General features: G+C 46.5%; 59 protein-coding genes, 1 pseudogene and 1 riboswitch (1 of these 61 cut by a window edge). Of the genes and pseudogenes, 7 read left to right on the plus strand and 53 right to left on the minus strand.

The window, feature by feature from the left end:
• Nucleotides 1-366: 366 nt before the first annotated feature.
• The 13 genes from scpB to OM416_RS05245 form a co-directional block, all read right to left on the minus strand.
• A complete protein-coding gene (gene scpB / locus OM416_RS05185) occupies nt 367-1,023 on the minus strand; it encodes an SMC-Scp complex subunit ScpB (protein WP_264927640.1) in 657 nt (218 codons plus the stop codon).
• Nucleotides 992-1,792 carry a segregation and condensation protein A gene (locus OM416_RS05190; protein ID WP_017687652.1) on the minus strand — a complete coding sequence of 267 codons (801 nt, stop codon included), beginning with the start codon at nt 1,790-1,792 and terminating at the stop codon, nt 992-994. The genes scpB and OM416_RS05190 overlap by 32 nt, the downstream gene beginning before the upstream one ends.
• Before the next feature lie 104 nt (nt 1,793-1,896).
• A complete protein-coding gene (ribE, locus tag OM416_RS05195; RefSeq protein WP_017687651.1) occupies nt 1,897-2,364 on the minus strand; it encodes a 6,7-dimethyl-8-ribityllumazine synthase in 468 nt (155 codons plus the stop codon).
• A gap of 102 nt (nt 2,365-2,466) precedes the next feature.
• On the minus strand, nt 2,467-3,699 hold the full coding sequence (locus tag OM416_RS05200) for a bifunctional 3,4-dihydroxy-2-butanone-4-phosphate synthase/GTP cyclohydrolase II (RefSeq protein WP_169482039.1): 1,233 nt from the start codon (nt 3,697-3,699) through the stop codon (nt 2,467-2,469).
• Nucleotides 3,700-3,731: 32 nt separating this feature from the next.
• Nucleotides 3,732-4,400, minus strand: coding sequence for a riboflavin synthase (gene ribE, locus OM416_RS05205; protein WP_264927645.1), 669 nt, complete (start codon nt 4,398-4,400; stop codon nt 3,732-3,734).
• A gap of 58 nt (nt 4,401-4,458) precedes the next feature.
• On the minus strand, nt 4,459-5,562 hold the full coding sequence (ribD, locus tag OM416_RS05210; protein WP_264927647.1) for a bifunctional diaminohydroxyphosphoribosylaminopyrimidine deaminase/5-amino-6-(5-phosphoribosylamino)uracil reductase RibD: 1,104 nt from the start codon (nt 5,560-5,562) through the stop codon (nt 4,459-4,461).
• A 322-nt stretch (nt 5,563-5,884) separates the two neighbouring features.
• Nucleotides 5,885-6,051, minus strand: a riboswitch (FMN riboswitch).
• Between the two features lie 164 nt (nt 6,052-6,215).
• A complete protein-coding gene (locus OM416_RS05215) occupies nt 6,216-7,523 on the minus strand; it encodes a hypothetical protein (protein ID WP_264928819.1) in 1,308 nt (435 codons plus the stop codon).
• A gap of 118 nt (nt 7,524-7,641) precedes the next feature.
• A complete protein-coding gene (locus tag OM416_RS05220) occupies nt 7,642-8,073 on the minus strand; it encodes a peptidylprolyl isomerase (protein WP_017687646.1) in 432 nt (143 codons plus the stop codon).
• 250 nt (nt 8,074-8,323) lie between these two features.
• Entirely contained in the window at nt 8,324-9,655 is a 1,332-nt protein-coding gene (gene lysA, locus OM416_RS05225; RefSeq protein WP_264927649.1) for a diaminopimelate decarboxylase, read from the minus strand.
• A gap of 103 nt (nt 9,656-9,758) precedes the next feature.
• On the minus strand, nt 9,759-11,426 hold the full coding sequence (locus OM416_RS05230; protein ID WP_264927651.1) for a spore germination protein: 1,668 nt from the start codon (nt 11,424-11,426) through the stop codon (nt 9,759-9,761).
• A gap of 24 nt (nt 11,427-11,450) precedes the next feature.
• Nucleotides 11,451-11,879 carry a stage V sporulation protein AB gene (locus OM416_RS05235; RefSeq protein ID WP_076331327.1) on the minus strand — a complete coding sequence of 143 codons (429 nt, stop codon included), beginning with the start codon at nt 11,877-11,879 and terminating at the stop codon, nt 11,451-11,453.
• Nucleotides 11,860-12,516, minus strand: coding sequence for a stage V sporulation protein AA (locus tag OM416_RS05240; protein WP_264927653.1), 657 nt, complete (start codon nt 12,514-12,516; stop codon nt 11,860-11,862). Before OM416_RS05240 ends, OM416_RS05235 begins: the two co-directional genes overlap by 20 nt.
• Before the next feature lie 721 nt (nt 12,517-13,237).
• On the minus strand, nt 13,238-14,146 hold the full coding sequence (locus OM416_RS05245) for a helix-turn-helix transcriptional regulator (RefSeq protein WP_264927655.1): 909 nt from the start codon (nt 14,144-14,146) through the stop codon (nt 13,238-13,240).
• A gap of 108 nt (nt 14,147-14,254) precedes the next feature.
• Here OM416_RS05245 and OM416_RS05250 point away from each other — a divergent pair.
• A pseudogene (locus tag OM416_RS05250) lies at nt 14,255-15,183 on the plus strand (DMT family transporter).
• 85 nt (nt 15,184-15,268) lie between these two features.
• On the opposite strand, the gene sigF reads toward OM416_RS05250, so the two are convergent.
• From sigF to OM416_RS05305, 11 genes are all read right to left on the minus strand, one after another.
• Nucleotides 15,269-16,024, minus strand: coding sequence for an RNA polymerase sporulation sigma factor SigF (gene sigF, locus OM416_RS05255; protein ID WP_264927657.1), 756 nt, complete (start codon nt 16,022-16,024; stop codon nt 15,269-15,271).
• A 14-nt stretch (nt 16,025-16,038) separates the two neighbouring features.
• Nucleotides 16,039-16,494 carry an anti-sigma F factor gene (gene spoIIAB / locus OM416_RS05260; protein WP_036672324.1) on the minus strand — a complete coding sequence of 152 codons (456 nt, stop codon included), beginning with the start codon at nt 16,492-16,494 and terminating at the stop codon, nt 16,039-16,041.
• Nucleotides 16,491-16,844 carry an anti-sigma F factor antagonist gene (spoIIAA, locus tag OM416_RS05265; RefSeq protein ID WP_017687636.1) on the minus strand — a complete coding sequence of 118 codons (354 nt, stop codon included), beginning with the start codon at nt 16,842-16,844 and terminating at the stop codon, nt 16,491-16,493. The genes spoIIAB and spoIIAA overlap by 4 nt, the downstream gene beginning before the upstream one ends.
• Before the next feature lie 145 nt (nt 16,845-16,989).
• Nucleotides 16,990-18,111, minus strand: a complete 1,122-nt coding sequence (locus tag OM416_RS05270) for a D-alanyl-D-alanine carboxypeptidase family protein (protein WP_264928821.1) — start codon at nt 18,109-18,111, stop codon at nt 16,990-16,992.
• 302 nt (nt 18,112-18,413) lie between these two features.
• Nucleotides 18,414-19,238 (minus strand): purine-nucleoside phosphorylase, encoded by an 825-nt coding sequence (locus OM416_RS05275; RefSeq protein ID WP_264927662.1) that lies wholly within the window; start codon nt 19,236-19,238, stop codon nt 18,414-18,416.
• A gap of 178 nt (nt 19,239-19,416) precedes the next feature.
• On the minus strand, nt 19,417-20,307 hold the full coding sequence (locus OM416_RS05280) for a tyrosine recombinase (RefSeq protein WP_169482031.1): 891 nt from the start codon (nt 20,305-20,307) through the stop codon (nt 19,417-19,419).
• A 75-nt stretch (nt 20,308-20,382) separates the two neighbouring features.
• Nucleotides 20,383-20,625 (minus strand): DUF4227 family protein, encoded by a 243-nt coding sequence (locus OM416_RS05285; protein WP_017687632.1) that lies wholly within the window; start codon nt 20,623-20,625, stop codon nt 20,383-20,385.
• Between the two features lie 158 nt (nt 20,626-20,783).
• Nucleotides 20,784-21,251: a Fur family transcriptional regulator gene (locus tag OM416_RS05290; RefSeq protein ID WP_036607866.1), complete on the minus strand. Its 468-nt coding sequence runs from the start codon at nt 21,249-21,251 to the stop codon at nt 20,784-20,786.
• Nucleotides 21,252-21,358: 107 nt separating this feature from the next.
• Entirely contained in the window at nt 21,359-21,988 is a 630-nt protein-coding gene (spoIIM, locus tag OM416_RS05295) for a stage II sporulation protein M (protein ID WP_017687629.1), read from the minus strand.
• A gap of 160 nt (nt 21,989-22,148) precedes the next feature.
• A complete protein-coding gene (locus OM416_RS05300) occupies nt 22,149-23,369 on the minus strand; it encodes an endonuclease Q family protein (protein ID WP_264927669.1) in 1,221 nt (406 codons plus the stop codon).
• Nucleotides 23,370-23,371: 2 nt separating this feature from the next.
• Complete coding sequence (locus tag OM416_RS05305) at nt 23,372-23,965, minus strand: NUDIX domain-containing protein (RefSeq protein WP_051447058.1); 594 nt, start codon at nt 23,963-23,965, stop codon at nt 23,372-23,374.
• Between the two features lie 122 nt (nt 23,966-24,087).
• On the opposite strand from OM416_RS05305, the gene OM416_RS05310 reads away from it, so the two are divergent.
• Nucleotides 24,088-24,222, plus strand: a complete 135-nt coding sequence (locus OM416_RS05310; RefSeq protein ID WP_264927672.1) for a Z-ring formation inhibitor MciZ — start codon at nt 24,088-24,090, stop codon at nt 24,220-24,222.
• Nucleotides 24,223-24,329: 107 nt separating this feature from the next.
• On the opposite strand, the gene OM416_RS05315 is transcribed toward OM416_RS05310, so the two are convergent.
• Entirely contained in the window at nt 24,330-25,463 is a 1,134-nt protein-coding gene (locus OM416_RS05315) for a M20/M25/M40 family metallo-hydrolase (protein ID WP_264927674.1), read from the minus strand.
• An 80-nt stretch (nt 25,464-25,543) separates the two neighbouring features.
• Between OM416_RS05315 and prli42 the strand changes: the two genes are divergently transcribed.
• Nucleotides 25,544-25,645, plus strand: coding sequence for a stressosome-associated protein Prli42 (gene prli42 / locus OM416_RS05320; protein ID WP_017687624.1), 102 nt, complete (start codon nt 25,544-25,546; stop codon nt 25,643-25,645).
• Nucleotides 25,646-25,671: 26 nt separating this feature from the next.
• On the opposite strand, the gene lipB is transcribed toward prli42, so the two are convergent.
• From lipB to lpdA, 5 genes are all read right to left on the minus strand, one after another.
• Nucleotides 25,672-26,379, minus strand: a complete 708-nt coding sequence (gene lipB, locus OM416_RS05325) for a lipoyl(octanoyl) transferase LipB (RefSeq protein ID WP_264927677.1) — start codon at nt 26,377-26,379, stop codon at nt 25,672-25,674.
• Nucleotides 26,380-26,613: 234 nt separating this feature from the next.
• On the minus strand, nt 26,614-28,056 hold the full coding sequence (locus OM416_RS05330; protein WP_264927679.1) for a dihydrolipoamide acetyltransferase family protein: 1,443 nt from the start codon (nt 28,054-28,056) through the stop codon (nt 26,614-26,616).
• Nucleotides 28,057-28,103: 47 nt separating this feature from the next.
• Nucleotides 28,104-29,090 (minus strand): alpha-ketoacid dehydrogenase subunit beta, encoded by a 987-nt coding sequence (locus OM416_RS05335; protein ID WP_017687621.1) that lies wholly within the window; start codon nt 29,088-29,090, stop codon nt 28,104-28,106.
• Between the two features lie 2 nt (nt 29,091-29,092).
• A complete protein-coding gene (locus OM416_RS05340; RefSeq protein ID WP_036607878.1) occupies nt 29,093-30,121 on the minus strand; it encodes a thiamine pyrophosphate-dependent dehydrogenase E1 component subunit alpha in 1,029 nt (342 codons plus the stop codon).
• A 139-nt stretch (nt 30,122-30,260) separates the two neighbouring features.
• Nucleotides 30,261-31,685: a dihydrolipoyl dehydrogenase gene (gene lpdA, locus OM416_RS05345; RefSeq protein ID WP_264927683.1), complete on the minus strand. Its 1,425-nt coding sequence runs from the start codon at nt 31,683-31,685 to the stop codon at nt 30,261-30,263.
• Nucleotides 31,686-31,917: 232 nt separating this feature from the next.
• On the opposite strand from lpdA, the gene OM416_RS05350 reads away from it, so the two are divergent.
• Together OM416_RS05350 and OM416_RS05355 are read left to right on the plus strand one after the other, a co-directional pair.
• Complete coding sequence (locus OM416_RS05350) at nt 31,918-32,235, plus strand: DUF2627 domain-containing protein (protein ID WP_264927685.1); 318 nt, start codon at nt 31,918-31,920, stop codon at nt 32,233-32,235.
• Between the two features lie 65 nt (nt 32,236-32,300).
• Nucleotides 32,301-32,648, plus strand: coding sequence for a potassium channel family protein (locus OM416_RS05355; RefSeq protein WP_062835249.1), 348 nt, complete (start codon nt 32,301-32,303; stop codon nt 32,646-32,648).
• Between the two features lie 8 nt (nt 32,649-32,656).
• On the opposite strand, the gene OM416_RS05360 is transcribed toward OM416_RS05355, so the two are convergent.
• A complete protein-coding gene (locus OM416_RS05360; protein WP_264927688.1) occupies nt 32,657-32,869 on the minus strand; it encodes a hypothetical protein in 213 nt (70 codons plus the stop codon).
• 175 nt (nt 32,870-33,044) lie between these two features.
• Between OM416_RS05360 and OM416_RS05365 the strand changes: the two genes are divergently transcribed.
• Nucleotides 33,045-33,644 carry a thymidine kinase gene (locus tag OM416_RS05365; RefSeq protein ID WP_062835251.1) on the plus strand — a complete coding sequence of 200 codons (600 nt, stop codon included), beginning with the start codon at nt 33,045-33,047 and terminating at the stop codon, nt 33,642-33,644.
• A 118-nt stretch (nt 33,645-33,762) separates the two neighbouring features.
• Here OM416_RS05365 and OM416_RS05370 read toward each other — a convergent pair whose 3' ends face one another.
• From OM416_RS05370 to OM416_RS05390, 5 genes are all read right to left on the minus strand, one after another.
• Nucleotides 33,763-34,239, minus strand: coding sequence for a hypothetical protein (locus OM416_RS05370; RefSeq protein ID WP_017687614.1), 477 nt, complete (start codon nt 34,237-34,239; stop codon nt 33,763-33,765).
• Between the two features lie 534 nt (nt 34,240-34,773).
• A complete protein-coding gene (locus OM416_RS05375) occupies nt 34,774-35,424 on the minus strand; it encodes a hypothetical protein (RefSeq protein WP_264927692.1) in 651 nt (216 codons plus the stop codon).
• 204 nt (nt 35,425-35,628) lie between these two features.
• The gene (locus OM416_RS05380; RefSeq protein WP_264927694.1) at nt 35,629-36,666 is read right to left on the minus strand and encodes an NAD(P)/FAD-dependent oxidoreductase; all 1,038 of its coding nucleotides are present in this window, start codon (nt 36,664-36,666) and stop codon (nt 35,629-35,631) included.
• A gap of 159 nt (nt 36,667-36,825) precedes the next feature.
• On the minus strand, nt 36,826-38,799 hold the full coding sequence (locus OM416_RS05385) for an AraC family transcriptional regulator (RefSeq protein WP_264927696.1): 1,974 nt from the start codon (nt 38,797-38,799) through the stop codon (nt 36,826-36,828).
• A gap of 195 nt (nt 38,800-38,994) precedes the next feature.
• Nucleotides 38,995-40,869 (minus strand): AraC family transcriptional regulator, encoded by a 1,875-nt coding sequence (locus OM416_RS05390; RefSeq protein ID WP_264927698.1) that lies wholly within the window; start codon nt 40,867-40,869, stop codon nt 38,995-38,997.
• A 292-nt stretch (nt 40,870-41,161) separates the two neighbouring features.
• On the opposite strand from OM416_RS05390, the gene OM416_RS05395 reads away from it, so the two are divergent.
• Nucleotides 41,162-41,965, plus strand: coding sequence for a hypothetical protein (locus tag OM416_RS05395; protein ID WP_264927700.1), 804 nt, complete (start codon nt 41,162-41,164; stop codon nt 41,963-41,965).
• A 266-nt stretch (nt 41,966-42,231) separates the two neighbouring features.
• Here OM416_RS05395 and OM416_RS05400 read toward each other — a convergent pair whose 3' ends face one another.
• The 17 genes from OM416_RS05400 to accC form a co-directional block, all read right to left on the minus strand.
• Nucleotides 42,232-43,188 (minus strand): GGDEF domain-containing protein, encoded by a 957-nt coding sequence (locus tag OM416_RS05400; protein ID WP_264927702.1) that lies wholly within the window; start codon nt 43,186-43,188, stop codon nt 42,232-42,234.
• A 340-nt stretch (nt 43,189-43,528) separates the two neighbouring features.
• Entirely contained in the window at nt 43,529-44,335 is an 807-nt protein-coding gene (spo0A, locus tag OM416_RS05405) for a sporulation transcription factor Spo0A (protein WP_062835258.1), read from the minus strand.
• Nucleotides 44,336-44,530: 195 nt separating this feature from the next.
• Entirely contained in the window at nt 44,531-45,859 is a 1,329-nt protein-coding gene (gene spoIVB, locus OM416_RS05410; protein WP_264927705.1) for a SpoIVB peptidase, read from the minus strand.
• Nucleotides 45,860-45,979: 120 nt separating this feature from the next.
• Nucleotides 45,980-47,698 (minus strand): DNA repair protein RecN, encoded by a 1,719-nt coding sequence (recN, locus tag OM416_RS05415; RefSeq protein ID WP_062835260.1) that lies wholly within the window; start codon nt 47,696-47,698, stop codon nt 45,980-45,982.
• Between the two features lie 55 nt (nt 47,699-47,753).
• The gene (gene ahrC / locus OM416_RS05420) at nt 47,754-48,203 is read right to left on the minus strand and encodes a transcriptional regulator AhrC/ArgR (RefSeq protein WP_264927708.1); all 450 of its coding nucleotides are present in this window, start codon (nt 48,201-48,203) and stop codon (nt 47,754-47,756) included.
• An 85-nt stretch (nt 48,204-48,288) separates the two neighbouring features.
• The gene (locus OM416_RS05425) at nt 48,289-48,774 is read right to left on the minus strand and encodes a hypothetical protein (protein WP_264927710.1); all 486 of its coding nucleotides are present in this window, start codon (nt 48,772-48,774) and stop codon (nt 48,289-48,291) included.
• 84 nt (nt 48,775-48,858) lie between these two features.
• The gene (locus tag OM416_RS05430) at nt 48,859-49,704 is read right to left on the minus strand and encodes a TlyA family RNA methyltransferase (protein WP_264927712.1); all 846 of its coding nucleotides are present in this window, start codon (nt 49,702-49,704) and stop codon (nt 48,859-48,861) included.
• Between the two features lie 22 nt (nt 49,705-49,726).
• On the minus strand, nt 49,727-51,634 hold the full coding sequence (dxs, locus tag OM416_RS05435) for a 1-deoxy-D-xylulose-5-phosphate synthase (RefSeq protein ID WP_264927714.1): 1,908 nt from the start codon (nt 51,632-51,634) through the stop codon (nt 49,727-49,729).
• A 280-nt stretch (nt 51,635-51,914) separates the two neighbouring features.
• Nucleotides 51,915-52,820: a polyprenyl synthetase family protein gene (locus OM416_RS05440; RefSeq protein ID WP_169482009.1), complete on the minus strand. Its 906-nt coding sequence runs from the start codon at nt 52,818-52,820 to the stop codon at nt 51,915-51,917.
• Entirely contained in the window at nt 52,813-53,070 is a 258-nt protein-coding gene (xseB, locus tag OM416_RS05445; RefSeq protein WP_017687599.1) for an exodeoxyribonuclease VII small subunit, read from the minus strand. The genes OM416_RS05440 and xseB overlap by 8 nt, the downstream gene beginning before the upstream one ends.
• The gene (gene xseA / locus OM416_RS05450; RefSeq protein ID WP_264927719.1) at nt 53,060-54,424 is read right to left on the minus strand and encodes an exodeoxyribonuclease VII large subunit; all 1,365 of its coding nucleotides are present in this window, start codon (nt 54,422-54,424) and stop codon (nt 53,060-53,062) included. Before xseA ends, xseB begins: the two co-directional genes overlap by 11 nt.
• A gap of 10 nt (nt 54,425-54,434) precedes the next feature.
• Nucleotides 54,435-55,292, minus strand: coding sequence for a bifunctional methylenetetrahydrofolate dehydrogenase/methenyltetrahydrofolate cyclohydrolase FolD (folD, locus tag OM416_RS05455; protein ID WP_264927721.1), 858 nt, complete (start codon nt 55,290-55,292; stop codon nt 54,435-54,437).
• Nucleotides 55,293-55,409: 117 nt separating this feature from the next.
• Nucleotides 55,410-55,862: a transcription antitermination factor NusB gene (gene nusB, locus OM416_RS05460; protein WP_076333255.1), complete on the minus strand. Its 453-nt coding sequence runs from the start codon at nt 55,860-55,862 to the stop codon at nt 55,410-55,412.
• A gap of 221 nt (nt 55,863-56,083) precedes the next feature.
• Nucleotides 56,084-56,317 (minus strand): DUF2273 domain-containing protein, encoded by a 234-nt coding sequence (locus tag OM416_RS05465; protein ID WP_264927724.1) that lies wholly within the window; start codon nt 56,315-56,317, stop codon nt 56,084-56,086.
• A 14-nt stretch (nt 56,318-56,331) separates the two neighbouring features.
• Nucleotides 56,332-56,871: an alkaline shock response membrane anchor protein AmaP gene (gene amaP / locus OM416_RS05470; protein WP_017687594.1), complete on the minus strand. Its 540-nt coding sequence runs from the start codon at nt 56,869-56,871 to the stop codon at nt 56,332-56,334.
• A gap of 145 nt (nt 56,872-57,016) precedes the next feature.
• Nucleotides 57,017-57,427 carry an Asp23/Gls24 family envelope stress response protein gene (locus OM416_RS05475; RefSeq protein ID WP_017687593.1) on the minus strand — a complete coding sequence of 137 codons (411 nt, stop codon included), beginning with the start codon at nt 57,425-57,427 and terminating at the stop codon, nt 57,017-57,019.
• 217 nt (nt 57,428-57,644) lie between these two features.
• A protein-coding gene (accC, locus tag OM416_RS05480; RefSeq protein ID WP_091018133.1) for an acetyl-CoA carboxylase biotin carboxylase subunit crosses the window boundary here: on the minus strand, nt 57,645-57,671 show its 3' end. It continues 1,317 nt past the right edge of the window; 27 of the gene's 1,344 nt are visible here — the last part of the coding sequence; its start codon lies off the right edge, out of view; its stop codon occupies nt 57,645-57,647.

Genomic DNA, 57,671 nt, shown 5'->3' on the forward strand with positions numbered 1-57,671 from the left:
AAGCCCTCAATTCTTTTCTCGTCTAGTATGGCACTCTGGATAGGAAAAAATTCACGTCTGACCTAAAAATCCCATTTCATATAGGTTTGGAAACGGTCCGTAACCTTTTATATACACAAATTGGATTAAAGATTAGTTACACTGGTCACTCCGATGACAGAATAACTTTCCGATCACTGTTATCCCCAGATTTTTTTGATTCCCTTCTCTAAAGGGTAAATCCGGAGATAAAGGCGAACACTCCGTTTCTTCAGATTATTTCTGTCCTCTCCGTTATGTGTAAAATCTTTAGTTCAATTTATCTAAAAATAATGCACAAAAAAACCGACTCCACTGATGGGTGTCGGTTAGTATGAGCCTGCAAAATTAGAGTGAAGAGTCCAAATTATCGTCTTCGTTGTCGATATGACTTAAATCATCCGCCGGATCAACACTTTCCGGTTCCAGTTGTTGCAAATCCAGTTTGTTAAATAATAGTTGTGTCTCTTCCTCCAGGTTTTCCGAATCTTCGAACAAACCTGGTTCCGGAAGGTCTTTAATTGAAGCCAGCCCGAAATAATCCAGGAATGACTTGGTCGTTCCGTACAGAATTGGTCGTCCAATCGCCTCGGCCCGTCCCACTTCAATAATCAGATCCTTATTCACAAGTGTATGAATAGCCCGCTCTGATTTTACACCGCGAATTTCCTCAATCTCAACCCGTGTAATCGGCTGTCGGTACGCCACGATAGCCAGCGTCTCCAGAGCCGCCTGGGATAAGGAAGTTCGTGCTGGAGAGTACGCCAGTTTCTCAAAATACACAGCATGCTCAGGCAAGGTACCCAGCTGAACTACGCCGGCTATCTTGAGAATCTGTACACCTCGTCCCTGCTGTGAAAATTCAAGAATCATCTCCTCAATCGCGTCCGTTACAAGCTCCACTCGCTGGTCGACGATCTCAGCAATTTGTTTGATACTCAGACCTTCTTCTCCGGACAAAAACAGCAGGCCTTCAATAATCGATTTCAATTTCGGAAAATCCATGATTCTTTGTTTCCCCTCTCCACTCCATAACAATATCCTCAAACATCCGCTCCTGATAACAGACAATCTGCTTCATCTTCATCAGTTCCAGCACCGCCAGAAAAGTCACGACAATCTCATGGCGATAGATATGCTCATCCATCAACTTGGAGAACAAAAGTCTGCCCCCAGGCCCCATACTTTCCAAAGCGCCGATGACATCCCGTATCCGGTCCTTAACCGAAATTTCATCCCGTTTGATCCGGGTTACGGTTGTACGCTTCTCAGCCTTGCGTAGCGCCTTCTGAAATGCTGCAATTAGATCAGAGGTGTGTAAACCCTCGACCGGGTTCGATGGAGCTTCTACAGGCATATAAGGGCGCAGATCCTCGGGCTCTTTGGAAAAAATAAGGCTGCGTTCCCATTCCCGTTCATGAAGATGACGCGCAATTCCCTTGTACTTGCGATATTCTATCAGACGCGCAATCAGCTCTGCACGTGGATCATAATCTTCTTCTTCCATATAATCATAATCCTCGAAATCCTCAATGACCGGTGGTTTAGGCAGTAAAAGTTTGCTCTTGATCGACAGCAGTGTTGCTGCCATGACCAGAAATTCACTCGTAATATCCAGTTCCAGTTCCTGCATCGAATGCAGATACGCCATGTATTGATCGGTAATATCGCTGATGGGAATATCCTGGATATGAATTTCAGCCTTATCAATCAGATGAAGCAGCAGATCCAAAGGCCCTTCAAAAGTCTCCAGTTTGTATGTAACTACCGTCACTAGACGAATCCTCCCGCCAGAAAAATACAAAACCCTGCTAAGCCGTCCGAATCCGGTCTCCCGTTTTCGTCTGCGCAAAGCAGGGCACTACTATTAAATAAGCACTATTTTAGCTGTTTCGTCAAGTTTGCCATCTCAATTGCCGCCGTAGCTGCATCCCAACCTTTGTTACCCGCCTTGGTTCCGGCACGTTCAATCGCTTGTTCAATATTTTCAGTGGTAACCAGACCGAAGATTGTAGGCACGCCTGTTTTCAGGTTAATTGCTGCTACCCCTTTAGCCATCTCGTTGCACACATAATCATAATGCGTAGTTGATCCACGAATAACGGTTCCCAGGGTAATCACCGCATCATACTTGCCACTCTCCGCCATTTTCTGCGCAATCAAAGGGATTTCGAATGCACCTGGAACCCAGGCTACATCCACTTCATCATCCTGCACACCGTGACGTTTGAATGCATCAAGTGCTGCGCTAAGCAATTTGCTCGTGATGAATTCGTTAAAACGTCCAACAACAACTCCATATCTGGATCCTTCTGATACTAAATGTCCTTCAAAAAATTGTGGCATTCAAGTCATCTCCCTAACGGTATAATATAATGTAAGCAACAGAAATTCCGAAGTAATCACTTCCATAAATTACATGGTAAACGTTTTTCATCTACAACGAATTTACTCTTCGTTCTGCTCGATATCATCGAACTTTAGCATATGCCCAAGCTTGGCTTGCTTGGTATGAAGATAAACGGTATTATCCTCGTTCTCCTCCATCTGGATCGCGACACGCTCTACGACTTCAAGTCCATACCCTTCAAGGCCTTTGATTTTACGAGGGTTGTTTGTCAGCAGTCTGATCTGACGAACGCCAAGGTCTTTCAGAATTTGCGCGCCAATCCCGTAATCACGCAAGTCGGCAGCAAAGCCCAGCTTCAAGTTTGCATCCACGGTGTCCAGACCTTCCTCTTGCAGCTTGTAGGCTTTGAGTTTGTTGATCAGTCCAATGCCCCGACCTTCCTGTCTCATATAGAGCAGCACGCCATTGCCTTCTTCATGGATCTGTTTGAGTGCCGCATCAAACTGCGGACCACAGTCACAACGATGGGAATGGAATACATCGCCTGTCAAACATTCAGAGTGTACACGCACCAGTACGGGTTTGGAACCATCAATCTCACCTTTGACCAGAGCGACATGCTCCTTGTTGTCCACAGCGTTTGTATAGGCCACCGCTTGGAACTCACCAAAGTCCGTTGGCATGCGTACAGCCACTTCACGTTGAACCAGTTGCTCTTTTTCGTTACGGTAACGAATCATGTCCTGAATGCTGATCAGCTTCAGATCATGCTTGCGGGCAATCTCCTGCAGATCTGGAAGTCTGGCCATCGTGCCATCTTCCTTAATCACTTCACAGATTACGCCTGCGGGATACGAACCGCACATGATGGCGAGATCTACAGCTGCTTCCGTATGTCCGGCACGCCGAAGCACACCGCCGTCTTTTGCAATCAACGGGAACATGTGACCAGGTTTGCGGAAGTCCCCGGCTTTCGCTTCAGGATCGATCAGACCTTTCACAGTAATAGAACGTTCATGTGCCGAGATGCCTGTTGTAGTATCTTTGTGATCCACAGAGACGGTGAAGGCCGTTCCATGGAAATCCGTATTTTGTTGAACCATGGGTTTCAGGTTAAGTTCGTCCGCACGTTGTTGTGTAATCGGAACACAGACCAGACCTCTACCTTCAGTAATCATGAAATTAATGACTTCAGGTGTCGCCTTTTCGGCCAAAGCGATAAAATCACCTTCATTCTCCCGATCTTCATCATCCACAACAATGACGGGTTTACCACGCATGAGATCATATATGGCTTCTTCTACCGTGTCCAAAATGGATTGTTCTGACATTGGTCCACCTCCAGTGTATTTCTGTTCTCTATTTATGCAAATCCGTGATTGGAGAGAAAATCTTCACTGATACTGCGGGGCTTGCCAGCACCCGTCTCCTGATGTCCTCTCCCATACTGCAGCAAATGATCCACATATTTCCCTAAAATATCACATTCGATATTGATGGTATCCCCTGTCTTTTTCACATTTAGTACAGTCTCACCAATCGTATGAGGGATAATGGAAACTGTGAATGCCGTCTGTGACGTATGGACAACGGTCAAGCTAATACCATCCAGTGTAACCGATCCTTTGGGGATCAGATATTTGAACAACTCGTGGTCATCCGGCTTGATCTCAAACACAATTGCGTTCTGATCACGAGTTATACTGCCGATCACTCCAGTACCATCGACATGGCCTTGAACGATATGCCCTCCAAAACGGCCGCCTGATTGCATGGCTCGCTCCAGATTAACTTTACTGCCAGATTGCAACTGACTGAGATTGGTATGGCGATACGTTTCAGGCATTACATCGGCGGTAAAACCTCCACCTTCCAGCGTTGTGGCAGTTAAGCATACTCCGTTCACTGACACACTATCTCCAATCTTCAGATCGTCCATGATGGCGGAAGCTCCGATATTCAGGACCATCGCTTCGCCTTTCCGACCAATACGCCGAATCTGACCGACTTCTTCCACCAAACCGGTAAACATGCTGCCGCCTCCCTTGTTCATTTCTGAGGACCCTAACTTACTGCTATGATCCATTTATCTATTCAGGCCACACCGGAATACCGCCAATGCTGATATTATCTCCAACTTGTTCGATTTCCAGCTGATTCAATTGAATCGCCTGATTCATACGTTCCACACCCTCGAAGCGGAAGCTTCCCGGTGTATCATAACCGCCTACAATCTTAGGAGCGATAAACATCAGCAGTCGATCAACCAACCGTGCCTCCAGCATGGCTCCATTCAGGGTGCCTCCACCTTCAAGCAAAATCGAACCGATCTCACGCTCACCCAGCTTGCTAAGTCCGTTTAACAGATCCACACGTGGTCCAGGACCACAGCGTATAATTTCAACACCATAAGCTTCCAAACGCTCAGCAGCTTCAGGACTGGCTTCGTCTGTTGTCAGTACCCATGTTGGAGCAAGACCATCCTTAACCATCTTGGCACCTACAGGAAGACGCAGCTTGGAATCTACCACAATACGAACCGGACTGATACCTTCCACTTGCAAACGGGTAGTAAGCTCCGGATTATCCGCGATCACCGTGTCGACGCCAACCATAATTCCCTGGTGACGATGACGAAGCGCATGCACAATCTCACGAGCAGGCTCGTTCGAGATCCACTTGCTGTCTCCGCTGCGAGTAGCAATCTTTCCATCCAAAGTTGTAGCCGTCTTCAGCGTCACGAAAGGCAGTCCCGTTGTAATAAATTTAATGAATTTTTCATTCATACGTCTTCCACGCTCACGCAATACACCAACTTCAACTTCAATGCCTTGTTGACGGAGCATGCTTATGCCCTTGCCGGATACTTGCGGATTTGGATCTTCACAACATACCACGACACGTTTCACCTTTTCATGAATCAGGCGTTCACTGCAAGGTGGCGTCTTGCCATAATGACTACAGGGCTCGAGTGTAACATATACCGTACTGCCTTCTGCGTCGCTTCCTGCCATGTTCAGTGCATGCACTTCCGCATGACCGGTTCCACGTTTCAGATGGCTTCCCAGGCCTACTATACGACCCTCTTTGACAACTACACATCCAACGACCGGATTAATTCCCGTCTGTCCCTGTGCTCGTTCCGCCATATCTAGTGCCAGTGCCATATAAAATTCATCATTGATCATTTCCAAATCCGTTCACCCCGCGGTTTAAAGTCTTGTTTATTAAAAAATCCCCGTCGAACAATCAGTTCGATGGGGATGATGAGAGACAAATGTCAACAGCAGGAGTGAAATGGATACAGCACGCCAACACTTTGCCCAAAACTTCATTTCGGGCAAGTGAAAATAGACACATACCTTAATGAACATCAATTACAGGTAAAGAGCTTTTATAGTGTGGCATATGTATGGAACTGTCCGGCGTATCCGGATCTTCCCTGCACAGTGCAAAACATCACAAACCGTACTGTGCAGCAATACTCCTGCTGAATGCAAACCTGTTAGGTCTGCACCTCTCCTTCTCCCATCCAGACTATACTGTCGGTTCTGGAATTACACCAGATCAGCCATCTGCCATAGGCAGACAGGTCACGGACTTTGCATCAAGTGCTGGACTTGTGTCCTTACACTTCATGCATCACCGCCGGTAGGGAATCGCACCCTGCCCTGAAGGATTGCTTTCGTTATTAATTGGATGTTAGCACTTTAATGCCAAAAAATCAATTGTTTTTTGTTCCTTTTTGTCACATACTAACTTTTAATAAGCTAAGAAACAGCAAAAACCGCTCCCTCCCAAGGAGGCACGGTTTTTACTTCGAGGCATTTAAATCCATCGCATTATACTACATATCAGGAAAACACCAGCTCGCCATATGCTTTAATTCTTTGGCATTATGAAAGGGAATGCGGTCAGGTTCTTGCAGGGGCGAAGTGGGAAGCGGAAACTCTCTTGCCACCCTTCTGACCCAACTTGTGGAATCGATAGCAATAGCCGAGCATTTCCAGCGTCCATTCGCTCTCGGTCGAAACGTTCCATGTAAATCTGCTTTTGCCGGCATCTCTGGAAAGACACCATCCAGATATTCGACGATGACACGTTTGTCTCTGACTTCATGACAGTATACTGTTACCCACACACCTTCCCGAACCCGAACAGCATACACATCTCCAGACTGTACCTCCCCGGTACCTGCATCAGGAGATGCCTTTGGCACTTTCCCGCGAACACTTCTCTTTTTCTCCAATGCACCTAAGATTGTGTCCTTTACTGCTGGATTCTCTTCAGGCTTATCCGCAAGAGATATATTACCCAGATCAAAATCATGGAATATCTTGTTCAGGTTGTTCTCATTGATTCCGACAGATGAGTCCCACCACGCCAGAGGCGCCTGTACCTCAACCCGCACATTGGGACGTTCGTCACGCTGTATGTAAGTCGTAAATTGAGTTATCATTCCGGGATGTTCCGGCGTATCCAGTATGCCAATCAGAGCTAACGTCTCAAGCAAGTCACGGTATGCATATTCTTTTTGGGTAGGCAAAAGACGTTCCTTCTTGAGCGCTAGTGCTGCCTTGCTATAGCGTGTTTTGGGAGGTAATTCGCGTAGCACCGTTAACACCGCACGAAATGTCCAGCGGTCGTATTCATTTGCTATTGGAAGCTCCTGCGCTGTAGACAGCTCTCGAAGTGCCAGTACTTGTCCAAAGGGATCACCGTCCAGCGGGGTTCCATTAGTCATGCGCCAATACCATTGCAGCGTCGTGTCGGTGGCTTGCTCTACACTTAATCCGCAGATCTTACAAGTGCTCGAAGATGGATATGGCGTGTGTTCATGACTTGGCATACTGCTTGCAATAAGCTTGCCCGTAAGAAGCGAGCGCCAGATCATGGGTGCTGACCACAAAGAAGAGACAAAGGCCTGTGCTGCTTCATTTATTGTCCATTGATCCGCAAGTTTTTTCAGTTCAGTGATCGTTTCATCATGTTGCGGACGCACAAATCGATTCGGTTCATGCCCTGCTGCTTCAAGAGCTTCTCGATCCTGCGAGGATACACTATCCGGAACGATATGTCGCGATGCCTGCAGTTCTTCATCCCACAACGTGCGCTCACTGTAAATTTGTTTTAACAAGCTTAGCTGGGTAACCATATCCAAGGTTCATTCATCCTTTCCAATCATCGATTTCAAATATGTGATATATAAAAAATAAAAAAAGTGCTTCTATAAAAGAAGCACTTCATAATTGGATCCAGTTAAGCTGAAGGTATTAAGCTTCTACAACTTCAACAGTTTCCATTTTGTCTTTACCTTCTAAAGCGTCTACGAACTCCATACCTTTAGTTACTTTACCAAATACAGTATGTTGTCCATCCAAATGTGGTTGCGGTTGGTAGCAGATGTAGAACTGGCTTCCACCTGTGTTACGGCCAGCATGTGCCATAGCAAGTGTTCCGCGCTCATGTTTGTTCGGGTTGATTTCACAGTTGATTGTGTAACCTGGGCCACCTGCACCGGAACCGTTAGGGCATCCGCCTTGAGCTACGAAGCCCGGGATAACGCGGTGGAATGTAAGACCATTGTAGAAACCGGAGTTAGCCAGTTTCTCAAAGTTTGCTACTGTGTTTGGAGCTTCTTGATCGAACAGATCGATCAGAACCTCTCCGCCGTTTGCCAATTTAATTTTCGCTTGTTTCGCCATATGTAAATGACTCCTTTCGTATTGACCATCGTTAATGGTGCCAGAAGGCATGACCCTGGGCCAAGCATTACAGCACTTTTCTTAGTGTACACCGAAAATGTCTGGATCGCAAAAAAAACGGCAACTTTTTTCATGCTTTAGCTCAAATACACAAAAAACAGACGAAAAGGAAGTTCCCTTTTCATCTGCTTTAACTGTGAAATCCATATATCCTGAACAATGCAGAAACAAATGCATTATCTTTGACGAATTAGCGAGTTACTGGCTGTTTGCCAATACGTGCAGGTACCAAGTCATTCTGGATGATATCCTGATACGTCTCACGGCGTACCACAACATCCCCTTGACCGTCTTTGACAAATACAACGGCCGGACGACGAATCCGATTGTAGTTGCTTGCCATGGAGTAGTTATACGCGCCTGTGCAAGCTACAGCGAGCAGGTCGCCACTTTCCACTTTTGGCAGGTCCAGATCCCAGATCAGCATATCGCCACTCTCGCAGCATTTACCCGCAACAGATACCGTTTCCTGAGCAGCCTCATTCGCACGGTTGGCAAGCACAGCTTCATACTTGGATTCATACAAAGCAGGACGTGGGTTATCGGTCATACCACCATCAACGGCAACATATTTACGCACACCTGGAATGTCTTTGCTTGTTCCAACAGTATACAGCGTTGTTCCCGCTTCACCCACGATGCTGCGGCCTGGTTCAACCCAAATTTCAGGTACGGCATAGCCGATTTGAGCAAAATGATTTTTAACTGCATCTGTAATAGCCTTCACGTATTGCGCAACTTCAAGCGGCGTATCTCCGTCGATATAACGGATTCCGAATCCCCCACCAAGGTTAACCACTTTGAAAGCAACGTTAAGACGCTCATATACGCTTGCTGCAAATTCAGCAACACGTTGAACCGCCATCTGGAAACCTTCAACTTCAAAGATCTGGGAACCGATGTGGGAATGCACACCGAGCAATACCAGGTTAGACTGCTTGGAAGCCAGTTCAATCGCTTCAAATGCCGTACCATTGCCGATATCAAATCCAAATTTCGAATCCGTCTGACCAGTGGAAATATATTCATGCGTATGTGCCTCAACACCAGGCGTCACACGAAGCAAAATGTTTACTTTACGATTTTTGTCCGCTGCTACAGCCTGCAACAGATGCAATTCATTGAAGTTATCAACAACAAAGCATCCGATCTCTGCATCAAGAGCCATTTCGATCTCTTCCAACGTTTTATTGTTACCGTGGAAATGAATGCGCTCAGCCGGGAATCCTGCTTGCAGTGCAGTGAACAGTTCACCGTCAGATACGACATCCAGGGAAAGTCCTTCTTCAGCTGCAAGGGCACACATCGCCATTACACAAAATGCTTTACTTGCGTAAGCAACCTGGAAGCCCAGTCCGGAAGCACGGAAAGCTTCCATATACTCTCTGCAACGCTCGCGAACCAATTGCTCGTCCACAACGTACAGGGGAGTTCCAAATTGTTCTTTCAGATTTGTAGCATCGACTCCGCCAATCTCCAGATGTCCTTGCGCATTTATTTTACTTGTACCATGTAAATACATAATCTGCATTCCTCACTTTTTATATACTGGAACAATTGATATTCCAATGATTTTACACCAGTATATCAAATTAGGCAGCGGGATGAATGGATTTTTCGGAAGATCATTTGTGTTTTTTACTTTTTCGCAGTTCCCCGTCCGGATCATCGGACATTTTGGTGTTGTCACGTGTCTTATTAAATGATGGACGTTTTTTATTTTCCAACAGCGGAAGCCGGAATAAAAAGTTGCCCAGGGCCTTTGCATTAAACGGTATAAAAGGCCAGAGATACGAAGAATTGTACGACCGGTGAACGGTAAGCGCCAATATAAGCAATGTACAGCCCACGACCAATCCCGGAACCTTGAATATCGCTACGGCAATGAGCAGAACTAACCTGACCAGCCTGTTGGCGAGACCCAGCTCGTAACTTGGCGTGGCAAACATGCCGATAGCTGCGATGGCCATATAGAGTACAACTTCATTGACAAAATATCCCGTTTTCACCGCGATATCCCCGACTAGAATGGCCGCGATTAAGCCCATAGCCGATGCCAGAGGTGTAGGCGTATGAACCGCTGCCATCCGTAGTAAATCGACGCCCAGTTCGATCAGGAGAAACTGTAGAATTAACGGCAGCTTTACATTTTCCTGTGGACCAATAAAGTCGAGTCCCATCGGTTTAATTGAAGGGTCGATAACCATGAGAAGCCATAATGGTAGCAAAAACAACGAGATGAGAATCCCTGCAAAACGCACCCATCGTAAATAGGTTCCCATCAAGGCTGTCTGTCTGTTCTCCTCCGCATGCTCACAAAGGTCGAAGAAGGTCGTAGGCAGAATCATCACACTGGGGGAAGTGTCTACGAAAATGACAACTCGTCCTTCCAGCAAATGAGAAGCTGTAACATCTGGTCGTTCTGAATAACGAACGAGTGGGAACGGATTCCATCCCTTGTTGATAATCGCTTCCTCCAGCTGCTTATCGGCGGCGGGAATACCATCGATATCCACTCGCTGAATTTTTTCACGAACTGAATCCACCTGCACTTTATCGACAATATCATCAATGTACACTACGCAGACGTCCGTTTGTGTTCTCCGCCCCACCTGCATGATCTCAAACTTCAATCCAGGGTCGCGTATTCTGCGACGCACTAATGTTACGTTGGTCAGGAGCGTCTCGGTAAAGCCGTCTCTGGAACCTCGGACTACCCTTTCCAATGAAGGTTCTTCCGGTGAACGTACCGGGTAACTCCGGGTATCCATAATCAAGACTGAGCGATCCCCTTCTACGAACATCGCACTCATACCGGTAAGAACCTTGTTGATGACCGCACTCATCTTGTCGACTTTTTCTACCTGAATATGTGGAATGTAACATTCGAAATAGGATTTGAGCGCGTGTCCGGACACATCATCCGGTGTGAGATAGGTCAATCTTTTTAACACTTCAAGCAAAATCTCATCCTTCGCAAAACCGGTAATCATCAGCAATCCAACGTGCTTGCCACCCAGAACCATTTCCCTCATATTAACGTCGAAGGATTCTCCGAGTCCCAGCACCTGTTGAAGCGTATATTTATTTTCACTCATGCGTGGGGAGATATCATCGTTTTCCTGCCAATATTGCACCGATTCCTCAATGCTGTCGGACATCTCATTTTGTTTTTTCTTATTGTACGCTTTCTTCTCTTCTTCCTTCTGAATCTCATAAGCCGACTTGTGCAACATTTCTTCCGTTATACCTTCACTATTTTCCTGGCCTGTATGTTCCGTTCGTTCATCCATTTTCCATCCTCCTATGGCCCCGAGCTAACGCTGATATATAAAAAAATCAAACAGGGAGCCTGTCATTTTGCCCAGAATCATGGCAAGCAGTAACCCAAACAAATAAGGTTTCATGCCCAGCCGTTTGGCTAGCACGGGCAGTACATTGAGCACCTCAGTGAGGGCTGCGGCCAGCAGACCGATAAACACGCCACAGAACAGACCAATGATCGGGCTGAGCAATAGCACCCCATGCATTTTCCAGTGCCAGAAGTCAGCCACAGTTCCAAGCAATGAACCACCTATTAATGCCCCTTCGTACCAGTGGGTCTTGTCATACGATTGCGTAAGTTGAGCCAATCTGGGAATCATATCGAGCACCAGAATGAGCGCAATCACGCCGCTTCCTACCGCAATCCCCCCGGCAATGCCCAGTACAATGCTGATTGCTCCATTAAGAACGCTCATCCGCATTCATCTCCCTGCGTTCCTGCTCGTGCATCCGTTCGCTTTCTTCAATCACCACATATTTATCTACATTTTGCTGGTATAGGAACATCTCCACTTCCAACGGAGTAGGCTCCTCATTCCACTTCTTCTTGAACAAATGGTTGAAAAATACCGCCATACCGAATCCAATGCCAATGGAATACGCCACTTGGAACAGATAGGGATGTTCGTCCCGATGCCCTGTAAGCATCTCCACAATTCGAATCTGTACTTCCTGCATGTTCACATCCGCATGAAAATTCATGATCGTTAAGGCCGATCCAAAGAACAGCAGCAGCCAAACCAATATGAACAGGGACTTGGAAGGTTGACCATTTCCCGCAACGACTTCAACAAGCGTATGACCAGACCCCATCAGTTCCACGCTTACCTCCGGCAAGATTTGCCGAATTCGGGGAATAATCTGCAATATATCAATGAGGATCAGATTGCCATCCTCCGGTCCAGGGCGCAGCAGTTCAAGCTCCAGTAGCCCGTCCTCCTGTTCTTCGGAAGAAGTCAGCACATGTGCAATGTCTCCAAGCTTGACTGCTCTGCCTCTCTGGATATGAATACGGCTGCGCAGACGAACGTAGACCATTGGAGTGGGTGTCTGGGACATCCATAGCACTCCTTTACTGCGTAATTTAGGTTAGTATTTGAAGAATGTGCAAATTTATTACAAACTGGTTGGAAAAAGATCGGGAGGTGGGGGTGGCGCTGCGGGATGGATCGGTCATTGGTCGCTGTTATCCCCGTATTTCTTGAACTCTCCTTTTCAAGGAGGAAATCCGGTGCTAAAGGCGAACGCTTCGCTCCTTTTGACCGATTCCATCCCTCCGCTCTCCATCGTCCTCCCGCTTCCAAACGTTTGAAATAAATATGCTGGGGGAGTAGGCAGGAAGGGATTTAAAAAGAGGAGCTTTTTGGGGTTATTTTGCTCAAAATTCCAAATGACTCTTCAAGTTGTCTTCTGGAACCGTCTTAGACTACAGTTGTGTGAAAAATTGGAGACAATGGAGAGCGCTCGCTTCTTCAGGTCTAATCTGCCGCCTACGTTGCTTGTGTATCCTTAGGTGAGCCCTCACGCTTCGCTCCTTTTGACCGATTCCATCCCTCCGCTACCCGTCGTCCTCTCGTTTCAAAACGTTTGTAATAAATATGCTGGGGAGTAGGCAGGAAGGGAATTGAAAGATGAGCTTTTAGGGGTTATTTTATACGCTCTCCTTGTGACCGATTTGAGGCGAAACTGAGTGTGAAGCATTATTTCACATATCAAAAAAGTCGCCGTATTGGCGACTCTTTGGGATTGGTTGATAGGTTCACGGATCATAAACATTATCTCAAGAATTATTTTCTTTGTCTCTTTTGTTCAATTCCCTTCTAAATCGTAAAGGGGTTGAATTCATTGTTTTGCGGAATTGGTTGATGTAATAACTCGTGCTGTTAAAACCGACCTCATAGGCGATTTCGGTTATGCTACGCTCGGAGAGTTGCAATAGTTCAATGCTTCTTTGGATGCGGTACTCGATCACATATTGCATGGGTGTAGTTTTCAGGATTTGCTTGAAATAACGGCACGTCTCCGATCGACTTAACTGTCCGGCCTTTGCAATATCTTCTAATCTAATCGGCTCGGCATAGTTGAGATTAATCCATTGCAACATGTCTTTCATTCGCTTGTTTCTGCTCATTTCCGATGGATCATGTTCTAGAGAATATCCGTTCATCATCAGTAGTTTCCACATATTAAGCACCGCCGAAGCAATACTCACTTCGTAAAAAGGAACTTGGTGCACTAGCTCCTTTCTAATCCGTGCAATAGCATCCAAGATCTGTTCTCCCCAAGCGTTAGCTCTTTCGATATACAGAAAAGGCAAATTAGTTGCTGTTACATATGGATGTACGTACTTTATATACAAATCCGAAGGCATGATAACGTGTGGGGACAAATTCAGACATAAATAAATGCAGTTCTCGCTCACCCCGTGATCTTCAGCCATATGCATTATTCCACTGTTGATAAAAACCCCGTCACCTTCGGACAAAATCATCTTTTGATCGTTGATATGGAACAACGCCTTACCCTGAAGAACGGCAACAAACTGCAATTCATCATGCCAGTGGAGAGGAATATGTCCGTGAACATTTTGAACAATGGTTGTCTCATAACAAGCTATAGATAATGTATCGGTACGGTGTTGCGTCATTTCTTTCAAATGTTGATCAATGATAAATTCGATCTTTTGCATGGCCCTCATCTCAATATTGTTATATTTTTAAGTGTAAATTTGATATTAATGTACCGCATTTCTCCTTAAAATAACACTATTCTAACATTTAAGGTGAGGCGAACAAGAATGACAACTTCTGCAAAATCCAAAATTTCAGGCATCGTACTCGTTCTGACGGGAGCCCTCTGCTGGGGCATTGGGGGACAGTATCTCAAAAACTGTTTCAACTGGATGGAATTGAAGTCAATTGGTATGTCACTGTACGATTGTTGATTGCTGGGTTACTATTACTGGTTATTCAATCGTTTACAAATAGACGATTTCAGATTTTTGATGTGTGGAGAAATAAAAAAACAGCTGGACAGCTGATCATTTTTGGATTGGTCGGCATGCTTACCGTCCAGTATACGTACATGGCATCCATTAAACACGGTAATTCAGCGGTAGCTACACTCCTGCAGTACCTGTCCCCTGTCATGATCATGATTTACATCGCACTCCGTAAGCAGTCTGTCCTTACACGCAATGACCTTGCATGCGCCGTTCTGGCTCTCGGTGGGTGTTTTCTCCTACTGACGAACGGCTCACTCACGCAGTTATCTGTCTCCTGGCTCGCAGTGATGTGGGGCATATTATCCGGGGTTTCAGCTGCATTTTATACGCTGTATGCCGTGCAACTGATTAAAAAGTTCGATTCACTTGTTGTGGTTGGCTGGGCTATGATCATCGCTGGTTTGGGAATGAGTTTTATTCACCCGCCCTGGAAAATGAATTTTGCTAGCATCACGCTCGAAACCTACGGTTATTTGATATTTACAATCCTTTTTGGAACCATGATTGCTTTTTGGTTTTATATTGCGAGTCTCCAAAGTCTTACACCTAAGGAAACTAGCCTGCTCGGGAGCGCAGAGCCCCTTGCTGCTGTTGGAACAACCGTCATATGGCTCCATGAACCTTTTGGCTTCTATCAATGGATTGGTATGGCATGTATTCTTGGCATGATGCTGGTCATGCAGTCCAATCGTTCAGGATCTCCCCGGATTAACAACAAATAACCTCCCTCGCCATAATGCGCGATAGAAGGTTGTTAGTTGTCGTATATTGGTGTATAAACGCCAATACTGTTGTTTGCAATCCGGATCACTGCGCGATTTGGTCGCGGATGGATTGCAGTATTTTTTTCTCCAGACGTGATACCTGCACCTGAGATATTCCCAATCTGCTGGCAACCTCGGACTGGGTCTGATCTCTGTAATACCGAAGATAAACGATTAACCGCTCCCGCTCGCTGAGACCACCGATGGCTTCGTTCAGCGCCAGTTTGTCAAACCAACGTTCCTGAGACTCGTCGGCAATCTGGTCCATTAACGTAATGGGATCACCGTCATTCTCGAATACGGTCTCATGGATGGAGGTCGGTGGTTTGTTCGCTTCCTGGGCAAATACGACTTCCTCCGGGGTTACCCCCAGCTCTGAGGCAACTTCCTTGATCGTTGGCAGACGATCCAGATGTTTGGACAGTTCGTCCCTTTTTTTGCGGACTTTATTCGCCATCTCTTTCAGTGAACGACTGACCTTCAGGGTACCGTCATCCCGCAGGAATCGCTGGATTTCTCCGATGATCATCGGCACCGCGTAGGTCGAGAACTTCACGTCATAACTGAGATCGAATTTGTCCACTGACTTGAGCAGACCGATACAACCAATCTGGAACAGATCTTCCGGATCATATCCCCTGTTCATAAAACGCTGTACGACGGACCAGACGAGTCTGATGTTGCAGTTCACCAGCGTATCCCGTGAGACATGGTCACCCGACTGACTGAGCGCAATCAGCCGTTTGACCTCGGCATCGTCCAAATAGGTCTGTGAAGATGGTTTCACTTCAGCATCCATAAGAACACCAACCCCTAATTATACAATGCTTTCTTGGATTCAATCCTTTTCTTCATCTTGATGGAGGTGCCTCTGCCGGGCTCACTGCTGACTTCGAATTCATCCATAAAGTTTTCCATAATGGTGAAGCCCATGCCCGACCGCTCAAGTTCGGGTTTGGATGTATATAGCGGCTGCTTGGCGAGTTCAAGATCTTCGATTCCTTCACCACGGTCTTCCACAATAATGGTAATCATATCTTCCCGAATCTCGGCCTGGATGGACACAACACCCTCGGAGTTGTTGTTGTATCCGTGGATGATGCTGTTGGTCACGGCTTCCGAAATGACCGTCTTCAGGTCACTGAGCTCGTCCATCGTTGGATCAAGCTGGGAGATAAACGCTGCAACGGTTACCCGTGCAAACGATTCATTCTCTGACTTGGCCGCGAATTGCAGATTCATGAAATTTGTCCCTGTTCCTTCATTCATGAGACGACCTCCAGACCTGAGAGAGCAGTTCCCTCATTTTCGTATATCGGCATAATCTTGAACAAACCCGACATTTCCAGCAAACGGTATACTGGCGAATTGACGTCACAGACCACCATCTTGCCGCCTTTATTCTTAATGAGTTTGTATCTTCCCAAAATGACACCCAGACCTGAACTGTCCATAAATTGCAGATCTTTCAGGCTGAGTACGAGATGCTCGCTTTGTCTCCGCTGGATGGCTTCATCCATCTGCATCCGTACCATGTCAGCTGTATGGTGATCCAGCTCCCCGGATAATCGTACAATCAGAATCCCGCGATGGTGTTCCATTTCCACATGCAAGTTCACGTTTGCTCACTCTCCTCCCTGTCTTAGAACAAGGATTTCTACGTTTCCGAAGGCTTTTCCTGCCCCCCGACAAAACTAGAAGAAAACCCCTATTTAACTACAAAATATGTTCGAAGGATGCGTGCAACTCGCGGAAATCGCCGTTTTAGTCAAACAGGTTGGACGTCGTCCGCTTGAACAGCTTCCACCAGCCAGCTTTATTCACATCCTGCGGAGCCTGAATGTCGAACTCCTTAATCACGTCATTGCCCTGGTACACCACAAGTTTACCAATACTTTGCCCAGCTTTAATCGGAGCTTTCAATTCTTTGGCGACCAGCAATTCATGCCGGATGTCGTTGGATTTGGCTCCTTTGCGCATCAGTACACTATAATTTTGTGTGGCGTTCAGAGGCAATTCAGCAACTTCCCCTTTTTCGATTCTCAGACTGCCCAGCAGATCCCCTGCCTTGTAAAGAGCCTTCATCGTATATTGACTAAAGGCGTAGTCAAACATCGAAGACACCTCACTGTTCCGTGTTTTGGTATTTGGTTCACCGAGTACCACGGAAACGACACGCAGTCCATCCTTGGACGCTGTAGCGGACAGACAGAATTTCGCTTCGGACGTATATCCTGTTTTCAAACCATCTGCCCCTTCATAAAAACGAACCAGCTTGTTCGTATTCACCAGCCAGAATGGCTTTTCCGTATCTTTGCGAAGGTAATCCTGATATGCGCCGGTGTACTTCGTAATCCCGGAATGCTTCAGCAATTCACGGCTCATGACGGCAATGTCATGGGCGGAAGAATAATGATTATCGACCGGAAGGCCGTTACAGTTGGCAAAATGAGTATCCTTCATGCCAAGCTCCTTCGCACGCTCATTCATCAGCTGTACAAAGGCTTCTTCCGAGCCAGCGATCTTCTCAGCCATGGCTACCGAGGCATCATTGCCCGAGGCCATTGCGATCCCTTTTAACATATCGTCAACCGTCATTTCTTCCCCGGGCTCCAGGAAGATCTGCGAACCGCCCATGGAAGCTGCGTATTCACTCGTTCTTACCTTGTCCGTCAGCTTCAGCTTGCCCGAGTCGATCGCTTCGATCGTGAGCAGCATCGTCATAATCTTCGTAATGCTCGCCGGAGGCAGCTGATCATGACTGTTTTTCTCATAAATAACCGTTCCCGTGTCTGCATCCATCAAGATCGCAGAGCGCGCCGACGGGGCCAGATCCGTTCCTCCCGCTGCCTTCGGTGTTTCTTCAGCCAATGCCGTTGATGCCATAAGGGTCAGCAGGATACAAAGGGTCATGAACGATGCCATTATTCTTTTCTTCACTAGGTTACCTCCTTAAATGACTTGCTTACTGCATGTTCCATGCATGTACTGCTAATCATTGTCGGCGCGTTTGCAGTAAATTATTCCATCTTACCTATGATTTCCCGAACTTTTTGTGGAAAAGGAGACAACAGCAAAAAAACGCACTCCACTCAGCTAATGTGTAACCGTAAGTTCATCACAACAAAAAAAGGTTACCCCCGATGATTTCTCATACGGAAAGGTAACCTTCTCTACTCAAATCTTAATTACATTTGTGGAATAACTGCCAATACCAGCGCCAAGAACGACTCACGAACACGTTCCGTCGTTTCCATCACCTCATCATGTGACAGTGGCTGGTCCAGAATTCCGGCAGCCATGTTGCTGATACAAGAAATACCCAGCACTTCCAGGCCTGCATGGCGCGCCACGATTACTTCAGATACAGTGGACATGCCCACTGCATCTGAGCCCAATGTACGCAGCATTTTGATCTCTGCCGGTGTCTCGTAGTTCGGACCGAGCATACCTGCGTATACCCCTTCACGTACGTTAAAACCTTGTGATGCAGCCGTATCCTTCGCCAGCGCGCGCAAACGGCGGCTATATGCTTCAGACAGATCAGGGAAACGCACGCCCAGTGCAGCGTCATTTGGTCCGATCAGTGGATTTTTGCCTGTAAGATTCAAGTGATCCGAGATCAGCATCAAGTCTCCAGCTTCATATGACGTATTTACGCCACCTGCAGCATTGGTTACAAGCAGGCTACTTACACCCAGTTCCTTCATAACACGTACCGGGAAGGCTGTCAGTTCCGGACCATACCCTTCGTACATGTGGAAGCGGCCTTTCATCATCACCACTGGACGACCTTTGATGGTTCCAACCAATAGCTCACCTTCATGCCCTTCTACTGTGGATACTGGAAAATGCGGAATATCCTGATAAGCAATACTTACGCCATCTTCAATCAGTTCTGCCAGTACGCCAAGACCTGAACCCAAAATTAAACCGACTTCCGGCTTGATGGAGCTTTTACTTTGAATATAAGATGCTGCTTCCGAAATCATTTGTTGGTTTAGTGCTGTCATGCGATGTATGTTCCTCCTTGAGTTGAAATGATCCGTCTGTAGCCGCATTTTGCAAAATCAATACACTCGAATTTATGCAAAACTGCTTATGTATAACGGCGTTTAGATGTATTCAATTTATTTTATCCTAAATCGACCCAATGTTCCGCATTTATTTGTGAATGCCCTGCGTCAAAATCTATCTTGCCCTCGGATGATGGGTTTCATAGATTTCTTTCATGGTTTTGCGACCATGATTGCCATATTGTTGTCCCGGCTGCTCCACATGGCCCAGCATGTCCTGTACGGCACGTGTGTCTGCCCCATTGGCAATCAGGTGTGCTGCGAACGAATGACGTAGCGTATGCGGCGTAATTTCTTCCGAAATCCCAGCATCCACCGCCGCTTTTTTAAGCAGCTTCCAGAAGCCTTGCCGGGTTAAACGTCTGCCAGACACATTCACGAACAGTGCCTGCTCGTCCGAATCGGTTTTGAGCAACTGATTGCGGAATTCCTCCACATATACACTTGCCCAATGTGCGGCTGGCGCACCGATGGGAAGAATGCGTTCCTTGCCCGCCCCGCCGCACCGTATAAAGCGCATGCCCGGCTGTACATCCCGAATGTCGAGCGCAATCAGTTCCGAGACGCGAATGCCTGTAGCATACAATAGCTCAAGCATCGCTCGGTCTCTCACACCCTGCGGTGAACGAATATCAGGCGCTGTCAGCAGCTGTTCGATCTCCGGGATGGTTAACACCTGTGGAGGCGTCTTATCCGCCTTGGGAGCTTCCACATCGAACGTAGGGTCTTGTATAATATCACCCCGCCGCATCAAAAAATGAAAGTAGGAGCGCAGAGATACGATGCTGCGGGCAATGGTTGCGTTTGCACGTCCTGCCTGTTTGAGTTGCCCTGTAAACAGGACGACATGCGTGCGTCTGACCTGATCGGCTTCGCGTATGCCATATTCCTTATCTGCAAATTCAATGAACTTGTCCACGTCTCGGAGATATGATTCAAGTGTGCTGCTTGACATCCCTTTATCATCTTCCAAGTATAAGGCATAGGCGTGTATCGTCTGTTTCATGTACAACGCTCCTCAACTGACAGATCTGCCGCTCCGGCAGACTGCTCCCGTATTTGCATCCCTGGCTGTTCGAAGCTACTCCCCGTACCAATAGAACAGACGGAGACGCTCTGCCATCGTAGGACGTCCTTCTCCATTACCTGGCCAATCCGTTTCCTGAAATACTTTGATCGCATTGCCAGTCGGCATCTGATACTGATCCACAGGTGAGATCCAGCCATTAAACAAATCCAGAACATGATAGAACAGATAAACTAATGCTGCAAAAAATATAATGAATCGAATAAAACGGAGCCCTCTCCGCACTGATATAATCATGGGCGTGTCCCCCTCCTGATTCGAATCCGGCATTGTCCTTGAATCAGGGTATGTCCATAAACACAGGTTTATGCCATTCGGGGTAAACTCCAGATCACTCCGGTGCCAAAAAAGCTCTCCCGTCAAAACCGCCGGTGAGAGCTTGAAGATATGCTATGTTATTCTTCATCTTTGGGTTTCTGTTCATTTTTAGCTTTGCAACGATAACAAATTCCATGAAAGTCCAGTCGGTGATCTACTACCGAAAAGTTAAATTCCCGCTCCAAACGCTCTTCAAGCGGTCCAAGCCAGTCTTCACGTATTTCATCCATACTTCCGCATTGAACACAGATTAAGTGATGATGGTGATGCTTGGATGTATCTCCGCGCAGATCATAACGCGCTACACCGTCGCCGAAGTTGATTTTCTCTACAACATGCAGCTCACTCAGCAGTTCGAGGGTACGGTACACGGTTGCCAGACCGATTTCGGGAGCCTTTTCTTTAACGAGCATGAATACATCTTCTGCGCTCAGATGATCTTCTTCATTCTCAAGAAGTACTCTTAAGGTGGCTTCCCGCTGGGGCGTTAATTTATATCCTTGGGACTGTAGTTGCTGCTTAATTTTATCAATCCGTGCTTCCATTTTCTCCCTCCCCCTAGGAAATCACTGCACACTGCAACTTAACCCACTCTTTTCATTATAGGGGGAGTGCGTAATTAAAGTCAACATTTTACACTATACGGTGCACGTTAGGCCGGTAGTAGCATTGGCGTGACCCAACGCATCATCGCAGGTGTAACCCATGTTTCAAAAGACGCCACGCCAAGCAGCAGTGCAGCCATGACCAAAGTTAACACTATATATGAAGCAAAAGGCCTTTGTCGACCCGGTGTTCGCTGCATCAAAACACGATTACGAATGATGTATAACGAGAACGTCATGGCCGCCACACTGCAGATCAGCAAGATCGGAATGACGAACAAATTATGCGGTGCCACGGACACCAGTGCAAAGAGCAGCCCTTTCCAGGAATACTGCCCAACAAGGTACCCCACTGTGAATCCAATGAGCACACCTTTCAGAAAATCCAGAACCAGTATGCCGGGCAGTCCGACAACGGATAAACCCAGGATAAAGATCAGACCTACCCATTTCAGATGAAGCATGGCAATGTCCCAATATGCCCCGGTCTCTGTCACTTGTGCGCTGTGCTGCACTGTCATGAAGAAATTGCCCAGATAACCCTCCAGATCCTGACGTTGCTCAAGTGACAATGCATTGACCATGAGTGCGCCAAAAATGACGCCGACCAGAAACAAGACAGCCACGAATACATATAACGAAGTCTGACCTTTAAATGTAAAGTAGGAAGAGCGCATACAGGTACGAGTCCCCTTTCCGGTATCATGCTGCAAGGATTCTCAGTCACATCCTCTTAGTCATTCTTATGAACCGGAACGCACCTGTATGACTTCTTGTCCAGATTGGCTCTACGTGAAGCGAAGCTATATGAGTTGAACCTGGGAGTATTTACACGGGTCACTCCGAGGCTCTTTGCTGAACAGCAACTTTACCGTACGTGCCTCCACCTCCGGAGGATAGCTCCAGTTGTCCGTTCCGTGCAGCCACGATCAGGCCTGCCAGCACAGGTCCAACAACCGCAGCAAGTTCTTCCTCACGGGTTCGATGAAGCACGTTCATTTCTGTACCAAAATGGTCCAGTAGCTGGCGCAGTTTGGCTTTGCCAAGTCCCGGAATGAACTCCAGTGGTACTTGATAATGATAGGCAGGTCTGTTTGCAGGCACATAAGGACTTTCCCGATCAGAGATCGCCAGAATGCGATCCAGCACCCCCTGCACCAGCTTCAGACTGCCACAGTGAGGACAGCGCTCTGCTGACATCGCTTGCTCATCCATAATGCTGCCACATGCTGCACAGTAGGTACGGTGGTACTTGCCCAGCCTTGGATTCAATCCATAATTGGCAGCGATGCTTCTGCCTGCTTCTCCTTGAAGTGCCATACGGAATTCATCAAAAGAAGGTGCAGCAACTTGCAGCTCATTATACTCCCGTCCAATCTTACCGAGAGAGTGGGCATCCGAATTGGTCAAGAACGGAACATGATCCAATTCCTGAATATAACTGGCCATGGATGAATCAGAACTTAACCCCAGCTCGACCGCATCTACTAGACGTGTATCCAGAACATCGCCCATACGGGGCGCCGTACTGCCATAGATGCCTTTATGCGGTGTAAATACATGTGCAGGCACAATAAGTCCACCACGGGCCTTAATCTCCGCCTGCATCTCAAGAGCGGGCACGTATACCCGCTGAGAACTGAGGTTTACATTTTTCATATAACGATTCATCCAGTCCGTGAAGGACTTCATCGTTTTCAGATCACGAAAGTAGGCCAGCATATGGAACTCACGCATGCCAGGCTCGCGCAGCTCAATCTCTGTACCCAGCAGAATGGTGGTGTCCTGGTAGGCAATGCCGCCTCCCTCAATCTCGGACATCGTACCACTCTCCAGCAATTGCTCAATATCCATCTGTACAACCGGAGAATGACAATCAATGACACCAAGTAAATGAATTCCTTTACGTTCCGAAGCTTCCCGGGCAATATTCTCAAATGTCAGATCCCGACTGCCACTGATTTTGACAGCCTCGCCGCGGGACGTTCGCCCAATGTGAATATGCAGGTCTGTATAGCAGGGCTCCCACAAGGCGGACGTTGCCAATTGATCTTGCATTCTTAGAACCGTCCTGTTGTTCTGTAAAGGTCCCACGCATACACGGCCATCATCGTTTTAGCATCACTAATCCGGTTCTCGTCCATGAGCGCATAGGCTTCCTCCAGAGTTATTTCGGCAACTTCAAGGAATTCATCTTCGTCCAGCGCCATATCTCCGGCTTCCAACTCTTCAGCGATGTAGAGATGAATAATTTCATCTGCGAACCCCGGTGACGTATAGAACGAACGCAAATGACGCAGTGACTTGGCCACATATCCTGTCTCTTCTCGCAATTCACGTGCTGCTGCCACTTCCGGCTCTTCACCGGGGTCCAATTTCCCCGCAGGAATCTCTACTTCGGTGCGTCCCATGGCCTGACGATACTGATCCACAACAAGCATGCGATCTCCGTTTAGAGCAAGTACAGCTACAGCTCCAGGGTGCCGGATAATCTCACGTGTAGCCGTCTGACCGTTCGGAAGCTTAACTGTATCGACCTGAAGTGAAATCACTTTCCCCTCGAAGATCGGCTTGGTGGATACGGTCACTTCATCCAATTTCGGATTGGCAGGTTGCGCAGCATGGATGGATTGGGCAGATTGATTTGGTTTCATTCGTTCTTCAACTCCATATCGTAGGATTATATATTCGGTTAATGTATAAATCTCTGATTTTGGGCATATGGTGAGCGTATAGAATTCTCACAGCAAATATAAACGAATCAGGGGGACTTTCAATGAACAGTTATAAGACGCCTCAATCCGTACACGTAGTAGGACAAGCCCGGCAAGTGAAGCTCATACTCAAGCAATGGTTGCGCGAGTGGGGCCCGGATGCCAAGTTAATCGATCTCCTCGCTGGACGTAAATAAACGAGTTTCTCCCATGAAATATAACATGAATTCGCAAAAAGTCCGAATCCGTACAGACCGGGTTCGGACTTTTCTCTAAGAGCATATGAGGTAACACGTGCTTTATATTATTTCTTGTCTGCTGCCGTTTCCTGAATAATAGCCACGACCACTTGAGACAACTTCACAATATCTTCGGCACGAATGCGTTCTTTGGTTGTATGAATATCCTCATACCCTACCGCCAGGTTCACTGTCGGAATGTCGAATCCGTTAAAGATATTGGCATCACTGCCACCACCGGAAGCAAACGTACTTGTCTCCAGCCCAACACTGCGGATGGCACGCTGTGCAAGTTGTACAACTTCGTGTTCATCATGGAAGCCAAATGCAGGATACAGGATCTCACTTCTGAATTCAGCCGTTGCACCGTATTTGCGGCATGTCGTTTCCAGTGCTTCACGCATCTGTGCAACTTGCAATTCAACTTTCTCCTGCACAATACTGCGAGCTTCCGCTTCAATCTGCACAAAGTCACATACCACGTTGAGTGCTGATCCACCCTGGAATTTACCAATGTTCGCGGTTGTCTCATCATCAATTCGTCCAAGCTTCATGGCTGCAATGGCTTTGGCTGCAACCTGAATGGCGCTGATCCCGTCTTCCGGATTCACGCCAGCATGAGCAGACTTCCCATAGATGCTCATTTGAATTTCAGCTCTCGCTGGTGCAGCAACACAGATCGTGCCTACAGCTCCGTTGGAATCCAGCGCATAACCGAACTCGGCATCGATATCCTTCGGATTCATGGCACGTGCACCCACCAGTCCAGACTCTTCGCCGACCGTAATGACAAATTGAATTTTACCATGTGGAATCTTGTTTTCCTGGATCACACGAATCGCTTCGAACAATGCCGCAATACCTGCTTTGTCATCTGCTCCCAGGATTGTTGTTCCATCACTGCGAATCCAGCCATCTTCACCCAGTTCAGGCTTAATCCCCTGTCCCGGCGTTACGGTGTCCATATGACATGTGAAAAAGATCGGTGCAACACCTTCTGTTCCTTCGGCTTCCCAGGTAATGACGAGGTTTCCGGCGCCATGTCCGGTTTGCTCCATGGTGTCATCCTCATAGACATGAAGACCAAGCTCTGCAAACTGTTCTTTTAACATCTTCGAGATGTTCTGTTCGTTTTTCGTTTCACTATCAATCTGTACCAGTTCCATGAACTGATCGATAACACGTTGTTGTTTAATCATAGGACTTTCCTCCCTCTCGTGGATACGGTACAATACAATTACTATGGCTTGTTTACTTTGTTGAAAGGAGTTCTCTCATCATGCAAAAAAAGAAATGGTTCAAAATCATCATCTATCTCATGCTGATCGCCATGATCGGGTCCACCCTTTTCATAGCTCTCGAACCGTTACTGTTCGGATAGCAACCTGAAGCCTTTCGATAGTCTGTTTACAGACGTTGAAGGGCTTCTTTTTCGCTAATCCAATTAATTTGATATGGAAAAATACGATTAAAGTATGGAACAATCTCGCGCGCTACCTGTTCCACTGCATAGGACTTACCCGTTATATCCTCCAATGAGGTAACGCCATACTGCTCAATCCCACAAGGAACAATCCCCTGAAAACCAGCATGTTGAATGCCTGAGGTAATGTTAAAAGCAAACCCGTGACTGGTCACGAAACCGCGGCGGTGTTTACAACGATTAAACTTGATGCCGATCGCAGCAATCTTCATATCGCCAATCCACACACCCGTGTAACCCTCTTTGCGTCCGGCTTCGATGCCCTGGTCTGCGAGATAATCCATAAGTACCTGCTCAAGTTTCCGTAAATAGCCGTGCAGATCCAGTTCTTCATCCCGACCAAGAATCAATAACGGGTAGCCTACCAACTGGCCCGGACCATGATAAGTAATATCACCGCCACGGTCAATTTGAAACAAAGAGATCCCTTGCTCACGCAACTCTTCCGGACTGAGAAGCAGATGCTCCGGATGATTTTGTGAACCGATCGTATACGTTGGCGGGTGCTGTAAAAGCAGCATCTGCTCCGCTCCCTCGCCCTCGTCCAATCGCTGCACAATCGCTTTCTGGCGGTTCCAAGCCTCTTCATAATCAAGCATCGGTATGTATGCAACATCCAGCGGCTTGCTCATGATTTCCCCACACCCTTCTGCTTGATGTTCAATGTAAGATTGAGCACCTGTCCGTAGACAGCCGGAAAAGTGCACGGCCTGCGGCACATACACTTTCCCGTCCTTCATCTATTGAACATTTTGCATCATTCATTTTCAAACGCTCCCGGGTACAAGTTCTAGACGAATAGAACCATTTGAATCTATAACTTGATGATTGGAAACCGCTCTTTGGATTGATGCAAAATGTCTAACTTAATATACCTTGGTTTCCATGGTGTAACCTTCCAGATTTTCTTTGACACGTTGCAAGAAACGTCCGCTGATTACGCCATCCAGGATTCGGTGATCCAGCGACAGACACAGGTTAGCCATCGAACGAACGGCGATCATATCATTAATCACCACTGGCTTTTTGACAATCGACTCGAATGTAAGAATCGCTGCCTGTGGGTAGTTAATGATTGGCTGCGACAGGATCGAACCGAATGAACCCGTGTTGTTCACGGTGAACGTACCACCCTGCATATGGTCAAGCTTCAATGTACCCTCACGTGTTTTGCGAGCCAGCTCATCCACTTCACGAGCCAGACCTGCGATATTTCGCTGATCGGCATGTTTGATTACTGGTGTAAGTACGGAGTCTTCGGTTCCTACTGCCATGGACAAGTTAATGTCCCGTTTAACGATAATTTTGTCGACTGCCCATACCGAGTTCATGATCGGATAGTCTTTAATCGCATTAACGACTCCCTTCATCATGAAGGACAGATATGTCAGATTGATGCCTTCCTTACGCTTGAACTCATCCTTGAGTTTATTGCGCAGCATCACGAGATTCGTTACATCTACTTCGATCATCGTCCATGCATGCGGGATTTCAGATACGCTTTGACGCATATTCCGGGCAATCGCATTACGCACAGGGGTAACATCGATGAAATACTCCGATCTTCCCTGCCCCCCACCTTCCACTTCGATCTGTGGAATTTTCGGACTTTCGGTTAGATGAATGCCTGAATGTCTCACAGGAACACCAGCATCGGACGCTGAGATCGCTTCTCCGGCGGTTAAACCCATTTCTCCATTTCCACGATTCACTCCGCTGAATGGAGAAGCAGACGGCACACCAGAAGGTGCATGCTGTACTGCTACTGATGCTTGTGCCGACAATCCAGCCGCGTTACCACCCTGTGCAACAAATGCCAACACATCTTTGCGGGTAATCCGACCACCTGCTCCAGTGCCCTGAATGCTTTGCAAGTTCAAGCCATGCTCTGCTGCCAAGGATTGCACTGCCGGGGAATACCGATTTCGCATCGGCTGGTTAGGATCATGTCCTGCTGTATTTGAGGCAACAACAGGAGTATGGCTCGCATGTTGCTGAACTTGCTCCTGTTGCTGCGATACTTGTGTTACCTGCTCGGCCGCTTCTTCGTCGGAAGCAGCGACTTGCATGCGGCAGATTGCTTCACCAACAGCAATCGTTGTGCCCTCTTCCACCAAAAGGTCACCCATAATTCCATCCACAGTGGATGGAATCTCGGCATTGACTTTATCAGTGATTACTTCACAGATCGGCTCGTACTGTTCCACGCGGTCGCCCGGTTTTTTCAACCATTTGCCTATGGTAGCCGAGACCAGCGATTCCGCCAATTGCGGCATAATGACCTCGATCCATTTCATACGTTCAGCCATTTGATTATCACTCCAAACTTTACTTTTAAACGATCCAAAAAACGAAATTAAAACTCGGCAAGAGTACGCATTGCTGCTTTGGCTTTGTCCTTGCTCAGCATGTAGAACTTCTCTAATGTTGGGCTAATTGGCATGGCCGGCACGTCAGGTCCGCAGAGACGCTGAATCGGTGCATCCAGTTCAAACAGACATTCCTCGCTAATAATAGCGGCAACTTCGGCACCTACACCACCGGTTTTGTTATCTTCGTGTACAATCAGCACTTTGCCTGTCAGACGAGCGGAAGCAATAATCGCTTCACGATCCAACGGTTGCAATGTGCGCAGATCGAGAACGTGTGCTGTAATGCCTTCTTCACGCTCCAGCTCCTCAGCAGCCTGCATGACAAAATGCAGCGGCTGACTGTAACCGATCACCGTAATATCCGCACCTTCACGAAGTACGTTGGCTTTACCAATCGGAACGATGTAATCATCTTCTGGCACATCTTCCTTAATGAGCTTGTAACATTTTTTATTTTCAAAAAAGAGTACCGGGTCCGGGTCGCGAATGGCCGCTTTAAGCAGTCCCTTAGCATCGTATGCTGAGTAGGGAGCTATAATTTTCAGACCAGGTGTACCAAAGAAAATTGATTCCGGACATTGGGAGTGATACAACCCACCGAAGATTCCGCCACCAATCGGCGCGCGGATAACGATCGGGCAACTCCAGTCATTGTTGGAACGATAGCGAATCTTCGCCGCTTCACTAATGATCTGGTTCGTTGCCGGCAGCATGAAGTCCGAATATTGCATCTCGGCAATCGGCTTCATGCCATACATCGCTGCACCAATGGCTACACCTGCGATAGCGGATTCGGACAAAGGTGTATCCATGACACGCATTTCGCCAAACTGATCTTGCAGCCCTTTAGTTGTGGTAAACACACCACCTTTGAGACCTACGTCTTCACCAAGGATAAAAACATTTTCATCCCGTTCCATCTCTTCTTTCATCGCGAGACGGATTGCATCAATATATTCCATCACTGCCATACTTACCGTCCCCCTTCTTCGCTGTCCGCATAAACGTGCGTCAGAGTGTCCTCAGGTTTAGGATATGGCGCGTTGTCTGCATATTCAGTTGCTTCTTTCATCTCCATCGCAAGCTGGGAAGCCAGATCCGCATCCCGGGCTTCGTCCCAGATGCCGCAATCGATCAAGTAGTTCTTCATGCGAGGAACGCCATCTTTCTTCCAGTTCTCCTCAACTTCCTCTTTGGTCCGGTAAGCCAGATCATTATCGGAGGTGGAATGAGGTGACAACCGATACATCATCGCTTCAATCAGTGTCGGGCCTTCCCCGGCTATGGCACGGCGACGTGCTTCCTTCACTGCAGCATATACTTCTAATGCATCGTTACCATCTACACGTAGTCCGGGGAACCCGTATCCTTGTGCTCGATCGGATATTTTGCCGCTCAACTGTTTGTGAATTGGTACCGAAATTGCATATTGATTGTTCTCACACATAATAATGACAGGCAATTTATGCACACCTGCAAAGTTGGCTCCCTCATGGAAGTCACCCTGATTGCTTGATCCTTCGCCAAACGTAACAAAAGAAACAAATTCTTGCTTCTTCATTTTGGCAGCCAGTGCAAATCCAACAGCGTGCGGAACCTGTGTTGTAACCGGGCTGGAACCCGTCACAATCCGCAGCTTTTTGTGACCGAAGTGACCGGGCATTTGCCGACCGCCACTATTCGGATCTTCTGCCTTCGCAAAAGCAGACAACATCAACTCACGCGGAGTCATGCCTACCGCCAGTACAAAGCCGTAATCGCGGTAATAAGGTAAATAATAATCGTGATCCCGATCCAGACCAAAAGCAGCGCCTACTTGCGCAGCTTCCTGTCCTACACCGGATACGTGAAAGTTAATTTTGCCAGCCCGTTGCAAGAGCAAGCAACGCTCGTCAAACTTGCGCGCGAGCAGCATGTATTTGTACATATCCAATACTTCACCATCGCTAAGTCCCAGCTGTTGATGCCGGTGGACCGCGTCTGCAGTACCTTGTGAACTCATATGAGGTACCTCCTTTTAATCAGAGCCTATGCCATTCTTACTACCCGATCTTATAACCTGGTACTAAGACTTGGCTTAACCTTATTATAATCCCTTTTACCCAAAAAAGGAAAGGACCTTTCTCATAAGCCTGTTTGGCTTACATTCCAATGGCCTTTCCATCGACCGCGAGCATGGCTTCACCCATGATTTCCGACAGAGAAGGATGTGGATGAATGGTTTGTCCGACTTCCCAAGGTGTGGCATCCAGCATCTGAGCCAGAGAAGCCTCAGCAATCAATTCCGTGACATGAGTGCCAATCATATGTACCCCCAATATATCATTCGTCTTGGCATCTGCGATCACCTTCACGAATCCATCCCGACTTCCGTGAATGAGCGATTTGCCAATGGCCGAAAATGGGAACTTGCCTGTTTTGAGTTCATAGCCACGTTCTTTGGCTTCACGCTCGGTGAATCCGATGCTGGCTGCTTCTGGGCGTGTATACACACAACGCGGGATGCGATGGGATTCTACGGCATGTACAGTTTCTCCCGCCAGATGATTGACAGCGAGAATACCTTCATGACTTGCAGCATGTGCAAGCTGTAGACCGCCGATGCAGTCGCCAATGGCGTAAATGTGACCTTCGCCGGTTTGTAACTGTTGGTTCACAGCGATGAAGCCGCGTTCCAATTTGATATCTGTATTTTCCAGTCCGATATTTTCCACATTGGCCTGACGTCCAACCGATACGAGCATTTTCTCCGCTCTCAGCGTTTCCTGCTTATCGTCACCAAGCTGCACATCAATCCGGATGCCCTCTTGATCCGTGCTATATGTTTCCGTTAAAACCTTGGCGCCGGTGAGGAAACGAACACCTCGCTTGCCAAGCAATCGCTGCATCTCTCTGGCAACATCTTCATCCTCGGCAGGCAACACATGCGCAGCTACTTCAACCACAGTGATTTCAACGCCAAAGTCATTCAGCATGGATGCCCACTCCAGTCCAATCACACCCCCACCGACGATGATGAGTGATGCAGGAAGTTCATCCATACGCAGGGCTTCGTCACTGCTCATAATAAACTTGCCGTCCGGTTCCAGGCCCGGCAGCACACGTGGACGCGAACCAGTGGCAATAATGAGATTGGTTGGCACAACCGTATCCATCTCGCCATCTTCGAACTCTACAGCGACTGCTCCGCTCTGCGGGGAGAAGATGGATGGTCCGATAACGCGACCGTTCGCGTGTACGACCTGAATTTTATTTTTTTTCATCAAATATTGAACGCCCTGATGAAGCTGCTCCACAATCGCATCCTTGCGCGCCTGTACTTTGGGAAATACAAGGGTAGCTCCAGCTGTTTCGATACCATACGTTTCGCTCTCCTGAATCTCGGCGTACACTTCCGCGCTTTTGAGCAAAGCCTTACTTGGAATACATCCACGATGCAAACAGGTTCCGCCAAGCTTGTCCTTCTCAATAATAACGACCTGTTTCCCCAGCTGTGCAGCCCGGATCGCGGCTACATATCCACCGGTCCCTCCTCCAAGTATTGCAACATCACATGTAATTGGCATCTCTCATGCTCTCCTCTATGAATCAAATTTCAATATAATTTATTAAATGATGATAGCTTGAATCTTGGTTTGGCTCATACCCTCTATATGCCATTGTACTCTCCTTGAGCGGTCAACTCAAAGTTTGACGCAATCACACATGGACAGCCTATGCATTCCAAGCTATGATGGAATCAGGTATGATCTGTAAGCGTAACCTTTATTTAATGTCGACTTTGGCAGAAAGGGTATAATGCTCATGAATACAAGATTAGTCTTTGCGCGATTTTTGGCGATTGTTGTTCTGGTCATTCCCGGTTTAATGGCAATGAAGGGTTTTCTGATGATGAAAGATGCCCTGTTCCTATATTATGCCGAGCACGGGAACGAACTGATCTCACCAGGTTTCCAGTGGCTTTCCTTTGCCGGTGGACTTGTCCTTTTCGCGGCAGGTATGAGTTTTCTGGGAGGCTGGATCCTGTTCCGTGACCGCAAGCGTAATTATGTAGGCCCCCGTTTCCGGTCCAAAAGTGTATCCGAAAAAGCAGAGACGCCCGGAAGGACTCCATGAGTCCGGGCTTTTTGTGTGTCTATACAACACATACCGACAACCTTACATAGACAGGATGGATCATCATGGTATCATTTCTAATCACGTTACAACGACTGCTCAAAGGCATTTTCCATGCGTTCAAAGACCCCAAGTTTCTGGCTCTGTTCGCGTTAACGGCAGCAACACTGCTGTCAGGCACTTTGTTTTACACTCGTGTTGAAGGTCTTCACTGGATCGATGCGTTATACTTCTGTGCGGTTACTTTGACTACGGTGGGACATCCTGATTTTGTGCCATCCACCGGATTCAGCAAAGCCTTTACTGTGATTTACATGTTTGCAGGCATTGGCCTCACCTTTGCCATGATTGCCAGAATTACAGCAGGTATTCTATTCCCTCGCAAATTAAAGACAGAAGAGGACCCGGAGTAATCTCCGGGTCATTCGTATAAGGCATCCCGCAGTTTGGTAGACATACGTGATTCTTTGGAAGAAGACTTTAAGATCGTTCTGCGCAACGTCAGGTTACTTGCCTGCAGTCGCTCCGCTTCTGCGAACAGTTCTGCAAATAAGGCCTGCGCCGCTTCATCCAGAGATGCCTGCTCTTTCAAGCTTTCATATCGCTCTTGAAGTGATGTTAATGCTTCACTCATCGTAAACACCTCTTTTCATAACTCCTACTAACAGCTGCCGGAACCAATAGCTTAACAATCCATATAGTAACACAAAGCTGCACAGATTAGTTCTGGCTCTTTCCAAAGATTTTGTGGTACTCTGTAATGGTCGCTTTTTTTGTTGAATCCCGTATGTGAGAGGAGTAGCAGCACCGTGCAAACAGGACGTATTACCGTAATTACTGGACCCATGTTCAGTGAAAAATCCGGTGAACTCATTCGCCGTTGTCAGAAATTAATTCAATTTGGCCGTAAAAAGGTTGTGGCCTACAAACCAGCCGAGGATGATCGGTTTGCCCAGGACGAGATCGTGAGCCGAATTGGTTATCGACTCCCTGCCCATTCCATTCCCCGGCAATTAACTCCGGAATCCGTAGAAATGATCCTGAACCAAACCATAGATGCTGATGTTGTTGCATTTGATGAAGTACAATTTTTCAGCAGTGCCATTATGGAACTCGTCTCGGAGCTAGCTTATTGTGGTAAACATGTCATTGTGGACGGACTTAATATGGATTACCGTGGTAAGGAATTCGGATATGTCGGCGGTTTGCTCGCCATGGCAGATGACATTGAGAAACTCTCGGCTTTCTGTGCCGTATGTGGCAGCCCGGATGCTGCCTTTACGCAACGTATCGTCAATGGGGAGCCCGTTACCTTGGGTCCGGTGGTCATGATTGGCGATTCAGAAGCTTACGAGCCACGCTGTCGTTGCTGCTTCATTCCTCCTCACAAAGTTGAATGTTCATCATAATTTCTAAGAGATCTCTGAGATCCTCCAAAAAGCCCTTTTGGGCTTTTTTTGTTTGTCGCAGTGAACCAATGCACAAAAAAGCACCGCTTTGCAGCGATGCTTACAGGATCACTTCCCGCTAGTCTCGGGAAACAAAATATTTGTTGGTCATGTAGTAAGCGTCACCACGCGACGTTTCCACCATTCCTTTTTTAGCATCCAAAAATACAATCTCTTTACACTTCGTGCAGTACCATTTCGTGCGCTTATATGGAGATTCCGTCACGTAAGCCGTGCCGCATTTACAATCAATCTTCATTAATAACTCGGTTGATTTATAAGCACTGGACAAGCGTTCCAGGTTATCCTGCTGCTGTGTAGGCATAATGGTCTGCTGATAATCCGATAAATGATTCTGAACTTTAAAGTCTGCTACCAATCCTGCATTCAATCCAAAAAACTCCTTGCCGATTTCGGTCACGAAGCGCTTCTCATTTCTGTAGCAATCCAGCCACTCAATAATCTGCTTATTAGACAGTGGAACCGTACCCTTGATACCGCTGTTTAAGGTGTAGGTCATGATGTATAAAGTATCGTCTTGTCTACCTGAGTACATTAGAATCCTCCTTCGAATACATTTGCTAATGTACTACAAAAACGCGCATAAATCAAAGAATTGTTATTTCCTGAGCGCATCTCTTCTTATTAAATGGGGAACATTCCTCGTTCATCCGCCAAAGTCTTACAGGAACTGCATACACCTGAAACATTTCCCTGTGGAGCCGCATAATGCACAACCGATTTAACGTTTTTCTTACATATGGAACAGTAGTGCCTCCTTTCCTTTTTTGGGGTGTAGTCCGATAGCTTCACTACGTTTTTGTTTAGTCGGAATCGGTGTAAGAAGCCCGGCCATTTCATCTCGCTTCACTCTTTCTTGTTCGCCTACTTCGTAGTCGTTTTTTCTCTCTTGGCTAAAAATCATCGCGCCTTGTATTATGTATACGATTCCAAGTTGTGCATGCCTATCTCATAATCTATTCGACGTTTTGAGCGTTTTTCCTGTTTTTAATCTCTACACATATAAAAAAAACCGACATAACTTGCTTTCCTTACTTTCGGAAGAATAGCATTTCAGTCGGTTCCAACCTTATTTATAAAAAGTTCCCAGAACGTCCAGCTCTGGTGAGCGCTCAATTCGAAAAGGATAGATATATCCCTGATTCATTCGGGTAAATTTGCGGCTCCACAGGTCCAGTCCGGATGTGAACTGATAGGCCTGGTATATAAACTTGGAACAATAGTTGCGCTCAATGCTGTGCAGATTAGTCTGCAAACGGTAGAATTTCACCTGCTTGTAATGGTCCTGTACCCATCCGGCTGCCTTCATGCCTGCCTCATTCAGTCTGGAACGAAATACAATGAAGCGATCTCCTTCATAGAAACGTGTGAGATACCAATCTAATGAGTCAGCAAATACAGGCCCGTATGGGTGCACATGATACACTTTGCCGTCGAGACCGATAATACCCATATGTCCGGCGTAATAGGTGGATTCAGAGCTTGGCGTGTACACGATGTCCCCGGGCTCCAGCTTCATCTCTCCCAATGCGTTGATAGGCAAGTCCTGATGCAACCGTTTGGCTGCTGAACGTTCACGCCGCCCTTCAACCAACAAGCGATGAAGTGCACCGGCAAGTGCCAGGTACATTTCGGACCATTTGATTTTTTTCTTATCAGGTCGTTTGAACCACCGCTGGATGAAGGTGAAGCCTCGTTTTGGTTGTGAACCCTTCTTCATACGCTGCACTCCACTCTCATCTATTTATATAATAGTTGTCATTCTAAAGTTTCTCAGGCTTATTATAGACATTTGGTAGTGTATATTCAATTCGGAAGCCGTTAGTTCTGGTAAAATTATGCCTTCTTAGTACCCATTTTATGCAAAAAAAGATGACTCCGGAATGAACCCAAAGTCATCTTAATCGTATCCAAATGCAGACTTTTATTCTTCTACAACACCAAGAGCTTTATTTTTCTCCTTAAAGCGGCTGTTATGGGAAGAAACATAAGCCACTTTCTCCGCTTCAGGGTCCATGTAAAGCTTCGCACTGTTTACCGCGAGGGCTGCATCAGTGAAAGTACCCGCAATCAGGTAAAGTTTGCTACCATAATCTACAAAATCGCCTGCGGCAAATACGCCAGGAATATTGGTTTGCAATCTCTCTGTCGTCGTAACATGCCATTCGCCAAGATCAAGTCCCCAATCCCGGATTGGACCAAAATCACTCTTCATGCCATGGTTTACAATGACAGCATCCACTTCAAGCAGTTCAGTTTCGCCTGTGTCCACGTGTGAAATGGTCACCTGTTCAATCACATCGCCACTCAAACTATGCAGGGTCTCTACCGCATAAGGTGTACGGACATCTACAGAGGATTCTCTCATACGCAGTACATTACGCTCTAGTCCGCCAAAGCGGTCACGACGATGCACAACCGTAACTTGATCTGCCAGTGCTTCCAGTTCATTCGCCCAGTCTACAGCAGAGTCGCCTCCACCCGAGATCAGCACGCGCTTACCACGGAATGGCTCGAGTTCCTGCACCGTATAGTGCAGATTGCTAACCTCATAACGGTCTGCACCTTCAAGCTCCAGCTTGGCCATTTTATATATACCGTATCCGATTGCCAAAATGACGGTACGTGTCCAGTGTTGCTCACCTGTTGCAGAAGTTAACAGAATCGTGCCATCAGGTTGACGCTCAAATCCTTCGATCTGTTGTTCAAATACAAGGGTTGGCTCGAAAGTTCGTGCCTGTTCTTCCAATTGTTTAATCAGATCTTCACACAGAATTGGCGTCACACCCCCGACATCCCAGATCATTTTCTCCGGATAAAAGAGCATGCGACCTCCCAATCTGTCACGTGCCTCAATCAACTTGGTCTTCATATCTCGCATGCCGCTATAAAAGGCAGAGTACATGCCCGCTGGGCCACCGCCGATAATGGTTACATCATAAAGTTCCAACTGCTGATTCATATTAAAAATACCTCCGTTAATTCGATCCAGAACATCGAGTATTTGATATCGATTCTCATTATCACTTAAATCCTAGTGTAATGGTAATCTTATCAAATTACAATGGCTAAAAAACAAACATTTCTTGTACAAAAATCTTACGAACAACTCCGCTCTTAACTATTGCGCTCTTGGAGCCGCCAACAGCTTTTCAACGACAAAATCAAGTTGTTTATTGACTGAATAGATATCTGAATAGTAGAAGAAATCAAAATCAATCTCAATTAGGCGACCTTCTTTAACAGCCGGGATGCTACTCCATATTGGATCATCCGTAAGGTTATCAGCCCCTTCATACACCGAACGAAACACGTAGTCCCCGATATATTCAGGCAGTACTTCCATGGATAAATTGGAGCCTCCAGCTTCCGAAACTACATCAATTTTCTTTTGTACCACTTCAGGTGCTTTCATCCCCAAGTATTCATATAGTGCCTGAGATCCTCGGCCATACTGCTTGCTCTCTACAACGACCATACCTTTCAAACCGCCCTCCACAATGGAAACCGTTTTGTCCAATATGCCTGCATCTGCTAGTGTTTGCTTACTCTCTTCGACTTTGCTATTGAGATTATTGATTAATGTCTCAGCTTCCTGTTCTTTGCCAAAAACACTCGCTATACTCTGGAGCCTTTCTTCTGTTGTCATTTTCTCGTATGGAATATATACCGTAGGTGCGATATCCTTTAACAACGTATACGTCTCTTCTGAAGGAACAATGATCAGATCCGGATCAAGGTCAATGACAGCTTCAGGATTCGGTTCGAACCAGGTGCCTAGTGAATTTACACCTTCAAGCTCACTCTTGTAGGCAGCCCCGTTGAATACTTCAGATGTAGCAATTGGTTTAATTCCAAGCGCAACGACATCCCCCTGGAGATACAATACAACAACCCGTTTGGGATTGGCTGGAACAACTACGTCACCCTTAACCGTTGAGACTGTGCGTGTTTCATTGTCTTTGTTCGTCTGGCTTCCTGTGTCTGATGACACTGCCGTACTACTGTTATTGGAACTGGCACCCGTTCCTTCGCCAGCTGCTGGTGTTTGTGCTGTACCTGAAGAACAGGCTGCGAGGAGCATCGTTATGCTCAATAATGCAACCATGATCATACTGGAACTTGTTTTTCTTCTTTTCATTGGTGTAGACCCTCCGTCTATATATTGATAATGATTCTCACAATCAATATATCTCGACTTCCACCTCGGGCCAATGGACGATTCAGAGATTACCAATGGACGATCCTCTGTTCTCGCTTCTTCTCTCATCTTTCGTTGATACTGTATCGGAGAGATCCCCACATGTTTTTTGAAAATACGACTAAAATAATACACATCTGAATAACCCACTTCTGCTGCAATTTCACTCAGCGTTGCATCCGATCGCAAAAGAAGATTGCGAGCCTTAGCGATTCGGGTCTGAATTAAATAATCAATCGGACTGTAACCCGTCTGTCGTTTGAATTGCATGGATAAATGCCGGGAGCTATAGTTAAATTGTTCAGCTAGGAAATCAAGCGTGACCTGTTCTCTGTAATGGTTCTGTATATAACGAAGCGTTTGTTTCACCGGATCAGCAAGCTCTGTTTTGATCTCCTGCTCTGCCAGCTGAACCATCATTTCATGAATGAATTGGTAAAATAAACTTTTCGTATGAAGCAGATCCAGACTGCCAGATTGTACCCATGCACCTTCAAGCTCATCAAGGTAACGTAACAGTCCAAGTGGACTACTTGGCGTAAATCCATATTGCAAAGAGAACGGTGCAACCTCAGGCTGTGCCAATAACCACTTTTTGCGATAACTAGGAAAGGCAAGGAATGCTCTATAATAGAGCAGAATATATTCGAATTCTTCGTTGGTTTGGATATCCAGTGAAGATCCTTTCGCCCCATGAAGCATGTAAAATCGCTCTGCCTTGTATGTTTGTCCATCCAATTGAAGTTGAGCCGTTCCTCGAATCGTATATATAAAACCATTTGCTGGAAGTGTATAGGAACTCAGTTGTGCGCCTGCCTCCATAACGATCCGCCGTATATCCAGAACCTTAACAGCGGCATGATTCCAGCATTTCATCTGTTCGTCTAATTGCATCGAATACTCTCCAATCCCAGCACCCCCGTAACAAAGACCTTACGAAGTAAAGGTCATCATTCTGCCGAACATTCTTATAACATATGCGTAGCAGAGGTTCACTAATATTCCTTTCATTATAGATGATAATAATTTTCATTATCAACTGTAATTTGGGCTGGAATTGGATTTTATCTTATCAAGCGCAGGCTACATTTATTTTTGTCCAGATATCTTCGTAAACCACGCGGCCAATTCCTCGGTCTGATCCAATGTTGCAATCGGGTCAAAGTACCATGAACGATCCGGGCTCCAGATAAACACTCGATCATTCTTAACCGCATCCAGTGAACTCCAGACCGGTTTGGCTTTCAACTCTTCGAGGGTCAGATTATCTGCTGTTAGAATAATGTAGTCTCCGGCAAATTCAGGAATCGCTTCCGATGAAACTTCAACCAGTTGATCCTTCATTAAGATCTCTTTTTTATCTGCAGGAGGATTCAAACCAAGAGCGCTATAAACTGCCTGACCTCCTCGACCAAAATTATCACCAAAGGCCAATGGTCCTTTATCATAAAACTGCATGACCGATACTTCTGCCTCGGGATCAATCGCCTCACCAACGCGCTTCTTGGCATCTGCAATTCTTGCGTCATAATCAGCTAACCATGCCTCGGATTCTTTTTCTTTATTCAGCACTTCTCCAAAGTAGACGATCTCTTCATGGGTGTTTTTCAATTCCCCATAAGGAACAACCAGGGTAGGTGCAATTTTGCTAAAGGAATCAAATAAATCAGGATTACCTGTCACAATCAAATCCGGTTCAAGCTCCAACACCTTTTCCAGAGAGATGGTCTCATATTCACCAATATTCTGCACGCCTTCAAGTGATTCGATAAAATAAGGATTCTTCAGGTTCATCTCGGGTGTACCCACAGGCTTGATCCCCAGGGCAATCAGGCTTCCCAGATACAAGTCAACCACAATCCGTTTAGGTTCAGCGGGGATTGTTATATCTCCCTTCACCGTTGAGACTGTGCGTGGTTCAGATGTTTTGGTTTGATTATCCGCTGTTACTGTGTTTGTGGAACTTGACGCACTTTTGCTTCCGAATGCATCCCCGCTCGAATTACTGGTAACACCTGTTGAGCAGGCACTTAGCAGTAAAGTAAGACTTAGTAAAATGCTAAGCAGCATTCCCGTTCTTGTCTGTCTGTTCATATTTATTGACCCTCCATGCTTATATTGATAATGATTATCACCATCAGTATAAACATACCTTCCACTTCCTCCTCTGAAAATGTCATTTCGCGCCACGCCTGATGTCAAATCAGGCCAACACAGCGGTGCTGAGGTCTTTTCTTTGAATTGTAGAGGAGAAAGACCCGTATGTTTTTTGAACATACGACCCAAATAATATCCATCAGGGTAACCGATGCCGACTGCGATCTCATCCAATGTGGCGTCCGTTTGTAACAACATCTCCTTGGCTTTGAACAAACGAAACTGAATCAAATAGTCGATAGGACTATATCCCGTCGACTGCTTGAACTTTCGTGACAAACTCCTCGGGCTGGAGCCGATCATTTCTGCCAAACCATGCAGCGTAAGCGGCTCTTTGTATGATGACTCTACAATTTCAATGACTTTGCTGACCTGATCCACAGTACTCGGATAGCGATTGGATACACGAGGAATCTGTGATGATATCTGCTCCACAAAAGAATAAAACAAACTCTTGGCCTGAAAGTGCTGAATGGGGTTCTTTTGATCCCACAAAAAGTGCATCTGCTTCAATTGCTCATATAGAATGGTTGGCATATCGGGGGTAAACCCATAGTTCAATTGGAACGGATTGGTACGCTCCATTAACCTTCCCAGATCATTTCTCCCTCCACTAGGCAGACTCGCTTTGTACATCAAATAATATAAGCGCAATCCGGCTTCGCCGGCTTGAATACCCAACTTACTCCCTTTTCCCCCATGGAGAACATAAAAGCGGCTCACTTCATACGTTTGGTTGTCGATCGTCACTCCAGCCTCACCTTGAATGGTGAGTACAAAAGTACTTGTCGGAAATTTGTATTTCATCTCCTCATATGCCCCGAATTCCATGTAACGGATATCTATTATACTCACAGCAGCATAGTTCCAGAGGATATAATAATCATTCCACATTTTGCTAACCCATCTCCGTCTACATAGATTGTGTCTGAACTTCCACTCACTGATTGATAACCATTATCAATTATTATGATGAAGTACGCAATACAACCGACGTAATTGAATGCACTCAGACGAAAAAGAGCTATTCAAATCCTTCTCTTAACATCCGATATATGTAAATAGAACCATGATAAAGAGTAGAAGGAGAACAGAGGATATGAATTCAATCTCATCTGCAACCAAAAGCAGTTTCACTCCCGGGAATCAAGTCTCCAGTCGGGATAAAGAAATTCAGGGACTCATGCAGCAGAAGATCCGGCTCAATGAAGAAATGCAAAGTGTAAAAACCAATGACGAATTAGATACCAAGACCAAAGCTCAGCGGATTAAATCCTTAACAAGCTCCATATCCCAGATTGACAGCCAGATTGCGCAAATTAAAGCTGAAGAATTGCAGGAAAAGAACAAATTGAGACAGCCCGAAAAGACTCAACAGCAACAACCCAAACCAATCGACGAGGCACAAGCCCCTTCACTGGATCATCTCATTAAGAATAGTCAGACTTATGATCAATTGGGCAAGTTAGTCGGTTTGCGTGATCGTATGCAGGGCACCATTCAGACCACCGAAGGAGAAACCCGCTTCGACCGACTTGTTCTGGAAATCAATGCAGACAAAGATGCAGGCAAATCAATGATGTTGGAAAATGCAGAGCGTACCGTCTTTCAGGCAAAGCGAGAGGTCGTCCAGGACATTAATGCGCAGTTGAACAAGGTCAACCAGAAGATTGGAGAACTGGTGGAAGAGATCCATCAGCCCGCACCTAAAGAAAAGGTACAACCTCCTAGCTCTGCAGCATCTGGGAAAGAAGATCAGGAAGTAAATGAGGGAAAGAAAACGGGAAGTAAGGAGAAGGCATCCGATGGCGGAACCGCAGATCTGGAATCCGGAAACCGCCTGCAAACTCCGGCTGCTGCATCTGCTGCTAATTCATATCCATCCGTCGATATTCGAGTCTGAGTACCACATTGATCAAACATATTATTATGTATACATAATGAGGTTGAAGGTTAAAGTCGTTCGTTCGCTACACAATCTTTGACTCGCATCCAATGATAGAACCGCTATTACAGGTGACTAACTCCTGATAAGTAGCGGTTTTTCTGTATTTTAACGTTATGGGTATTCATGCGAAGCCTAGGCTTCCGAAGAAGCTTTCATACAAAAGGCTTTTAGATTCACTTCTTCAGGTTCCTTCTGCCCTATTCGTTCTCGTAATCTTATTTCTAACACGGATTACTGACGGTATCATTTGCACAGATGATGCTTCCGGCAATCGCCTTACAACTTTTTTTGATCCGTGTGGCCTCATCAATTATCTGATCTATGTTTTCATAGTTTTGCTTGCTGTTGGTTACAACGGCGATCGATACCGACACGAGAGGAATGGGCCGATTCAGCCCGGAGCGTCCTTCCCCCAGAACATATTGATGAAGCCAATCATGTTCGTTGTAGAACGTCTTTTTCATTTCCTCAAAACCTGAGATGACTTCCTCACTAATATGTTTGTAATCATGGTGATTCAGGATCGTAATAAAGTCATCACCACCGATATGTCCAAGAAAAGCTTCAGGAAAAACAAAAAGCTTGCGAAGCAAGTTAGCTGTCGCCTGAATAAGCTGATCCCCCATTTTGAAGCCGTAGCTATCATTGTAGGATTTAAACTGATCAAGATCGACGTACAGTACGCTAAAATGGTCCAACTGAAGAGCCTGAGACAGCCTTTCGTCTATGATATGGTTTCCTGGAAGGCCTGTTAGCGGGTTCATAAAAATCGCCATTTCGGCCCGTACATCAGCAACTGCAAGCAGCAAACGTCGAATACTCACAGCTCCAAAGAAACTTTCCCCTGAGGTGACCAGCACAAGATCATATATTTCCCCTTCATCTCGGTCCATGGCGAGAACACTGACATCTGTAATCTGTTCGGAATAATCCACCACCAGTGCCTGCGTGTTCATCACCAGTTCTACAGGGCGTCCCATATACAGATTATATCCATACTGTGTGCCAATCTGCTGAAAGAATCGGGGTCGCATCATTAACGATACCCCCTTCTCCCCCATAACAGCTATACCTTCCAGATGAGGATTGGACTTGAAAAGATGATAGACGATATCGCATTTTGTATCAGATTGTACTACAGGAATTGGTTCAGCAATCTCGCCTATTTGCGTAAACATACTATTCTACTCCTCTATTCGTAGCATCTAATCCATACTTCCAAATATATATGTAGGTCTTTATCAATGGTCACATCGTACCACTTTCTACTTGAAAAAGCGTTAACTGAAGGTAAAAGTTTATATAAAATAGTTTTCATCCCCATGATCTGTATTATTTTGTTATGCAAAAATACCGTCAATTATTGGATATCTTTAATCCAATAATTGACGGTATTCGCTCGCATTATTACATAAATTTATCGGCATGAAATGAACGAATTCAGATATAGGCGGCCAAAATTCATTTGGCTAGAATCTAATCTAAACTTTCCTTGCCGGATCACTACTCCTGACCCTTTCAGCTTACCTTATGCTCAATTCTCAGCTTGTCAGCGACCATCGCGATGAATTCCGAATTTGTCGGCTTCGACTTGCTGATATTGATCGTGTAGCCAAACAAGTGGCTGATACTGTCGATGTTACCGCGAGTCCATGCCACTTCAATGGCATGACGGATCGCACGTTCGACGCGGGACGGCGTTGTTTTGAATTTTTCGGCAATCGCCGGATACAGTGTTTTGGTGATGGCTCCCAAAATTTCGATATTGTTGTATACCATCGTAATCGCTTCGCGCAAATACTGATATCCTTTAATATGCGCAGGAACGCCGATTTCATGTATGATGGACGTGATGCTGGCATCCAGATTTTTGTGTTTGCCCATTGGCACGACATTGGATTTCATGAACATGGATGATCCGCTGCTTGTGGACATCGCCGTCTGTGTTCCCACCAGTTGACGCACACGATTCGCGAGCACTTCCATGTCAAACGGCTTAAGAATGTAATAGGAAGCTCCGAGTTGCACGGCACGCTGTGTGATATTCTCTTGTCCGAATGCCGTAAGCATAATGACTTTAGGCTGTGGAGACAGGTTAAGGTTGCGCAAGCGCTCAAGTACACCCAGTCCATCCAGATGAGGCATGATAATATCCAGAATCAATACATCCGGCACATCCCGAGTTTGCTCCAGCAATTGCAGTACTTCTTCTCCATTGTATGCAATACCGGTTACTTCCATATCTTCCTGTTCAGATATATATTCGGCAAGCAAATTCGTAAATTCACGATTATCATCGGCCAGCAATACCTCAATTTTTTGCAAAACGGTATCCTCCTTTAAATTAAACATCGTTTCGTACATTTCCTTACAGGTTAAATTTTCGACACAGCAAGTTAAATTCCTCCTGTCGAAAATTATTTTTCTTTATTTTTTTTTCTTGATCCTATATAATAAATAATTTATTTCATTATCCGATAAATTATGTTTGCTTTCGACAAAAAAGAACCTCAGGGCTGTTTAGCCAGCCTTGAGGTTCTTATCGTTTTCCTTTTTCATCATCACGCCAGCATCTTGTAACATCCATTCAATGAAGCAACCGTAACCCGATTTCGGATCATTGACAAATACATGAGTAACTGCACCAATCAACTTACCATTTTGCACAATGGGGCTCCCGCTCATCCCTTGAACAATGCCTCCGGTCTTATCCAGCAGTTTCGGGTCCGTGATTCGAAGTACCAAACCTTTAGTCGCTGGCTCGGATTGATCTGCTACATGAACAATGTCAATCGAGAAACGTTCAACTTGTTGACCGTCAACCACGGTAAGTATTTCGGCCGGGCCTTCCTTTACTTCATGAGAGAAAGCGACGGGAATGCCTTTCGAATACAGACTGTGCTCAGGATTTCCGGACATTTTACCAAAGATGCCAAAAGCCGTATTGCGTTCAATATTGCCCAAAATCTTGCTTTCCTTGAGGAAATGAGCACGTTTTTCACCCGGATCACCAGTCTCACTCTTCGAAATTGACGTTACATTGGATTGAACGATCTGACCACTACCCACAACAATAGATGTCTGTGTGTTCATGTCTGTTATGACATGGCCTAGTGCGCCATATACGCCCTGGTCGGGAGCATAGAAGGTAAGTGTGCCAACACCAGCTGCGGAATCGCGAATGTACAAGCCAAGCCTCCACGCTTGATCCTCGGAGTCGTATGCTGGAGTTAATCGTGTCTTGACCGTTTCCTTACCACGCTTCAATACTACATCGATGCCTTTTTTACTTTTGCCTGCAAGTTCAACGGCTTCGGAGACACCTGCTACGCCATCCAGACGTTTACCATCCATATGCGTAATCAGATCTCCCAGCTTAATGCCCGCTGTTTCTCCGGGCGATACGCGCTCATCCTGTCCGGAACGGACCAGATGATGCCCGACCACCAGAATGCCCGCCGATTTAACTTTGACGCCAATGGTTTGACCCCCGGGTACAACACGCAAATCCGGAATCACATTCACATGCACTGTTTTTACCGGAATTTTACCCCACAACTTTAACGTTAATTTGGCATGTCCCGTTTGTTGGGGGTGAAGATGCAAAGGTTGTTGACTGGTAACATGCATCGCTGCCTGATCATCCAAACCAACGATATCAGGACGATCTACAACGGCGCTGGAAGCAGCGGGTACAGCGAGCCTGACATCAGCTTGCCTGCCAGCAAACACCTGCAATTCATCGGGCAGTGAAGCATAACTTTGCACAGGCTGAACAGCCTGGCTAATCACACAAAGAAAGAAGGCAAATAAAAGACCTAGCAATTTCTTCCTGAGGGGGGAATTCAATGGCTGTCACACTCCCTTTGCTTCTTTCGCTTGACGAAAGGTGGTCGCCAATTGCGTACCTATAAGATAACCTCGCCCCCAGGCTTTTATTACTGTCAATCATTACGCCAGCCGTTCGTTTCACCCTTTTTTGGCTTCCGCCAAATTCAACATTTCCTGTGCGTGATGCAACGTTTTTTCTGTAATTTCCACGCCACCAAGCATACGTGCCAATTCCTTCACTCTGCCTTCGTCTGACAGCGATTCCACCTGCGTCATCGTCCGTCCATCGTAAACATGTTTCTCGATGAGATACTGATGATCTGCCATACAAGCCACTTGTGGTAAGTGAGTTATTGAGAAAACCTGACAAGTCGAAGACAAGCGGAACAGTTTCTCCGCAATGGATTGCGCTGCCCTACCGCTAACGCCTGTATCGACTTCATCAAAGATCAACACAGGTATCCGGTCATGTCGTGCAAAGATACTCTTCATCGCCAGCATCATTCTCGACAACTCACCGCCTGAAGCAATCTTGCCCAGTGGTCGCAGCGGCTCACCAGGGTTCGGTGAGATCAGGAATTCCGCGTTGTCCGCACCCTGACGATTCAGACGAATTCGGCGTCCATTCCATTCAATGCCCTTCGGATCTTCGAATGGAGTAATCTGAACACGCAGTGTAGTTCTCTCCATCTGCAGATCCTTGAGTTCACTTTCCACCTGTGCAGCAAGTTCCTCGGCGCACTGTTTGCGAACTTTGCTGAGTTCTTCAGCAGACTCCATCACAAGGTTAAGCATTTTGTCACGTTCAGCTCGCAATTTCTCCAGCCGTTCGTCCTTGTTCTCCAGCTGGTCCGTTTCATGGCTAATCTGATCATAATAACTCAGAATAAGTTCCACACTGTCCCCGTATTTCCGTCTGAGGCCAGAAATCAGGTTCAGCCTCTGCTCCACTTCTTCCAGCCTTGCGGGATTAAATTCGATCTTCTCCCGGTAATCCCTTAACTGGAATGTCGCATCTTCCAATTGATAAAATGCCGATTGCAGCTGCTCTACAATCGGTTGCAAACCTTTGCTATCGTAGCCAGAGATGTCTTCAATTCTAGAAAGAGCAATGCTCACAGCTTCAAGCCCGCGTTGACCACTGAGCAGATCATATGCACCAGCAACACTGTCCATCATTTTCTCACTATGGGATAGTTTGACCCGTTCTTCCCCGAGTAATTCATCCTCACCTCGTGTAAGGCTTGCGGCTGCAATCTCTTCAAGCTGAAAGCGATACATGTCCAAGAGTTGATATGCACGCTGACTCGACTCCTGAAGCGCACGAAGTTCTTTTTCCGCCGTGATAAATTTGCTGTAGCGCTCCTGGTACTTCGCTTTGATCGGTCCGATGACTTCCGAGCCATAGGTGTCTAGAAGCCCCAGATGGCTCTCAGCCCGCAACAAACTCTGATGTTCATGTTGTCCATGGATATTGATCAGCTTCTCGCCAACTTCTCTCAGCATCGTCAGATTGACCAATTGCCCATTAATGCGGGACGTACTCTTCCCCTGCGTATTCAGCTCACGCCGAATGACCAAATGCTCTTCCGGCTCACAATGGATTCCCAGCTTCTCTAACGTCTGCCATACCGGATGACTCTGCTCCATCTCGAACAGGGCTTCCATCTCTGCCTTCTCACATCCATACCGGATCAGATCCGCTGAACTGCGCCCACCGGCAATTAAGCCAAGTGCATCTATAATAATCGACTTACCCGCACCCGTTTCCCCTGAAAGTACATGAAACCCCGGATGGAATACAACGTCCACTTCTTCCACCACAGCCAGATTGCGAATCGATAAAGTAACTAACATCTGCAAAAACACCTCCGGATGACTAACTCAGAAATTATGTTTTTGAACCATTGCTTTAAGCAATATAACCCATGATGCGTTCAATAACGGTCACGCTGTTACCTTCAGTCCGGCAGATAATGAGGATGGTATCATCTCCACAGATCGTTCCCATGACTTCATTCCACTCAATATTATCAAGCAAAGCTGCGATGGAGTTGGCTGTCCCCGGCAAACATTTCATCACAACCAGATTGTTCGTGTGATCAATGTGCAGGAAGTTGTCCACGAGTGCACGCTTCAACTTTTGAATCGGATTATATCGTTGATCTGTCGGCAAAGAGTACTTGTACCGTCCGTCATCCATCGGAATCTTGATTAACAGAAGTTCCTTTATATCCCGGGATACCGTCGCCTGAGTCACCTGAAAACCTGATTGGCGCAGTGCTTCAACCAGATCATCCTGGGTCTCTATTTCATTTTGACTAATGATTTCACGAATCTTGATGTGCCTTTGTCCTTTCATACATGCCTCCAGTTAAATGTATTGCAATAAAGCAGCAAGTGTAGTTCGCTGCAGACTATGCCCTGCAATGTTCATTCTTTTTATATTAGTCCAGATCATCCCCATCATACACATCTTCTTGATAGTCCATGAGCCGGATTAACTTAATATCGGAATCCTCGACGTCAACATATAGCAGCCCTTCACAGCCTGGATATAACAACAGATAATTGAGGAAGCGATCCCTTAGCGCAGGTCCGGTCATTTCAAGTGGCTGTCTGCGACGAGACGTTTTCACCAGATATCTGAGATCTTCACGTTCTGCAACATAGTCAATGAATAATCTGCTGTAATAAACGGATTCATTGGCCTCAAAAGCCAGAGGAACTTTCATTTTGCCACCGATGACTTCGTAACCCTGGGCTTCAAGCAAATCCAATGCCGGGGAATCCTGAATTTTGACGTTCAGTTGCATTCCAGACAAGCTTACCGGCATAGGTCGGTTCACCCAATTACGCAAGCCGAAGAACAGCCACAAGATCAAACAGACAGCAAGTACACCTATAACGATTGTGTCATATTGTCCATTCATTATCGCTCACCTCGAAGACATATTCGAGGTTCAATAACGATTTCCCTTTACACCAATCATCTTTCCAGCGAAAAGAAACCCATCTTATGATGAGTTTCCCGTAAAAGTATGAGCTGCTTCCTTCGCAACTTGCTCCGCAAGTGCATCAAGTGAAGCTGGATCGTTCTCTGGTTGTGTTGCATCTGGTGCTTCCAGACGCCAATGTGCGAGAAATTCTATATTACCTTCTCCACCGGTTATCGGGGAAAAAGTTAAACTCTGCAGATGCAAACCAAGTTGACTCGCAAAATGGAGCATCGTCTGCAATACATCCTTGTGTACCTTCGTATCACGTACCACACCGGACTTGCCTACTTTTTCACGCCCTGCCTCAAATTGAGGTTTAATCAATGCCACGATATCTGCAGGTTGTTTCAAAAGGGCCAGAAGTGGCGGCAATATGATTCGCAATGAAATGAACGATACATCAATGCTCGCAAAATTCGGCTCAGGTCCGGTCAGATCTTCGGGAGTCACATAGCGAAAATTGGTTCGTTCCATCACGGTAACCCGCTCATCATTACGCAAAGACCAGTCGAGCTGATTATAGCCCACATCAATAGCGTATACATGAGACGCACCATGCTGTAGTGCACAATCCGTAAAACCGCCGGTGGATGAACCGATGTCGAGCATGACAAGTCCATTCATATCAAGGCCGAAATGACGGATCGCTTTTTCGAGCTTCAATCCGCCTCTGCCGACATAGGGATGTACCGAGCCTTTAACTTTCAGCTCGGCTTCCCTTGGAATCTTCATGCCCGCCTTTTCGATCGGCTCATTATTGGCATACACCAGTCCAGCCATGATTGCAGCTTTTGCCTTCTCACGACTTTCATAATAGCCCTGCTCAACCAGCAGAACATCAATTCGTTCTTTCGGGAGTGACATGTCTTTCTCCTATCAAGTAAATTTACGAAGGAAAACGTGTTTTGGGCATGCCGTAAGATGATTGAACAGCCATGTTGCGCAGTTCAGCACATACATTCTCAACGGTAAGACCTACTTCCTCACGTTGTTCCTTGATACTGCCATGCTCGATGAAGCGATCCGGAATACCCATGAGTTGTACATGTACATCATGCAATCCCTGTTCTGCGTAGAACTCCAGAACCGCACTACCCATGCTACCCGCTTGGGAAGTTTCTTCAAGTACAATCAATTTGGTGCCTCGAACAGCCAAATCACGCAACATCTGCTCATCCAGAGGTTTGAGGAAGCGAGCGTTGATTACGCCTGCTGTAATCCCTTCCCTTTTCACCATCTCCGCTGCTTCTTCTGCAAGTTGCACCATCGATCCTGAAGCGATGACAGCATATCCTTCGGATGGACGCAGTTGCTCCCATGTTCCAATTGGTATCGGAACAAGCACATCATCCAGAGGTACTCCCACCACATTGTTTCGTGGATAACGGTATGCAATTGGACCTTCATTATAATCAAGCGCCGTTTTCATCATATGTCGCAATTCATTTTCGTCTTTTGGCATCATCAGAACGATATTTGGAATATGGCGCATGAATGCCACATCGTATACCCCTTGATGTGTTTCCCCATCTGGACCAACAAACCCGGCACGGTCAATGGCAAACATCACGTTGGCGTTATGACGGCAAATATCATGTACAATCTGATCATATGCACGTTGCATAAACGTAGAATACACGGCAAAGACCGGCTTCAAGCCTTCCATAGCCAGTGCAGCACACATGGTCGCCGCGTGCTGTTCTGCGATACCTACGTCAATCATGCGATCCGGAAATTCCTTACTAAAAGGAATGAGGCCTGATCCCGTAGGCATTGCCGGCGTTACAGCTACAATCCGCTTATCCTGCTTCGCCAGATCAATCAGCGTTTGACCGAACACTTCCGTGTACATCGGTTTCCCCACTGCCTTCAGCACTTGACCGGATTCAATTTTGTACGGAGAAATCCCGTGCCACTTGTGCGAATCGGCTTCTGCAGGCTGATAACCTTTACCTTTGGTTGTAAGTACATGGACGAGCACAGGTCCATCCACGTTATCTGCCTGTTTGAAGGTTTCAATCAATTTGGGAATATCATGCCCATCAATCGGTCCCAAATATGTGAAGCCCAGTTCTTCAAAAAGAACACCTGGTACCATCATATATTTGACACTGTCTTTGATCCAGCTGGCCGATTTGGCCAAACGGTCCCCAATAGCAGGGATTTTTTTGAGCATGCCCTCGACATCATCTTTTGCTTTCAGATAATGGCGATCCGAACGAATCTTGCTCAAATATTTATGCATGGCCCCAACGTTTGGAGCAATGGACATTTCATTATCATTTAGAATAACCATCAGTTTTCTCTGCTCATGACCAATGTGATTGAGGGCCTCAAAAGCCATACCACCTGTAAGCGCTCCATCACCAATCATCGCGATGACTTGATTGTCCTCACCTTTCAGATCACGTGCAAGGGCCATCCCCATCGCAGCGGACAATGATGTACTGCTGTGTCCAGCTTCCCATACATCATGTTCACTTTCGTTGCGTTTGACAAACCCGCACAGACCGTTATGTTGACGCAATGTATCAAAGCGATCCATACGCCCTGTCAGGACTTTATGCACATAAGCCTGATGCCCTACATCGAAAATCATTTTGTCTGCTGGACTGTTATAGCAGTAATGCAGGGCTACCGTGAGCTCAACCACTCCTAAGTTGGGTGCGAGATGCCCCCCTGTAACGGACAGTTTCTCAATCAGAAACTGCCGGATCTCTGCCGACAATAGCGCAAGATCATCCTGAGACATCGACTTTAGATAACTGGGTTGTTTAATTTGTGGAAGCAGCACGAGAATCTCCCCGCTTTCCTAGATTGTTTGATTGTTGTTGTAAATCCATATATACATTATGAATCAAATGACATTAAATCATTATAACATAAAAGAACAAGAATCATAATTTACTGCACTATACTCCCGATATCGAGCATTTTCACCAGCAAGTTATATAGAATCCTTCTCATATGTATTCCCGCATCCACTCGGGACAGACTTTTTCCATCCACTCAGAAAAAGGACATTACATTCATTACACGATTACACAGGTTTTGAAACAGCGAACCATCAGAATCTAATGGTCTCGACTCATCAGATAATCCGCAATTTCCAGCAATCTGGATGCATCAGGTAACTCGGCTCTTTCAAGTGCATCTTTTGCAGATTGAGTAAGGGATTTCACCTCAACTACAGAAGCCTCCATGCCAATAAAATAAGGATATGTTACCTTCTGCTGATTCACATCGCTCTGTGTTTTCTTACCCATCTTTTGCTCGTCGCCCGTCAGGTCGAGAATATCATCTTGAATCTGAAACGCCAGCCCCAGATCACGGCCGAACACACGCAGTGCTTCCAACTGTCCTTCTGTTGCTCCACCGATTCGTGCTCCAGCAATGAGGGAGAAAACAATCAGATCACCCGTTTTGTGCAAATGAATATATTGGAGCTGTGAAAGATCGGTCATTCCTTGCTCGCCTTCCATATCCGCAACTTGGCCGCCGACCATTCCTCTTGCTCCAGCAAGTTCGGACATGTCCTCTACGATGGACAGCAACGCATCTGCCGTCACACCACTGCGGCGACCCGCTTGAACAATGCTATAAAAAGCATGAGTTAGCAACGCATCTCCCGCCAATATGGCGGTTGCTTCACCATATACCTTGTGATTCGTTAATTTTCCCCTGCGGTAATCATCATTATCCATAGCAGGCAGGTCGTCGTGGATCAGTGAATACGTATGAACCATCTCCACGGCGCAGGCTACCGGCATTGCAGCTGTACGCTGTGCACCGAAGGCTTCCGCCGCAGCAACGACCAGAAGAGGACGAAGGCGTTTGCCTCCGGCCATAAGTGAGTACTGCATCGCATCCGTCAGCGATTGGGGTACATCCCAGTGATCGGGAAGAGTGTGTTTCAACTCTTCTGTCACCTCAGCTGTGACCTCCTCAAGGTATGCTTGAAACGAAGGACGATTACTCATGGACTTCACCGCTCTCATCGTCAGCAGTTCCGAAAGGCTTCTTGCGAAGCTCTCCATCTTCTTCTACGATCATCTCGATCTTGCGTTCCACTTGTTCCAGCTTCAGACCGCAAAGTTGCGAAAGTTTCATCCCGCGCTGAAACAGATCGATGGCCTGTTCCAACGGAACATCACCATGCTCAAGCTGACCTACGATGTCTTCCAATGCCGCCATTGCCTCTTCAAAATTCAATTCCGGTTCATTCGCCATGGGTATTGTCGTCCTCCTTCATTCCCCAAACCTGACAGTCCAGCTGTCCGTCTGTTAATTTAATCTTGATTGAATCTCCAGGCTGTACATCCTTCGTCGACTTGATCAATTGCTGTTCCTGCTCGTCATAGACAAGGCTGTATCCACGTGACATGACTTTAAGCGGGCTAAGCGCATCCAGATGCCGCACAGATGATTTCCACTGTTGCTGCTTCGATCTGGTTATGGACCTGATCGCAAGTTCCAGTTGTCTGCGTGCTGCCGTAGTTTCACGGCGTGCTGCATTGACCTGCTCACGAGGATTGAATCGTTGCAGTGCCGCCCGCAGACGCTCCTGCTTCTCTCCTGTCCATTTCATACGCGTATCCACTGTTCTCAAAAGCCGTTGATGCATCATATCCAGTCGTTCCGTATGCTGCATCAACGTACGTCTTGGATGAACCAGCACTGGCGAACGCTGTAATCTCGCGAGCCGTTCACGATTATGTACAGCACGTTGACGTAAGCTGTGCTGTAACTGGCGCTGACGTTGTCCGATCTGATCGAGCAACTCAGCTCGATTAGGTACAGCCAGTTCCGCAGCAGCTGTAGGCGTAGCCGCACGCAAATCGGCCGCAAAATCGGCAATGGTGAAGTCCGTTTCGTGCCCAACCGCAGAAATAACAGGAATATCTGAAGCGACTATTGCTCTTGCCACAATCTCCTCATTGAAGGCCCATAATTCCTCCAATGAACCTCCTCCGCGTCCAACAATCAATACGTCAGCTTCTCCCATCCGGTTCAGGTTGCCAATCGCTTTGACGATGGAAGGTGCTGCACCTTTGCCTTGAACCAGAACAGGATACAAAACAACTTTGGCAGAAGGGTACCTGCGTTGGAGTGTGATCATAATGTCCCGCACCGCCGCTCCCGTCGGTGAAGTTACAACCCCGATGGTCTGTGGATAACGTGGGATTTGTCTTTTTCGAGAATGTGAAAACAACCCTTCATCCTCCAGCTTTTTCTTCAGCTGTTCGTAAGCCAGATACAGACTCCCAATGCCATCCGGTTGCATATGGGTAGCGTAGAATTGATACTGCCCATCCCGTTCATACACCGAGACATTACCACGAGCAATAACCCTTGCACCCTCCTTCGGTACAAAGGGTAATCGCTGGTTATGGGACGCGAACATAATCGACTTAATCCGGCTGTCCTTGTCCTTCAATGTAAAATACATATGGCCGCTGGAGTGATGTGTGAAGTTTGAAATCTCCCCGCGCAGCCAGACGTCCGACAGGACCTGATCCGATTCCAGTTTCATTCGAATATATCGGTTCAGATCTTTGATGGAGTAGATCTTTTGATCTGCCACAGACAGAACCCTAGGCCAATCCGTGAGCGCGCTTGGCAGCGATCAATGTATTTTGCATCAGCATTGTGATTGTCATCGGACCAACACCACCAGGAACGGGTGTAATTGGACCAGAAACTTCTTTCACGCTCTCGAAATCAACGTCTCCTGCCAGTTTGCCATTCTCCAAACGGTTCATGCCGACATCGATAACAACAGCACCCGGTTTCACAAAATCAGCATCCACAAAATTAGCACGACCGATGGCTACAACTAGAATGTCCGCCTGGCGTGTAATTTCTTTCATGTTGGCGGTGCGGGAATGACACATGGTTACCGTCGCATTCTCACGTTGCAGCAACAGGGATACCGGTTTGCCGACAATATTGCTTCTTCCGATGACTACCGCATGTTTGCCGGACATTTCCAGTCCAGTACGTTTAATCAGTTCGATTACACCAGCCGGGGTACATGGGAGCAGACTATCGTCTCCAATGACAAGATTACCTACATTCACTGGGTGGAATCCGTCTACATCTTTATCCACGGCAATCGCATCAATGACCGCCTTCTCCTCGATATGCTTCGGTAGTGGAAGTTGAACCAAAATTCCGTTAATGGATTCTTGATTGTTCAGCTTGTCCACCAGCGCGAGCAGATCTTCTTGGGACGTGTTTGCATCTAAGCGATGCACTTCGGAGTAGAATCCGAGGTCATGACATGCTTTTTCTTTATTACGCACATAGACTTGGGATGCCGGATCTTCGCCGACGAGCACAACAGCCAGACCAGGTACTACCCCCTGTTCGCTAAGCTGTTTTACTTCTGTTGTCATGCTTGCGCGGATCTCTTGGGATACTTCTTTACCGTTAATAATAGATGCTGTCATTGTACTCTCTCTCCCTTATGTGAATATAAATTTAGAGGTTGTTCAAAAAAACCGCTTTTGATTACGAAGGGTACTGAAAACCGGTCCTTTTGAACACGCACTAGAGTTAATCATAACTTAAGATAATTTTGCTTTAATGGCGTCAACTTCCTGAATCATGCGTCCAAGTACGCCATTGACGAACTTGCCTGATTCATCTGTGCCAAAATATTTGGACAGCTCAATCGCTTCATTGACGGATACCTTTGCCGGAATGTCATCACGGAACACCATTTCATACGTAGACAGTCGTAGAATCTGGCGATCCACACGTGACAGACGACTGATTTGCCAACCTTTCAAATAATCCACCAGCAGCCCGTCAATCGCTTCTTTATTGTTCCAGGCTCCTTGTACAATCTCAGTAACATAGGTACGCATTACATCTGCATCGCGGATAACCACTTCGGTTTCATTATCTTCAGCGGCTTCATTGATCAGCATGTTCACAGCTTCTGCTGCGCCTACCTCATTCATTTCCATCTGATACAGACTTTGTACTGCAATTTCCCTTGCCAAACGTCTTTTCATGTCCTGCCTCCTGCAGCGCTCCTTCTGGAGCGTCATCATGCTTATTTTATAATCATGCAACCAGCACATCATATCCTGTGTCGGATAGATCAATGGCTTCCATGGTATTGTTATTGTTATCCCTTTTCACAAAAAAACCTGCAATACGTTTCCTCCAAAAAACGGGCAACCTAAACTACAGTTCTATTTTCGGAAGAAACATATTGCAGGGTTCAGGTAGGTCACTTAAACGGACGCCAGCGATCGCCGAGCCATTGTCCCCACTCCCTCCAGGGAATGGACGAACCCAGCTTCGAATCGCTTCGTCTGCCTAACGTATAACCGATGAACACCAAGAGTGCAAAGAACAACATATCCCAAAAACCGATCCATACATAAAGAAATCCAAAAAAGATGCCGCCGATAATCCCGATAATTCGGCCTCTGTGACTATCCCAAATCTCTTTCCACAGCATCAGTGAAACTCACCTCATTCCACTCGACTCTTGTAGTTAGGCGACTGGGTTACATTAGCGATATACACCGTGACAAAAGATACCGGGATGCCAGTAATCTCTTGCACATGATCATGTATCGCTTTTTGCAGATCAGAAGTCAGCGCAGGAATAGGTGTCTCACCATCCACTACCGCACGGATCATAATCTCCAGTCCTGACTCAACCACACGTATGCGTGCCTTGACATCACGTACTCCCCGGAAACGGGAAGTCGCCTTCAAACAGAGATTCTCAATCGTCTCCATCGAAATCTGTACATCACCAAACTCAGTACGTTGATCTACAGACGGCAATGATGCACGCTCACGCCGAACCGAGATGTAGAAAAATCGCAAACTCAGGATAAACAAAATCGCTGCTGCAATAACCGACGCAACAATAACGTTTTGTTCCTGCTGGTAATTCAATTCGTAAGGCAGCACACCGCTAATCAGAAGAATGACGGCTGCCGATATTGCTCCAACGCTTATGCTGTATATAAACAACAGAAGCCGATCCAGTATTTTAGCCACGAACTGCACAGCCTCCCTTGCTCACTAACATTGCTTAACCTGTTCACTAGCAAAAATCAGATCCTCATTTAGCTTTCGCTATAATGAAGACCTGTCCAAGACGGGATAACCCCCGGCAGATGATGCCGGGGGAATCTGTCTTCTTTTATTTTACGCGCTGACTGTTCAGGTCGATCTCTTCCACTTTCTCAGTGCTCTTGAACTGAACGTCATGAATGTGCACATTTACTTCATTCACATTCAATCCTGTCATGTTCTCAATGGAACGTTTTACGTTTTGTTGAATCTCGGTAGCCACTTGTGGCAGACGATATCCGTATTCGATAATTACGGAAACATCAACTGCTGCTTCACGTTGACCTACTTCAACCTTAACGCCTTTGGAAAGGTTTTTGCGACCAAGCAATTCAGCAAATCCGCCTGCGAATCCGCCACTCATTCCTGCAACACCTTTCACTTCAAGGGTTGCCAATCCAGCAATTACTTCAATAACTTCAGGTGCGATCTGGATTTCACCGATATCCGTTCGTTCAAATTCAGTCGGTAGTGTACTCATAACTGTTCAACACACCTTTCACGAGATAAGTTTGCGGCCATCCGTCAGGGCGCTGGACTCAGGTCAATCGACCTTCAGAACCCTTCCGGTCCGGCTTTACCGGAACTCCTGCAAACATCCGCGAGGTGCGGGCTTATCCTTTGCAGGAGACATGCGCTCTTATTATTCATACTATATCATTTGGGCTACATTATGACAAACAAGCCCAATATACCTTTTAAATCTCGTTTTCCTCAAGGAATTT

Source organism: Paenibacillus sp. LS1 (assembly GCF_026013365.1).
In the GTDB taxonomy this organism is placed as follows: Bacteria; Bacillota; Bacilli; order Paenibacillales; family Paenibacillaceae; genus Paenibacillus.

Coding starts and splice junctions, on each gene's coding strand:
- scpB (WP_264927640.1), bottom strand. CDS start 1,023: ATGGATTTTCCGAAATTGAAATCGATTATTGAAGGCCTGCTGTTTTTG.
- ribE (WP_017687651.1), bottom strand. CDS start 2,364: ATGCCACAATTTTTTGAAGGACATTTAGTATCAGAAGGATCCAGATAT.
- OM416_RS05200 (WP_169482039.1), bottom strand. CDS start 3,699: ATGTCAGAACAATCCATTTTGGACACGGTAGAAGAAGCCATATATGAT.
- ribE (WP_264927645.1), bottom strand. CDS start 4,400: ATGTTTACCGGTTTGGTGGAAGAAGTCGGTCAGATTCGGCGTATTGGT.
- OM416_RS05215 (WP_264928819.1), bottom strand. CDS start 7,523: ATGGTTACCCAGCTAAGCTTGTTAAAACAAATTTACAGTGAGCGCACG.
- OM416_RS05220 (WP_017687646.1), bottom strand. CDS start 8,073: ATGGCGAAACAAGCGAAAATTAAATTGGCAAACGGCGGAGAGGTTCTG.
- lysA (WP_264927649.1), bottom strand. CDS start 9,655: ATGTATTTACATGGTACAAGTAAAATAAATGCGCAAGGACATCTGGAG.
- OM416_RS05230 (WP_264927651.1), bottom strand. CDS start 11,426: ATGGATGAACGAACGGAACATACAGGCCAGGAAAATAGTGAAGGTATA.
- OM416_RS05235 (WP_076331327.1), bottom strand. CDS start 11,879: ATGCGGATGAGCGTTCTTAATGGAGCAATCAGCATTGTACTGGGCATT.
- OM416_RS05240 (WP_264927653.1), bottom strand. CDS start 12,516: ATGTCCCAGACACCCACTCCAATGGTCTACGTTCGTCTGCGCAGCCGT.
- OM416_RS05245 (WP_264927655.1), bottom strand. CDS start 14,146: ATGCAAAAGATCGAATTTATCATTGATCAACATTTGAAAGAAATGACG.
- sigF (WP_264927657.1), bottom strand. CDS start 16,024: ATGGATGCTGAAGTGAAACCATCTTCACAGACCTATTTGGACGATGCC.
- spoIIAB (WP_036672324.1), bottom strand. CDS start 16,494: ATGAATGAAGGAACAGGGACAAATTTCATGAATCTGCAATTCGCGGCC.
- OM416_RS05270 (WP_264928821.1), bottom strand. CDS start 18,111: ATGGCATCAACGGCATTGGCTGAAGAAACACCGAAGGCAGCGGGAGGA.
- OM416_RS05275 (WP_264927662.1), bottom strand. CDS start 19,238: ATGACAGCACTAAACCAACAAATGATTTCGGAAGCAGCATCTTATATT.
- OM416_RS05280 (WP_169482031.1), bottom strand. CDS start 20,307: ATGAAACAGACGATACACGCCTATGCCTTATACTTGGAAGATGATAAA.
- OM416_RS05285 (WP_017687632.1), bottom strand. CDS start 20,625: ATGATTATATCAGTGCGGAGAGGGCTCCGTTTTATTCGATTCATTATA.
- OM416_RS05290 (WP_036607866.1), bottom strand. CDS start 21,251: ATGGAAGCACGGATTGATAAAATTAAGCAGCAACTACAGTCCCAAGGA.
- spoIIM (WP_017687629.1), bottom strand. CDS start 21,988: ATGCGCTCTTCCTACTTTACATTTAAAGGTCAGACTTCGTTATATGTA.
- OM416_RS05300 (WP_264927669.1), bottom strand. CDS start 23,369: ATGCAAGATCAATTGGCAACGTCCGCCTTGTGGGAGCCCTGCTATACA.
- OM416_RS05305 (WP_051447058.1), bottom strand. CDS start 23,965: ATGAAACCAAATCAATCTGCCCAATCCATCCATGCTGCGCAACCTGCC.
- OM416_RS05310 (WP_264927672.1), top strand. CDS start 24,088: ATGAACAGTTATAAGACGCCTCAATCCGTACACGTAGTAGGACAAGCC.
- OM416_RS05315 (WP_264927674.1), bottom strand. CDS start 25,463: ATGATTAAACAACAACGTGTTATCGATCAGTTCATGGAACTGGTACAG.
- prli42 (WP_017687624.1), top strand. CDS start 25,544: ATGCAAAAAAAGAAATGGTTCAAAATCATCATCTATCTCATGCTGATC.
- lipB (WP_264927677.1), bottom strand. CDS start 26,379: ATGAGCAAGCCGCTGGATGTTGCATACATACCGATGCTTGATTATGAA.
- OM416_RS05330 (WP_264927679.1), bottom strand. CDS start 28,056: ATGGCTGAACGTATGAAATGGATCGAGGTCATTATGCCGCAATTGGCG.
- OM416_RS05335 (WP_017687621.1), bottom strand. CDS start 29,090: ATGGCAGTGATGGAATATATTGATGCAATCCGTCTCGCGATGAAAGAA.
- OM416_RS05340 (WP_036607878.1), bottom strand. CDS start 30,121: ATGAGTTCACAAGGTACTGCAGACGCGGTCCACCGGCATCAACAGCTG.
- lpdA (WP_264927683.1), bottom strand. CDS start 31,685: ATGCCAATTACATGTGATGTTGCAATACTTGGAGGAGGGACCGGTGGA.
- OM416_RS05350 (WP_264927685.1), top strand. CDS start 31,918: ATGCTCATGAATACAAGATTAGTCTTTGCGCGATTTTTGGCGATTGTT.
- OM416_RS05355 (WP_062835249.1), top strand. CDS start 32,301: ATGGTATCATTTCTAATCACGTTACAACGACTGCTCAAAGGCATTTTC.
- OM416_RS05360 (WP_264927688.1), bottom strand. CDS start 32,869: ATGAGTGAAGCATTAACATCACTTCAAGAGCGATATGAAAGCTTGAAA.
- OM416_RS05370 (WP_017687614.1), bottom strand. CDS start 34,239: ATGTACTCAGGTAGACAAGACGATACTTTATACATCATGACCTACACC.
- OM416_RS05375 (WP_264927692.1), bottom strand. CDS start 35,424: ATGAAGAAGGGTTCACAACCAAAACGAGGCTTCACCTTCATCCAGCGG.
- OM416_RS05380 (WP_264927694.1), bottom strand. CDS start 36,666: ATGAATCAGCAGTTGGAACTTTATGATGTAACCATTATCGGCGGTGGC.
- OM416_RS05385 (WP_264927696.1), bottom strand. CDS start 38,799: ATGCAATTAGACGAACAGATGAAATGCTGGAATCATGCCGCTGTTAAG.
- OM416_RS05390 (WP_264927698.1), bottom strand. CDS start 40,869: ATGAAATACAAATTTCCGACAAGTACTTTTGTACTCACCATTCAAGGT.
- OM416_RS05395 (WP_264927700.1), top strand. CDS start 41,162: ATGAATTCAATCTCATCTGCAACCAAAAGCAGTTTCACTCCCGGGAAT.
- OM416_RS05400 (WP_264927702.1), bottom strand. CDS start 43,188: ATGTTTACGCAAATAGGCGAGATTGCTGAACCAATTCCTGTAGTACAA.
- recN (WP_062835260.1), bottom strand. CDS start 47,698: ATGTTAGTTACTTTATCGATTCGCAATCTGGCTGTGGTGGAAGAAGTG.
- ahrC (WP_264927708.1), bottom strand. CDS start 48,203: ATGAAAGGACAAAGGCACATCAAGATTCGTGAAATCATTAGTCAAAAT.
- OM416_RS05425 (WP_264927710.1), bottom strand. CDS start 48,774: ATGAATGGACAATATGACACAATCGTTATAGGTGTACTTGCTGTCTGT.
- OM416_RS05430 (WP_264927712.1), bottom strand. CDS start 49,704: ATGTCACTCCCGAAAGAACGAATTGATGTTCTGCTGGTTGAGCAGGGC.
- OM416_RS05440 (WP_169482009.1), bottom strand. CDS start 52,820: ATGAGTAATCGTCCTTCGTTTCAAGCATACCTTGAGGAGGTCACAGCT.
- xseB (WP_017687599.1), bottom strand. CDS start 53,070: ATGGCGAATGAACCGGAATTGAATTTTGAAGAGGCAATGGCGGCATTG.
- folD (WP_264927721.1), bottom strand. CDS start 55,292: ATGACAGCATCTATTATTAACGGTAAAGAAGTATCCCAAGAGATCCGC.
- nusB (WP_076333255.1), bottom strand. CDS start 55,862: ATGAAAAGACGTTTGGCAAGGGAAATTGCAGTACAAAGTCTGTATCAG.
- OM416_RS05465 (WP_264927724.1), bottom strand. CDS start 56,317: ATGCTGTGGAAAGAGATTTGGGATAGTCACAGAGGCCGAATTATCGGG.
- OM416_RS05475 (WP_017687593.1), bottom strand. CDS start 57,427: ATGAGTACACTACCGACTGAATTTGAACGAACGGATATCGGTGAAATC.